The following is a 57,671-nucleotide window of genomic DNA, read 5'->3' on the forward strand; positions in this document are numbered from 1 at the left end:
GGTGGACGGCCAAGACAACTTCATCAAGCTGCCGGACGGCGTTGCGACACGTACGGATACGGGCTGGGCACCGGGCGTCGAGTGGATGTTCGGCAACCAGATGCTGACGTACTTGTGGGAAGGCGAAAGCGCGGACAAATGGGAGAAATTCAAGGCGTACAACGATCGGGCTCATAAGGTCAAGTCGTTCGGCTTCAGCTTCAACACCGACCCCGTCAAAACGGAAGTGTCGGTTGTCAACAATATCATCAAGGAATACCGTCCGATTCTGGAGACGGGCAGCTTGGACACCGACAAGGTGATTGCCGAGTACAACGCTAAGCTCAAAGCGAACGGCATCGAGAAAATTGTCGCGGAAGCGCAAAAGCAGTACGATGAGTGGAAAGCGAAACAGTCCTAAATAGGCAAGGGGGGAGACGAAACGGGTCTTCCCCCTTTCATGCCATTCGCGTGCATCTAGAACAGGCGGAGGAGAGAGATTGTGAGACTATCATTGCGATTCAAAGTAAGCGCTCTCGTTCTGCTTCTCGTTCTGCCTTTATTTTTGTTTTTGTACTATACCAATATTTATTCCGCGAACGTCATTCGCGAGAAAGTAGCAAACTCGGCATCGGACACGCTGTCCCTTCATTTGGGTTCTCTCGATGAGCTGTTGGAGCAAACCAGCACGTATTTGACGCGCACGGCCAATGAAAGCGTTTTGCTCGAGCTGTATTCGGAAAGCGATCCGGACAGCGTCAGCTATTACGTGTCCTTGAGAAAGTTAATGGATCAGTGGTACAGCGATGTCAGCTACTACTCGATTATCCGCACAGTGTTTGTTTATCATCAGGAGCGGGATGAGTTGTACTTAAGCAGCCAAAAGGAATATTACCACGAAAAGGACGTCATTCGATCAGGGCTTTCGTCTAGACTGGCGTCATCCCGGTATCCAACAACCCAGAACTGGGAGATCGTTAACGTTGGGGGCGAGCCTGTGCTCTATAAGGCGTTGCCGGATAAGAGCGGAAGGCTGCTCATCGGCGCGCTCATCAGCATCGATGCGTTGGCACAGCCTTTGACGCAGTTGGAGTCCGCGCGCAGCGACGAGAAGATCGGCATCATCTCAAAGGACAGCCATTTGCTGTGGGGGGAATTTACGGATCGGGATCTTACCGGAATCCGCGGCCTTCTGGACCACCCGTCGAATCGCGCCAGCGATTCGATACGACTGGCAGACGGCAACGACTATCTGTTCGTTGGCAAGCCGTCTCTCTTCTCGGATCTGAGCGTATTCATTCTGTTGGACGAGAAGTCGTTGCTGGACGAATTGCCGCTGTTCCAACGCGTTATTAAGGGGATCCCCATAGCCGTTATCGTCGTTCTTGCTATTCTGTTGATTCTCTTGAGCCGGCTCGTCTTCAAGCCGATTTATGCCTTGGCGAGCGGGATGCGTATTCTTGGCAAGGGGCAGCTGGAATACCGGCTGAAGGAAGGCAAGTCTAAGGAGTTTCAATTAATAACGGAACAGTTCAACCGGATGGCCGAACAAATCGGCGATCTCAAGATCGACATCTACGAAGAGCAAATGAAGGTGCAGCAAGCGGAGCTGAAACATCTTCAAGCGCAGATTAATCCGCATTTTTTCATGAACTCCTTGAACATCGTCTATCATTTGGTGGATCTGCAGAAGTACGCCATCATCAAGAAGATGATCGGCCATCTCGTTTCTTATTTCAGATTCATCATGAGCACTAACGATACATGGATCGAGTTATCGGGGGAAATGAATCATATTCGTAATTATATGGAGATTCAAATGGTCATGTACCCGGACAGGCTGAGCTTTCACGAGCAGTTCCCGAAGGAATTCGAGCAAATACTCGTTCCGCCGCTGCTGGTGCAGCCTTTCGTGGAGAATGCGATAAAGCATGGCTTCGTAAATAACGTCAAACCGTTTGCCGTGTCCATCGCGGTGAACGTGGAAACCGGGAAAGACGGTGTACCTTACGCATTCATTCGGATTAGCGATACCGGACCGGGTTTTAATAAACAGCAGCTCGAGCAGTTGAACGGCGGCTTGTACGAGAAAGAGCCGACGGACCGCCAGCTCGGAATATGGAACGTGCGTAGACGATTAACGATGTTTTATAGGGAACAAGCTGCTCTCACTTTCGTCAACGATCCCGAGGGCGGAGGAGTCGTGGAGCTGAAATTGCCGATAACAGGGAGGTCGGGAGCTTCGTATGTATCGGGTACTAATTGTCGATGACCAATACTTTGCTTTAATGGGGCTGAAGCAAGGCGTGAATTGGCAAGTGCTTGGCGTGGATGACGTTCGTCTTGCGGAGAACGTGGAGAATGCGGTCGAGGTGCTCGAGCAGCATGCTGTCGATCTATTGATTTGCGATATCGAAATGCCTGGAAAGAACGGACTGGATTTACTCGCTTGGGCAGAGAAGCACTCGCCCAATACAGTAACGATCATGCTCACATGCCATGCGGATTTCGAATACGCACAGCGGGCTCTTCACCTCGGCGCCTTCCATTACTTGTTGAAGCCTGTCGACTATGAGCAATTGAATAAAGCAGCTTCGGAAGCGCTAGCCGAAGTTCGCAGACAGCAAGAGCAACGGAAGTTCGAGCTGCTGATGCAGGGGTATCAGAGAAAATGGGATCACCAGCTGCCGCTTCTAGTCGAGCGCTTCTGGCAGGACATTCTTAGCCAGCGCTCTTCGCTGCATCCCACTTCGCTGCAAAGATCGGCGGAGATATACGGCTTGGAGCTTCGGCCCGGCGACCGTTATATTCTTATGCTCATGGGCTTGGAGCAATGGAAAGAGAACCTGAGCGCGCGGGATGAAGCCATTATGGAATACGCACTCCGCAATCTGGCCGGGGAGTTGGTGCTTCGCGGGTTGGAGGGCGTCGTCTTTCAGGACCATGCAAGCTTGAATCTAGCGATCGTCTATGAAAGGAATGACGGCGCTCCCGTGGGCGGTGCGCTTGAACATAATTGTCGGCAATTTCTTAGCGAGTGCGAACGGCTCCTTCATTGCTCCATGTCCATTTATATTAGCCCGCCGGTAATGCTGCCGGAAATTGTCGGGGCCTACGCTTACGTAACGGAGAGGGAGCAGCGGAACATCCGACGTTCCCGGCAAGTGTTTACGCCCGAGAAGGCGCTTATGCATGACACTAAGCAGCAGATGCCGGCCGCAGCGCCTTTATACGTATTCACGGAATGGGCAACCGTACTGGAACTCGGCGAATTAGAGGAGCTGGACCGGCGCGTCAGACAATGGTTCGGCGAGGGGAAAACGGACGGCTGGACGGAGGAGTCTCATCGCCAGCTTATTCATGGCGTTCTATTTGTTATCCATGCCGTGTTGGCCAAGAAGGGGCTATCTCTGCATGAGTCGGCGGAGTTAAAGCAACTGACGGACAAAGAAAATTACCCGAAACATTCGATTGCCTTGAAGGATTGGACAAGGGAGTGCTTCAGGTCGGCCGTTCGGCTTCTACAGACGAGCCAATGCGTGTCCTCCACCGTCGTGGCCAAGATCAGACAATACGTGCGTTCGCGCATCGGCGAGGAAATTACTCGGGAGGAGCTGGCAGCGCATGTCTACTTGAATCCCGCATACTTATCGCGGATGTTCAAGAAGGAGACGGGACTGTCTTTATCGGACGCCATCATTCAAGAACGGATCCAGGAAGCGCGGCGGATGCTGGAGGAGACGGAATACAAGATTAGCGATATTGCGGAGAAAGTGGGCTATGCAAGCCTCGGGAGTTTCTCCAACCTGTTCAAGAGAGTCGTCGGCGTCACGCCTCAACAATATCGGGCTAAGAAAAGATGAGCAAATCCACTGCCGCATGAGGTAGTGGATTTTTGCTGTTTCCACAGAATTGATCTGCACTTCAAGAGTAGCCGCATCGCATCGAAGGAATCCTAAGCATAGGATCTTTTCTGAACGAGTAACGCTGGGAGGCATTGGATGATGATGATCAACGTTCTAAATGTGGATGGCCAAGAACTTACCCCATGCGTGCTTGATCGAGCTTGGAGGGAAGTGAACCGGGCACGAGCCATATGGATAGACGAGCAGACCATCCAATTGCTGTACAACCCATTCTTATATCGTGATTATCGAAAAGCTGCGTTGAAACGGGATCATTACACATGCTTATGGTGTGGACTCCCCGGAACGACGGTCGATCATATTATTCCCTCAAGCAAAGGCGGCTCAGATAAGCCTCATAACTTACTCGCTGCTTGCATGGAGTGCAACACGAAGCGAGGAAGTCGTTCGGCATTCTCTTATTTCAGAGAAAAGAAACTTTCTGCGCCGAACAGAATGAAGTTATTTTATCGTATTCTGAAAGCCAATTACCACCATTTAGTGAACGGATACAAGTGATCGTTGGACATCAGTAAAAACCACGATCGCATGGGATCGTGGTTAATGTTTTTCATCGACGTTGTACGCTCGCTATTATTCGTAATCCACAACAGAATCAACCGGTCTGTCAGACGCGATGTCGATAACGGCTTGATATAAATTTGGCGGATACTCGGCGATCCTATGGCAAAGATACAAATACCACTCATGGCCATAGGTTAGATAAATGCGAACGGGGTAGCCTGCCTTCCTCAGCTTGCTGCTCAAATCCGGCCGAATCCCGTATAACATTTCGAATTCTACCCCCGGCTTCAGGGCCCATCCCCGATTGATCACCTCATCTACGATGCGCTCGTCATGGGTGGCGATTGATACGCGATGCCCTCTATCGATGGATTGCTCCAAGAGATGCAAATAGCGTTCATTGAGAGCGTCCGAACGTGAAATCGCCAGTTGTTCCGGCTCTTGATAGGCCCCTTTCACAAGGCGTAAACGTCTAGGTTCAGCCTGCAAGTCATTCATGTACTGCGTTGTGCGGTGCAGCTGCGCTTGCAATGTGATGCCAATGTTCGGATAGATGGCTGCCGCGCGTTCATAGATCGCAAGAATCGCTTCCGTTTTGGCGGATTCCTCCATGCTGATAAATAATTCGATATCAGTCTGCTGGGTCTGGTCACCCAAGGCCGCCAACTGCTTGAACGCTAAAGCGTCGTCTACCGATAAACCGATGTGGGAAAGGTCGAACGACACGCGAGCGGCTATTCCGCGTTCAGCCAGATTCTGAATGAGCTGCTTCATTTCCAGTAGCGCCGCTTCACAAGACTGGACATCGGTCGCGTTTTCACCAATGTATTCTAAGGAAACCGCATATCCCTTATTAATCAGCCTGCGTCCAGCTTCAAGACCGGCTGATCTATCTTCTCCCGTTACATACTTAGCCGCAGCACGTTGCAGCATATGGAATATGGATGGCGTCTGCTCGACGTAAGCCTTCAAATCCGCTCGCCTTGCAATGGATTTCATCGTTTCTGTGAACTGCTTTTCTAAATCAACTTTGGTCATCTCGTAGTCCTCCTCTTGTTCGCTTATCCCAGTGTACAATCGAGACGAAAGAAGAGGATTGTATAAAATTGCTCTTTTCTAAATCGATACCGCGTAAGTTTGAGGCGTCGCACCTACTATTCGGGCAAAAGCTTTCGTAAAATGACTTTGATCATAAAAGCCGGTATCAACGGCGATTTCGGCGATAGGCCGCTGTTTTCTCAGTTCGATCTTGGCACGATTGATGCGCAGCAGATTCTGATAAGCATGGGGAGGCAGGTGCGTGCTTTTCTTAAACAATCGAATGAGGTGATAACGGCTGGCGCCTGTCTCTTGCTCCAACTTCTCGAGCGTGATCCGGTCCTTGTAATGGGCATGAATGTATTCCTTCACTCGCTTGACGTACTTCTGCTCCAACGCCTCATAGGGTTCGTGAACAAGGTCGGATTCATGCTTAACGATGAGCATGTGCACGAGCTCGATTAACGAAGTTTCAATCTCGAGGGAAGATTCATTGCGGACAAGGGTTTCCATGGTTCGATTGATTAGTTTCCTGCAAGCTTTGTTCTTCCCGTCCTCTAGTAAAAACGGAAATTGAAGTCTACTGATAGGAGGCAGTTCGATTTGCTCGAACCATTCCGGTTTGATGAACAACATTTTGTATTTCCAGTCGGCATTCTCGGCAGGCTGGCAAGCATGGAGCATGTGCGGAGGAAAGTTGATCATTCTACCCGATTCTACACGCCATAACAAGCCCTCGCACCACGCCTGCGTTTCGCCTTCATCTATTAATCCGATGGAGTGTTCCTCATGAAAATGTTTCTGATACGCTAAGTCGCTCTTCCGACACCGCTTTGCTTCCAAGAAAGGCAATGCCTCGTCTCGATAAAATGTTACGTCGCTCATAGATGCGTCACCCTCCAATGTGAATGAACACATCTATTTTAACATAGGCGCTTTAGTCAGAGTCGGAACAAGTAATTACCAGCGTTGATGCAGTATGCCTGACGGCAACGCAATAGCACCTAAACGAAGGATGCCTTATACACTGAACTCGCCGTAATTTACAGACGCAGGAACGATTTTGGAACAAAATGACTTAAGTCTGAAAACTACTACTATCAGTTAGGACACACGTCGGGGCGGATAAGTGATATAATTTTATTACTGCTCACTAGTAAGATAACTGCAGGAGATGGCATTGAAAATCTGACAACAAGGAGCCAATGATAAATGAACGTTGTTTATCAATTTGAAGAAGTAGCCAGACTTCCCTTGCCCGGGGATAACTGCGCCGTCGCGATTCGCCAGTTGGACTCCGGTACCGTGATTCAGTTCGAGGGTCAATCCTTCGCCTTGGATTATACGGTTATGGAAGGTCATCGATTCGCGGTGAAAGCAATTGCTCCAGGGGAAGAGCTGCTGTCTTGGGAATTGCCTTTCGGCGCAGCGCTTAAGCAGATTCAGCCCGGTCACTATGTGATCAATGAAACCGTTCTGCAAGCGCTCAGCGTACGCAATTTGGCATTCGCATTGCCGCCCGTGCCTAACTTCGCGGACCAAGTTCATCCTTATGTGCTGGACGAGGAGAACTTCCAGCCGGCGTCAGCATCGCCAGCTTACGAGGATACGCGCACTTTCATGGGGTATCGTCGCCATGTCGATCGCGGGGTCGGCACCCGGAACTACATTGTACTGCTAGGCACCACTTCGCACACGGGCAGCTATGTGAAGACACTTGCCGCTCGTCTGCAAGACGAATGCAAGAACTATGCGAATGTCGACGGAATTGTTCCAGCAGCGCATACGGAAGGCGGCACAGAGAATCCCAATAACGCGGAATTGCTGCTTCGTACGCTAGCTGGGTTTATCGCTAACCCCAACGTTGGCGCCGTATTGGTTGTCGATTATGGCAATGAATCGATCACGAACAAGATGGTGGAGGCTTATGCGCGCGAGAACGGCTACCCGATCGATGATGTGCTCCATAAGTTCGTGTCGCTCACAGACAGCTTCGACGAGGAATTGGTTAAAGGTGAAGCGTTAGTACGGGAATGGCTGCCAACCGTTAATGCGATGCAGCGGACGCCTGAATCCATCAGTCACTTGCGAATCGGATTGCAGTGCGGCGGTTCTGACGCATTCTCCGGCGTATCCGCGAATCCGCTGCTCGGCTGGGTGTCGGAACAATTGGTGCGTTACGGCGGCGCGGCTAGCTTGGCTGAGACCGATGAATTGATCGGCGCAGAGCCATACATTCTCTCGAAAGTACGCAATGTGGAAACCGCCCGCAAGTTTCTTGAGCTTGTAGATCGGTTTAAGGAACGCACGTCGTGGCACGGAACCAGCGCGGAAGGTAACCCGTCCGGCGGTAACATGTATCGCGGTTTGTACAACATTTATCTCAAATCCATAGGCGCAGCCATGAAGAAAGACCCCGTAACGCGGATCGATTACGCTACCGAGTATGGGGAGCCTATGAAGGATGGCGGCTACTATTTCATGGACAGCCCTGGCAATGACCTGGAGAGCATCGCCGGTCAGGTAGCTGCAGGCTGCAACATGATCTTCTTTACGACGGGTAACGGTTCGATCACCAATTTCCCGTACGTGCCGACGGTCAAGGTGGTTACAACGACTCGCCGTTTCCAATTGCTGTCGAATGATATGGACGTGAATGCGGGACAATATCTGGAAGGCAAGTCGATGGATGAGCTGGGCCAAGAGGTATTCGAACTGGCGATCCAAATCGCTTCCGGCCAGCAAAGCGTCGGCGAGAAGGCGGGCCATGCTCAGGTGCAAATTTGGCGCAACTGGCAGCAGAACGACGCAGGCCAGCTGGATACCTTGCTGCACGCTCCAGTACCGACAGGGGCGCCGATTGAAATTCAAGATGATGCAGTGACGATGGCTGACCCGATTGCATTTACTTTTACTCGACAACGCGATCGCCAGTCCAGCGACAATATCGGATTGATTGTGCCGACGAGTCTATGTGCCGGACAGGTAGCCAACATGATCACGCAGCGTCTGAACAAACAAGGAGCAGGGCAGTCTGATCTCTCGCGTTTTGTTACATTGGCGCACACGGAGGGCTGCGGTACATCGGGAGGTCCGGCGGAATCGCTGTTTGCCCGTACGATGATCGGCTATATCACGCACCCGATGGTGGAGCATTGTTTGCTGCTGGAGCATGGCTGCGAGAAAACGCACAACGATTATATGCGACATCAGATGGAAGTGCATGGCGTCGATGCGAGCCGCCTCGGTTATGCCAGCATCCAGCTTGACGGTGGTATCGCCAAGGTGAGCGAGAAGGTCGAAGCATGGTTTGCCGATCGATTGGCCGCAGCAGAATCTGCAGAGAAGGTTACGGTTGGTCTGGAAGGTTTGCGTATCGGGATCGTAAGCGACGGCGCTATTACCGGAGAGGCTGGCGAGCAGTTGGCGCAGCTAACGAAGATGATTGTAGGCACTGGCGGCGTGGTCGTCGTACCTGAGAACAGTGGACTGCTTGCCGCGACTGCATTCGGTGAACATTTATTTACAGCGGCTCAAGTTCGTCCATCCATCTCCTATGGCGAACATGTCCGCAACAATGGCCTCCACATTATGGAGACGCCTACAACGCATTGGGTAGAAACGATTACGGGACTCGCCGCTACAGGAGTAGAATTAGTGATAGCGCTGGTCGGCAAACGTCCGATGCAGACGCATCCGTTCGTACCGATGCTGCAAATGACGACGGAGCAGGCGATGCTGCAGAACCATCAGGAAGATCTTGATCTGGTGCTCTCGGGCAGTCCAGATTTATGGGTGAGTCAAATTCTTGAGCGCAGCAAGCAGATATTGGAGCATACTTATGTGCCGCGTCTCTACCAGAAAGGCAATATCGATTTCCAAATGACGCGCGGTTTCTTGGGCGTATCGCTATAATTTAAACATTCATGAAAGCGAGGACCACACAATGACGAACACACTATTATCCAAACGGCCGCTTGGCAATACCGGTTTGCTCGTAACGCCGCTATGCATTGGAGCCGCACCGCTTGGCGATATGCCGGAGACCTTTCAATATGGTGTGCCGGAAGAACAGGCGCTGGACACGCTTCGTGCTGCCTTCGAGAGCTCGATCAACTTTCTAGATACGGCTGCAGCATACGGCAATGGCGAGAGCGAGCGGAGAATCGGCAAAGCGATTCAAGCAAACGGCGGACTTCCGGCAGGTTACGTATTGGCGACTAAAGCCGACCGCGACTTGACGACCGGCGACTTTAGCGGCGAACAGATCAAACGATCGATCGAAGGAAGTCTCGAGCGTTTAGGTCTTGATCGTCTGCAATACGTTTATATTCACGATCCCGAACATACCACCTTCGAAAATATTATGGGACCCGGTGGTGCTCTAGAGGTACTGCGAGATTATCGCGACAAAAGAGTTATCGATAACATTGGTATTTCCGGCGGTCCGATTGATATGCTGATTCGATATGTCGAAACTGGAGCGTTCAGCGCTGTAGAAACGCATAATCGATATACGCTGCTTAATCGATGTGCCGAACCCTTGCTTGATGTTGCAAGTCGTATGGGCGTCGCCGTCATTAACGGCGCGCCTTATGGCAGCGGCATATTGGCTAAGGGTCCGGATGCCTATGCGCGGTACGCCTATAGCGAGGCTCCGACAACCGTATTGGAACGGGCGCGTTCGTTCGCAAAGGTGTGCCAGGAGTATAACGTGCCGCTGGCCGCTGCGGCGCTTCAATTCTCCCTTCGCGATCCGCGGATTGCCAGCACCGTTATCGGCATGACCAAACCGGAACGGGTAGCCCAGACGATAGAACTCGCGAATTACCCGATTCCTGCTGAGCTATGGCCGGCGCTTGAGGTCTTCGGTTACGATGTAACCGATCCGGAAGCAAATCGTTTTGATCCTGCGGAGTAAGTTTTAAGCAGCAATATCGACAGAGAGCAAAGGCATCTCCAATAAGTGGAGGTGCCTTTCGCATGTTTTAACCTTGAGCAATGGGGGAACAGAGCTGGGATGCCAACACATCATAATTTAAGAGGATGTGATTTAAATCACATTCTTTTCCGCCGAAGCATGCTAAAGTAAAGGTGTAAGGAGAAGAGATACATAGCAGAGCAAAGAAAGGAAGGATATATCATGAAACATCCATTTGCGAAACGTTCTCGGTCGGAGCGATCCAGCCTCTCGGCAATCCCAGTTTATCGAGTAAGTCGAAGGTTATCTTTTTTATAGAAACTTACGTGAAAAAAATCACAATAATAATAATCGGAGATGATTGTCATGTTAGCATGGATTAGGGCGAATAAATACGTTGCGATTCTTATGATCTTCGTTCGTGTCTACCTCGGTTACCAATGGATCGAAGGGGGCTGGCACAAGTTGACGGGCGGATTCGATGCTGCTGGGTTCCTGAAAAATGCAATCGCGAACCCGATCGCCGACAAAACGACGCATGAACTGGTTTACCCGAACTTTGTATACTTCATCGAGCACTTCGCGTTGCCGAACGTAAAGCTCTTTAACATCATCATCCCGATCGGCGAATTCCTCGTCGGCGCAGGATTGATTCTCGGGGGATTAACCGCCGCGGCAGCCTTCTTCGGACTCCTAATGAACTTCATGTTCATGTTCGCCGGAACGTTGAATACGAACCCATGGTTAGTCCTTATCGGAGTGATCGTACTCTTCGCAGGCACTAACGCAGGCCGCTATGGATTGGACTACTACCTGCTCCCACTGCTGCGCAAAGCACTCAAACATAAGAAGCCAGGTGGTAGAGGCGGCGAAACAATGACTCCTGCCGGAACGGCAAATGCTCATTAACCTAACAGCTTCAAACACAAAGCGAAGAGAGCCTCCTCGTGGAATCCATACGAGGGGGTTCGCTTTTTTCATGAGACGGGGAATCTATAAGAGCAACAAAAGAGTGAAATGGAACAAAATGTATAAATTGGTTCTCTGGTTCGAATTACTATATTGAAGACATATAGTAGGATGATTATGCGCAAGCAAATTCAGATCCTCTTTCGCGATGCGAATTAGTTATGCAGTGAGTTCAAACAGGGAAAGGATGGTGTCTAGTTGAGAACAATGATGAAGATGTGGGTAATGATGTTAGGCCTATTGTTGTTCACCACGAGTTTCGCCGGTATTGCTTCCGCTGATAATGGACTAGAACTTCGCCTTATGATTAACGGCAAGTATATTACTGATGCACAGCCCGCAAATAAGGATGGCAGAGTTCTCGTTCCCATACGGATCATCAGCGAAAAGCTTCATGCAACTGTTCAATTCACAGCTAAGAGTCAGCCTATCATTATCAAAAGCGGTGACGATACCGTACAATTTACGATCGGAAATACGCAAGCCTATGTCAATGGCGAGTCTATCGAGCTTGATGTACCGGCTATGGTTATCGATGGACGCAGCTATGTTCCGATTCGCTTCGTTGCGCAAGTACTAGGCACGGACGTCAAATGGGAGAGCTTCGCTCAGGTAGTTGCTGTCGAGGAGAAACATGACGCAAGCGAGAAAGTGTTGGATGTTCAGTCTGCTCAGGCTATTGTACATAAACAAGTAGGCAGCGACGTGACCGTTGAAGCGGACGGTACGCAATTCATTCGTTTCTACAGATTCATTGTATCGGATGAGTATGTGGAGTATGAGGATCGATATTTGGTTGACATGTACACGGGCGAGTTATTCGCTTACTCCCCGGATGCAACGATGTATAGCTTAAATCCAATGAAGTAGTTCAAGATCACAACTTAGCATCAACTCTACGAGTCAGGTCACTTTCAATAGTGGCCTGACTCATTTTGTGTTCAACATAACATTTCGTTTCTGCACTGGGGGGTTATTCCGACGAGTAGTACTTATTTGGCATCGGATATTCGTTGGTGTACAAGATTGTGCAAGGTGACGATGCAAAGCCTGATACGCCTGTGTTTGTCACCTCGACTTTCCTTAAGCATCAAACAAATTTCCGATACAGTCGGCTAATGATACCTGTAAAGTTTCTATTCATTTATTAGCAAGCGCGAAGGAATACCCCAAGCATTTACAAGATGTTGCAGGCATCAAGGCGCTTCTAGTGAAAGCGATTTCACTTTTGCTTATAACTATCATTTTTGACACAAAATCAAAAGTGATAACGGCAATCAATAGCCATGATTTACCTCGAATTCGGCGAGAGACTATAATCCAGACATATCCTTGTCACGGTAAGAACATCTATATCTGGTTGCGTATACCCCTAAATTAAAGCGAGGTGAAGGAAATGCTGTAAGCGCTTTACTTCAATGTGAAAGCGCTTTATTCATGGGGTGATCGGAGAATGAGCTTTCTGCGGCGGGACTGGCAACTCTCAACTTTATGCTTTGCTACGAGGAGTGAAGTGAATGAAGAGAAGGCTTAAGAAGTACGTGTCTGTGCTTCTCACGGTATCGATGGGATTAACGCTTATGCCTACTTTGGCTTTGGGCGCAGAAGGAGACGGCGGTACTCCGCCTGTCGTTTTGACACAAGTAGGCGATGTATTGGATTTTGAAGACGGGCAGCTGCTAGGCACAGTAACCGGTGCCCCGGCATCGACAGGCACGGGGTCAATTTCGATAGCGGATTTTGACTCCAAAGTGCTTCGCGTTCAGCCTCCAGGAATAGATGCCGATTCGAGCACGGCCAAACAAGCAAGTTATTGGTGGACGCTTCCCCTTAATAGCGGCGAATATGATCTAACCGGCAAAGATAAGGTGGAGGTAACCTTTGACTGGTGGGTTGACATTACCCGGCCTAGCGCAAACTCGCTGGATGTCCGCCTTAACGACGGTACGGAGCAACTTGTAACCCTTCGAACTGCCGGAGGCGGCACGAATGCGAACTCACCGGCGACCGTATCCTTCTACACCGGCAACATGGCGGCTAGCAACGCTCCAGTAATTGGAACTGCTACTAACGCGCTAACTAATGTGCCGCGCCTGACCAAACTGAAAGCAACCATCAATGTCGATCTTCTGAGACAAGAGGCATCAATTGGCGTGACGGACGGCGGTACATTGGTATATACCTCGCCGCAGCCGCTAGCAATTGGCTCTGATGAGCTGACCAGCTTAAGCATCGGCGCAAGCCGGGCAAGCGGGCAGAACTGGGCAAGGTTTAACGCGGTTACCGGCGTGGATTGGGATGAAAGCACTTATGGTATGCGCGTTGATAATATCATTTTCAAGGCTGCAGCATCCGGTGGCGTCAAACCGATCATTAACCCAACCGAAATTAACGTATCTCCAACGTCCGCTAACTTGGAGTATGGAGAAGGTTCGCTTGCAGACAAGCGTTCCGCTACGTTCAGCGCGGTTGCAATGCCTATTAACGCAGCTGATCGGACGTTCACATGGTCGATCAGCGACAATACCATCGCTGCTATAGCCGTAAACCCAGATAACAGCGTGACGGTTACGGGTGTTGGAGCAGGCGATGCTATTCTTACGGCAACGTCTAATATGGATGGTTCCATTAAGGGCAGCGTGCCGATCAATGTCAAATATGTCCCGGCAATTACGGAGCCTACGCCGGACTTTTCCGCCCTCCTAGCGCAAGGATACACGCAGCGATTCGGAAGCAATTTCTCCGCTGACGATGCAACCCCGCTATGGATATTTGCTGGCGGCACATACCATAAGCTTGAAAGAGAAAGCACTCCTCAAATCAATAATTATTTCAGATTCGACGCGTCTGGCTCAGGCAACCGCGGCGGTAAGGGAGATCTGCCGTACGCGGTTTCCGGCAGTAAGGTATATGTGAATTTGGACTGGAAGGTTCCAGCGGTTACGACCGACCAGAATACGTTTAACTTAAGCTTCCAAGATGGATCCAATACGCTGCTGAGCTTAAGAACAGGCACCATTAGAAGCAACGGCACAAGAACGATCGGCATATTCACGGGGGCATTGCCAGGGCCAACCGGAGCTGGACCAACTTATTTCTGGGACAGTGGCCGTTACCATGCTTTCTCTTATAACACGGTTAATATCTGGTATAAGGTAGGCGTAGAGTTTGATTTTGCTACGATGCAGGCTACGGTTTCCCTTGTTCCGAGAGATAATGCGCAAGCGGTGCCGTCAGTACTGACGATTCCTTTCGAGGGAAGCCAGATCAGCTCCTTCGTTCTTACAGGCGAGCGTGCAGGCGGGAATAACGTCGGCGTTGTTGATAATGGCGTTGATAATCTGTACTTCTTTACTAAACCGCCTTTAGCGGACACGATCACAGAAGTGGTGCCGTATGACTTCTTGCCTGAGCGTCCGGCAACGGCAGACAACAACACATGGCAGAGCTGGTATAAGACGGTTTACATCGGAGATGTAGCTGATGAGGCTGGTCTTAATCTGCCGGCCAAAGTTGAGGTCAAGCTGGCGGACGGAAGTACCGCCGATGTAGACGTAACTTGGGCACTTACGGAAGCGCCATGGGCCGCACCAGCTGCGCCATTGGTTTACGATCCGAATAAACAAGGCGTATTCTCCTATGTAGGAACGCTTACGAATGTTCCGGGCGTAGCAGTCAACCGAATGGGAGTCAAAGCGAAGCTTTACATCGAGAATCGCCCTAAGAGCAAAGCGACTTCCGATCCGATCTCCATGGAGTGGCTGGATAGAGGGGTAGTAGCGGTTCCGAAGAATAGCGGAGGCGGCATCCTTGTAACATGGCGATTGCTCGCTTCAGAATATAACAAGGGCTTGACTTTTAACGTGTACAGAAACGGCGTTAAGGTCAATACCTCACCGATTGCTGCACTGGATTATGTAGACGCGAGCGGTAAAGCTGGAGACCAATACGAAGTAGAGACGATAAGCACCGGCGCAATTAGCCAATCCGCAACGGCTTGGGCTAACAATTATATTGATATTCCATTGCAGAGACCGGCGGATCGTACAAACCCTGCTGTTGCTTACGGAGCTACAACCAGTGCGGATCCAATTACCTATACCGCTAACGACACTTCCGTAGCGGATGTTAACGGCGATGGACAGTATGAAATTCTTGTGAAGTGGTATCCTTCACAGGCTCAGGACCCGGGTCTTACAAACAGACACACAGGCGAAACGATATTCGACGCCTATACGCTTGAGGGCAAGCTGCTGTGGAGAATCAATCTGGGCATCAATATCGTGTCCAGCGCGCATCACAGCCCGTTCAATTTCTATGATCTGGACCAGGATGGCAAAGCAGAATTTACGGTTAAAACAGCTGACGGAACGAGAGGATACCTTCCGAAAGCAGACGGTACGATCAATGATCTGACAGACACGCCGGCTTGGGTATTGGGAGACGCTAATGCAGTATGGGTAGGCGGTCTTCAAAACCCGGCAAAGGGTAACGCTGTCAACAATACGGCGCTTGGCCGAGTTGCATCCGGGCCGGAAACGATTACGGTATTCAACGGCGAAACCGGCGCACCGATCGATACTCATGATTATTTTGCACCGTATAGCATAAATCCCAACTGGGGCGACACCAACAACAACCGCAGCGACCGCTTCAATGGTGCGGTAGCCTATATGCCTAAAGGTGGCGTACAAGGCGCGGAGCCTTATCCTACGATTATCGAGGTACGCGGTCACTACGGTCCGCATTATGCAGCAGCTTATCAGTATATTGGCGGTAAAATCGAGGAAGTTTGGACGTTCAAGCTAGCAGATTGGAACGCCGGCAGTAATCAGGGCAACCATAACTTACAGATTGCTGACGTGGATCATGACGGTTATTCCGAGGTTGTGCTTGGCGGCGTCACTTTAGACCATGACGGAACGCTATTGTGGAGCACCGACGGCACAAGAGGAACCGCCGCTGCAGGGCACGGCGACGCACTGCATGTAGGGGCAATGGTTCCAGGCAGCGACGAGATCTATGTATTCCAGCCACATGAAATGGGACCTCCGAACAATGTAACCTTGGTGAAGGGCACCACAGGCGAGCCGGTATGGACGTATGCAGCAAACATGGGCGATGTTGGACGCGGCGTTGCGGCGAATGTAACCCCTTTGCCAGGTTTCGAGGTGTGGGGTATACAGACGCCTATGTACAATATGTTGAGCGGCGAGGTTATTACAACCGATGTCGGCGGCATTGGCGTAGCTAACAAGGCTCCTGTTAACTTTATTCTGTATTGGGACGGAGACCTGCTCAGCGAGTTCTTCGATGGACCGGATAACGCAACGACAACAGGCGCGCCATCCATCACGAAGTTTAATTATGATGTGGTAACCGGCAACAGCGAGCTTACAACGCTTCAGGCGTTGACAGGAACCTATTCCAACAACGGAACGAAGGCGAATCCAAGTCTGATCGCCGATATCTTCGGGGATTGGCGCGATGAGGTTCTTGTTCGCACCAGCGACAATAACTCTCTCCGAATCTACACGACGGATATTCCGACGGACAATGTCATTTACACGCTGATGCATGATCCGCAGTATCGTCTGGCGGCGAACTCGCAGAATGCAATGTACAACCAACCGGAGCATCTGAGCTTCTACCTGGGTGAAGACATCCGTGATGAGGTTCAGGCTATGGAGCTTCCGGTGCCAAATACGTTCTATACGGTAGAGAATTCTACGCTATCGGCAGCAACGGCAACGTACTATACGGATGCTAGAGCCGACATCACGGTGACGGCAACATTAAACGGCAACACGCTTACCGGAATCAAGAAGGGCAACACCGCACTTGCAAGCACAGATTACAGCCTCGCTGCGGCAACTTCGGATGGCAAGCAAGTGATTACGATTAAGAACAGCTATTTGGCAACACTGTCGAATGGTGATGTCCTGACCGTCTTATTCAGCGAAGGTGGATCTGCGACACTGAAGATTACGGTGACGACGCAATATACACCGATCCCAGTGACGCCGACGAATCCAGGCACCACACCTGTTGAAGGTTCTGAGACAGATCCAGGTGATGGAACAGAGACGCCAACGTCAGAGAAACCGGTACTGAACGGCGACATCGCCAACGCAGAGCGGATCAAGGCTAAACTGCTGGAAGCACTGCAGGCAAATTCGCCGATTAACTTCTCCGACGTGCCGAAGACGCATTGGGCTGCCAAAGCAATCGAATATGCTTCGCAGCTAGGTATTGTCGAAGGCAATCCTAACGGCAATTTCAAAGGTTCGAGCAATGTAACGCGGGCTCAATTCGCTGCGATGATCGTTCGTGCGTTAGGGATTGATACGACAGGTGAGGAAGGTTCCTTCTCCGATACCAATGGTCACTGGGCGGATGCCTATATCAGAGCATTGCATCGTGCAGGTGTCGTGAACGGCACAGGCAATGGAGCGTTTAATCCTAACCAAGAGATTACACGCGCTGAGATGTCTGCAATTCTGGCTCGTGTGCTAAACATGAGCGAGGCTAACGGAGCATCGCAATTCTCCGACATCAGCGGGCATTGGGCTGCTGCCGACATCGAGCAGCTTAGCCAAGCGGGCATCGTGAACGGTGTCGGCGCTGGTAAGTTCGCACCGAACGATACAGCAACTCGCGATCAGTCGGTAGCGATCATCATCCGCATGCTGAACATCGTGCTTGATCTCGGTCTAGATCTCGATCTGTAAGATAGCTATGTAGCTGTAACGAAAAGCCTCTCGGCGAATTGACCGAGAGGCTTCTCGCTTTATAGGTCACCTTAAACTTGGTATTAGCTATTTAAGGCGTGGCGTGATATGATGGGTATACAAATGTCGTGACTAAATTCACATCTCGTAGAGGGTTATTTCTTTGAGGCAATAACCTTGTACGATATGTGAATTTTTTATTTCTCCTCGAATAAGAAGGTCATGTAAATATAAATGAAGGTGGTCATTCAATTGGAAAAAGGTACAGTGAAATGGTTCAATGCAGAAAAAGGTTTCGGTTTTATTGAAGTAGAGGGCGGCGGCGATGTATTCGTACATTTCAGCGCAATCACTGGCGACGGCTATAAATCTTTGGATGAAGGCCAACGCGTTGAGTTCAACATCGTGCAAGGCAACCGCGGTCCACAAGCCGAGAACGTTGTAAAACTGTAGGTTAGGACTTCAAGCAGGCCCCGAACGAACATTTCGTTTGGGGCATTTTTTATCGCTTCATCTATTCCAAGGAGAGAAAGAGGGATGCACAATTGTATTATTCTCGAAAAAGACCGACTGAAGATATACCGCAAGTGTCAACGCCCATATGGTCTTGTACAGATGAAAACTGTCGTGGATGGATGAGAGATAATTTTGTTTTCTCCAGCGTTCCCGTATGCTCCATATGCCAATCCGAGATGGTCAGGGACGAGAAAATGCTGGCAGTGGTTGTCAATACGAGCCCTATCCAGAGTAAGCAGTGAATGTGAACTTCCCCACTAGAGATCAGTAAGCCTAAGCTCAAATAGAGATCCGCAGCTGAATGAGGTTGTGGATTTTTATTTGAGCTTTTTTATACGACGGTTGCAGGCGGATAAATTGCCCATCGATGATGAAAACTAATGCTGCTAGAGTAGGACGACGGTAGGCGCTCGCACGACTCGTTGTACATAAGTCAACTTGACAATACTTTATAAATCCGATAGGATTTAAAAAAACTAACTGACTGACGAGTCAGTCGGGTGGAGTGGAGAGACGAATGAGCGGAGAAAACGACTCATCAAACGCCAATGAGCGAAGAGAACTTGTGATGCAGATTGCGCTTAGGCGGTTCGCGAAGGATGGGTATCATGCTACGAAGATATCGGATATTGTCGCTGAAGCCGGCGTAGCGCAAGGGACCTTCTACTGGTACTTCAAGAGCAAGGAAGCGGTCGCGCTTGAGATTGTGAAGGAAGGACGGCAACAACTTCTGGACGTCATTGCTCAAGGCTATCGTCGAGATATAGGGACTGTGCAGGATATGGTTCAAGCGTCGGAAGCGCTGTTGACCAGGCTGTTTCAATTCGCAGAATCGAATGCTGCGTTAATGGAACTGCTGCTTGGAGGCGGAGGAGGCGTAGCCGAAGCCGTGCGGCAGGCAATTGCTGAGACTCGAGCAGCAATGGAGAATGCGTTCGTTCAGAACATTCGTCGTGCCATTGAGCTGGGCATGCTCCCTGAAGAGATCGACGCCGAGATAAGGGCAGCGCTCATCATGAGCTTGATCGAAGGCATCATCTCGCGGTGGTTGTTCCGAATCGTTCCATCGGAGAGTATCACGTCGAAGTCGGCCGGACAGCTAGCTTATGAGACGGCCCGATTTGAGTTCTTCGGATTGCTTGGCATCTAGTGCACCCGTACATGCAAGTTACGCTTGGATATAAAGAATCGATATATAGATAAAATGGGGAGAGGGAAATCTCAATGTTGAATAAATCGAAAAAATCGTTGTTTCTCACCGTATCTGTCGTCATGTTGTTCGCACTCGTGATCACCGCTTGCGGCTCTAAATCCGGTGGCTCGGATAAGCTGGACCAAGTGAAGAAAGCCGGCATCATTAAAGTAGGTTTAATGGGTACGTACGCCCCTTACAATTTCCTGAATGATAACAAAGAAATGGACGGCTTCGACGCTGATATCGCGAAAGAAATTGCGAAGCGCATCGGTGTCGAGGTTGAATTCGCTCCGCAAGATTTCTCCGGTCTGATTCCTAGCCTGAAGGCGGACAAGATCGATGCGATCATTAGCCAGGTGACGATCACTGACGAGCGTAAAGAGCAAGTTAATTTCTCGCAGCCTTATATCCGCAATGACGTGAAGATTATCGTTCAAGAGAACAATACTGCAATCACGAAACTTGAAGATTTCAAGGGTAAAAATATCGGAGTAGGCCTTGGCACGAACGACGAGTCCTACCTGCGCAATGAAGTGCTGCCTCAAGTTGGCGACTTTACGATCAAGACTTACGATGATGTCATTACTTCGCTTCAGGACCTGGATTCAGGCCGAATCGACGGCACGATCAACAACCTGTATGCATTGAAACCGATTGTCGATAAGAATGGCTTCAAGATTAAAGCAGTTGGAGAACCGATCAAATCCGACGAAGCGGGCGTTGCCGTCAACAAGGGCAACACAGAACTTCTCGAAGCCATCAATAAGGCGCTTACGGATATGAAGGCGGATGGCGCGTACAATACGATTTTCAAAAAGTGGTTCGGCGAAGAGCCAGCCTCGGAATAAGAAGCGGGAAGGTTTAGGGTCATGACGTTGCTAACGTCATGGCCCTGCGATTAGAAAAAGGGGATTTGAGTGTTCATGAGCCTTCTATGGGATAACATGCCCTTCTTGCTCAAGGGTGCCTACTATACGCTGCTGGTCACTGTTGTATCCATGTTCTTCGGGCTCATCCTCGGCATGATCATCGCCATTGCCCGGTTGAAGGGGAACCGTCCAATTCGCTGGCTGGCACGCTTTTATGTATCGATCATTCGCGGCACGCCGGCTTTCGTTCAGCTTCTTATCGTTTATTACGGGCTTGTGGATTACGGCATTACGCTCGGGCCGCTCACTGCGGCGTTCGTGGCATTAAGCATTAATGTGAGCGCCTATTTGTCCGAGACGTTCCGTGGCGCGATTCAATCGATTCCGAAGGGGCAGACCGAAGCAGCCTATGCGACGGGAATGACATCGTGGCAAGCGCTCAGAAGGATTGTCTTTCCACAAGCTGCACGAGTGGCGATCGCACCGATCGGCAACACGTTTATCGGGATGCTCAAGGAGACGACGCTTGTCTCCGTCATTACGGTAACGGAGCTGCTCAGATCCGCTCAGCTGCTGGTTGCCCAGTATTATGTGTACATGCCGTTCTATCTAGGGATTGCGGCGATGTATTGGGTGATGAGCACCGTATTCTCAGCCATTCTGGAATCCATCGAGAAACGGCTGTCCAAAGTTTATTAATATCGGGGCGTGTACCGAATGATGATACAAACGAACGGACTGTCGAAGTCCTTTGCTAGCGTCGAAGTGTTGAGAAGCATTGATCTGAAAGTCGCGGCGCAAGAAATCGTCGTCCTTCTTGGACCAAGCGGGTCTGGCAAGAGCACTTTGCTGCGCTGCCTGAACGGGTTGGAGCAGCTTACTGGCGGATCGGTGGAAGTCAATGGCATTCAAGTGGATTCCGCTATGCCGGCCAGCAAGAAGAAAGCGCGTTTCAATGAGATTCGTCGCAATACGGGAATGGTGTTTCAACAATTCAATCTGTATCCGCACAAAACGGTGCTTGGCAATGTGATCGAGTCGCTTCTGGTCGTTAAGAAGATGCAGCGGAAGGAAGCAGAGCTTATCGGCATGCAAATGCTGGAGCGGGTCGGTCTGGCGGGCAAACGGGACGAATATCCTTCCCGGTTATCCGGCGGACAGCAGCAGCGCGTTGCTATTGCGCGTGCGCTTGCGATGAAACCTTCCGTCATGCTATTCGATGAGCCGACCTCGGCGCTTGACCCTGAGCTCGTTGGCGAAGTGCTTGAGGTCATGAAGCAGCTGGCCAAGGAAGGCATGACGATGGTGGTCGTTACCCATGAGATGAAGTTTGCGCGGCAGGTGGCTAACCGGGTCGTATTCATGGACGGCGGGCTGATTGTGGAGGAACAGGAACCGGACATTTTCTTCAACAATCCACGATCGGACAGGGCAAGAAAGTTCTTAAATCAGCTCAATAAGCATTAATCATACGAATGAAAGCGGGTTACAACCTATGAAAGTGATGACGACTTGGAACGGCAAACGTTTGTTTACTTCGGTCGGAGATTCCGGCTACCCAGTCCAGATGGACGCTACTCCTGCGTACGGAGGCGACGGCAAGGGCGCTACGCCTATGGAGCTGGTGCTGGCAGGTCTGGCCGGCTGCATCGGCATTGACGTCACGATGATTCTGAATCAATTCCTTGATTCAATCAAACATATCGACATTGAGGCCGACGGCGCCCGCAAGGAAGAAACGCCGACGAGCTTTACGGCTATCGAACTAATCTTCCGGATCGACGGAGACATTCCAGACTATCGGGTGTGGAAAGCGATCGATATGGGCAGCAAGAAGTATTGCGCCGTGTCCGACTCGCTGAAAGCTGATATCAGCTATAGACTCGTCCTTAACGGCGTTGAAGTTCCGCATCCTTGATTGGCGCTTGAGTCCTATCAACGTAATATTTCGAAATCACTACCAACCCCGACCGCATTAGGTCGGGGTTTTTGCTATCTTGGAATATCTCGTTTATGTGACGGATAGTAGAAAAAAAGATAGGAAAATATTAACGGAATTAATAGTCAACGAGGTAAAAATACCCTATAATGGTACAAAAGAAATAGGAGTTTGGACGCTATGTACGAATCGTTTGCCGTTTGTGCGACCGAGATGTATCAACGGAAGTACATCGACTTTTTGTTGACTCATTATGAGGGTTTAAGACTGCCGTTTCCTTTTCCTGTCGCGTTCGGCTTTATTGCGAGTCCCATTCTTATGGAGAATGAAGGCTTCTTGTGCTTGGATGACGATGGGGAAGCTGTTGGTGCATTCAGCTATATCCACGGCACTGGCGAAGGTAACTATGAGGATCGACATATTGTACAGCTTCAGGTTGCTTACCTAGCAGAGACGCATAGATGCACGAAATTGTTCCTTCAAGGGCTGCATACACTTGCGGAGCATTTGAACGAGCTGGGCGAAGAGGTATCGGAGCTAGTATTTTGGACGGGGACGGATGACTATACGACAAGGCTCTTCGGGAAGTTTGCCGAGCGGACAAGCATAGGGGAGTCGGTCATCGAGTACCGGGTTGCGCTGGATAAGCTAAACGGCTACTTGGCAAAGTTCAAGCGCAAATTGCCATGACACTGCGTTAGAGCAAGGAGGAATGAGTAGTGGGACGTCTCTACGCGACACCATGCAAGCGGGATAAGGATTATGCGAGATTCGCCAGCTACTATATCGAGCACAGCCACGAGTTTGACGAACATTATCCTTTTCAAGAGGCGATTGTGCATCTGGTTGTCTCATTGCACGAGAGTCGGATTCATTTGTTTGATGACGAGAATGGTAAGCTGCAGGGCTTTATTCAATATCGTTACGAGGCAGATCAGGATACGGTATTTATAGAATCTAGCATTGTATCGCCCGCATATCGCAGCGGCTACGCTTTTTATAGAGGCTTCGGAGATTGGCTGCGTCAAGTTATAGAGGAGGTCAAGGATGTTCGCTCAGTCCGACTCCATGTGCGAGCAGACCATGGCTATCTCAACCGATTGTACGCCAAGTTTGCTAAGCGAATAGGCGAGAGGGAGAGCAATGGCCGATTAGTGGCTGTGTACGAGTCAGCATGCGATGATCTAAGGCGGTATTTAAGACTCGACACCTTATAACCGGATATTAAGTAAAGGAGGTGACAAACTATGTATCCAGCGAAACCCGATATTAAAGAAGTCGTGAAGGGCAGCGGCTTTGGCCGCATCATCCTTGACGCTCTGAAAGCAAACGAGCAAGTAAGAACTTCCGCAGCAGCAGCGAAATAATCGCTAGCCAGCGCAATGGGGGCTGTCCCAACTGTCATCTCGTATGACGTTTGGGACAGCCCCTTTCTATTTTCACAATGCGGTTCATATCGGCCTATTCTATCTGCTTAACAATTAACGAGATACGTTATTCAGGAATTGTATATTTGATGATATAAAATTGTAGTTGGACGGTGGCTTGTAAAAAATAAAACCCGATCATAAACGATCGGGTTTTATTATAATTATTCCCAAATAAAGTGTATAGCTAGTTTATTCACTAATTATAATGTTACATTATCTTAATATACCTTTGTTGACCTATATGAATTCGCCATGGATAATTGTGAAAGAATAATCTTATTTAGAATGAATAGAGGTGTGCATCTTTTGTTTGCAACTGTGAATGGAACCCGTTTGTACTTTGATGTTGAAGGATCCGGCTATGTACCAGTGGGAAGCTCTATGGTGAAGCGTCCGGTTTTATTCGCCGTTCATGGCGGTCCGGGAAGCGATCACTCCGACTTCAAGCCTTGGTTGACGCCGCTGATTGAACATATGCAAATCGTATACTTAGACCTGCGCAGCAATGGACAATCGGAGAGAGTTGATCCGGCCACTTGTACGTTAGAGCAATTAGCTGACGATATTGAAGCGCTGCGGATTTACTTGGGCTTCGATCGCATTCATTTGCTTGGTCATTCGTTCGGAGGAATGGTCGCGCAAGTGTACGCAAGCCGCTATCCGGCTTCCCTGGAGAAGCTTCTGCTTATCTGCACAGCACCGAGCAAGGAGTTCTATCCTGCAGCGCTTGAGTTCGCTAGTCGGGTCGCAACGCCGGAGCAGCTTCGCGTTATCCCTGAGTTGTTCGAGGGTCGAGTCGAGAATGAGGAGCAGCTCATCGCGTGGTGGGATATCAACTTCCCGCTGTACTTCCACGTGAAGGATGAGCAGTTGATGATGGAGACCGGCAATCGTCCGATTGGATCGCTTGAGGTTGCGAATTACACGTTCAAGCACTTCATACCCCAATATGATGTACGGCCGAAGCTTCCAGCCCTCTCAATGCCTGTGCTGATTGTAGCTGCCCGCTATGATTGGATTACGCCGGTGTCTCAATCCGAGGAAATGCACCAATTGATTCCGCAATCGGAGCTGATCGTGTTCGAGGAGAGCGGACATATGCCGTTCATTGAAGAGCATGATGCTTTCATTCGCAAGTTAGTCGACTTCGTTGTTAGAGAGGGTGCCTAACGATGATGCCGCTAGAGGAATGGAGAGCCTATCGCCATCAATCGGTCATTGGTCCCCAAGGTGATCTGGCATTGATTCTTCTTCAGAATATCCAGGGACCAGCACGTATCGATGGCATACCGGGCCTATGGGCTCCTCGTACATCGGCGAACTCCGGACTCCAGTTGACGGCGTCAATCTCGGATGGCATTGCCATAGATGGCCGTCCAGTCGAGGGCACCATCACGCTGGAGACGGATGTGACGGTCGTGCAATTCTCGGAAACGCGGAGTGCAATGGCGACAGAGCAGCCTGGATCCGAGCATCTGCTGGCGGTATGGGATACGCGGATTGATGCGGTGCAAAGCTTCGAATCGATCTCGGCCTACCCGTATGACCCGGCGTGGGTAATCGAAGGCACTTATGTTGCAGGCGAGCAGGGTCAGACGGCTTCCTTCGCTCATATTGCCGATCAAGAGGGCAGCTTGCGTCATCATCAGTCACCGGGCGATATCCAGTTTGAGGTTGCAGGCGTTTCCTACCGTATGACGCCTTTCGCATCGGGTGAATCGCTCATCATCATCTTCGGTGACCTGACGAATGGTCAAGAAACGTATGGACTGGGGCGTATGGTATTGGTTACGGTTAATAGCGACGGGTCCGTCGTTCTTGACTTCAATCGGGCATTCCTGCCGTCTTGTGCCTTCTCGCATCACTTTAACTGCCCGATTCCGCCACGGCATAACCGTCTGCCCTTCGAAGTGAAGGCAGGAGAAAAACAAGTCGTTCATCGTTAAGCTTGTCTCATTCATTCAATGATAGAGGTTATGACGGGGGAATGTCACCCGTCCTCTTTTTTTGACATATATTCGACAAACTTCGATGTATATTGACAAATCTTCAAAAACATTCGATACTCAGATAAAGCCAATAAGATTAATAGGATTAATATAAGGAGTTGTAACCATGTTTACTAGAAAAGGCATGAAGATGTCGTTAATGCTAGTGTTCGCTGCTCTCTTAGTGATGTTGACTGCTTGCGGCGGCAGCGATACGGACAGCAATAACGCAGAAACGGGCAGCACGTCTGCATCGGACGGCAAGAAGGTCGTCAATATTGGAGTAACTTATGCGCCAAGCGGCATCAACCCGCTCGCTCCAGTAGGTCTGGTATCCACTTATGTTGCAGGACTCATGTTCCCGCCGCTGGTGGAGCTTGATTCGGATCTGACGTACAAGCCGATGCTGGCGGACTCGATTGAGACGACAGACAACAAGACATTCACGGTTAAGTTGAACGAACAAGCCAAATGGACGGACGGAACGCCTGTAACGGCTGACGATGTTATTTTTACACTGAAGCTGATGACAAACACGGCTGTTGCTTCCAACTACGCGTATATGTTCGCCATTATTGAAGGTCTTGATGATTCCGGCTACCTGCCAGAAGGAACGGCCGACATCGCTGGCGTGAAGAAGGTTGATGAGCATACGCTCACGCTCACGACCAAAGCACCGACGACGCTTAACATCTTTAAAGATACGATCGGAAGAAACCTAATGACGCTGCCGCAATCCGCATTGAAGGATATTGCGCCTGCAGACATCAACAAGAGCGATTTCATGCAGAAACCAACGGTAACGAGCGGTCCGTTCAAGCTGACAAGCATCGATCGCGATCACTACGTTACGATGGAAGCGAACAAAGATTACTTCAAGGGCGCTCCGAAGCTGGAGCAATTGAACTTCAAAGTGCTGCAAGGCTCCGCGATCTCCACTCAACTTCAGAGCGGCGAGATTGATATGAACATTCCTTCTGCTGGCGTTATCCCGATCAACGACTATGAGAAGGTCAAAGGTCTGAACAGCGTAACGACGGTAGATGGACCGCCGATTGCAACGCAATTCATGTACATTAACGAGAAAGTTGTGCCGGACGCGAAGCAGAGACAAGCGATCTCCTATGCGATGAACCGCGGTCAGATCGTCGATAAGCTGCTGAAGGGTGCGGGCGAGGTTGTAGACGGTTACTTCACAAGCTACAGCCCATATCGTGACGAGACGGTACAGCCGGTTGCATACGATCCGGAGAAAGCGAAGAGCCTGCTGCAAGAATCGGGTTGGAAATCGGGCAAGACGTTGACGCTGTCGGTGCTTTCCGGCGATGCGACGCTCGAGCAGGCATCCAATATTATTGCTGAGAACCTGAACGCAGTAGGCATCCCTGTCAAAATTCAAATGCTGGACCTCGCAACGCTGATCGACAAGCTGGTGAAGATGGATTATGACCTGGGCATTCTGACGGTATCCTTGACGCCGATCAACCCGCTGCCGGACATTGCGTACTTCTTGAATGAAGGCAATCCGAGCGGTTACAAGAACGCTGAAGCGGAGCAAATTCTGGCTTCCTTGGGCGCAGAGACGGACGAAGCGAAGATCAAATCGGATTACGCGAAGCTGCAGCAAATCGTAGCGCAAGATGTGCCGATGCCATCGATTTATGCAACGAAAGCGCTGGGCGCTGTGAACAATCGAGTAACGGGCGCAACGCCGAAAGACTTCGGTATGTTCATTAACGTCAATGAGTGGGATGTTAAATAAACTTTCGTCAAGCCGGCGAATCCGTCAGTAAGGGGGTAGTCACAATAGAGAACGTTCTAGATGTCAGTCAATTACGGACGGTATTCGAGACGGACCGAGGGCAAGTCGTTAGCGTCGACGATGTGAGCTTCTCGCTGAAGGCTGGGGAAGTATTGGCTATCGTAGGCGAATCCGGCTGCGGCAAAAGCGTTACGGCACTATCCATCATGCGGCTGTTAGGCAAGAACAGCCGCATCGATCATGGAGACATCGTTCTGGACGGCGCGAGCCTGTTGGAACTGAATGAGAAGCAGATGCAGGGGATCCGAGGCAATCGGATCTCTATGATTTTTCAAGAGCCGATGACTTCGCTCAATCCGGTCTTTACGATTGGATACCAGATGATCGAAGCGATCCGGCTTCATACCGATCAAGATAAGAAGCAAGCTAGCGCAAGCGCGGTCGAGATGCTTAGGAAGGTTGGCCTGCCGCGTCCTGAGCGAATAATGAAGGACTATCCGTTCGCCTTGTCAGGCGGTATGAGACAACGTGTCATGATTGCAATGGCGCTCGCATGCAAGCCGAAGGTGCTTATCGCGGACGAACCGACGACGGCACTGGATGTTACGGTCCAGGCGCAGATCATCCGGCTGATGAAGGAGCTGTGCGCGGAAGCGGACACGTCGATTATCCTCATTACGCATGATCTAGGCGTCGTTGCCGAAATCGCCGATCGCGTACTCGTTATGTATGCGGGGCAAGTGGTCGAGGAGACGGACGTCTTTACGTTGTTCGATCGTCCCGGTCATCCCTACACACAAGGTTTGCTAAGGTCCGTTCTCCATCTGGATGCGGATAAAGATGCAAGGTTAGTATCCATTCCTGGGTCCGTTCCGACGATGTACCAGTCATTGGAGGGGTGTCGGTTCCATAATCGCTGCTCATATGCAACTGAACACTGTCTCAGCCATCCGCCGACGCTTGAAGCGACGCAGCAGGGACATTGGACTCGCTGCTGGGAAGCAGAAGCGGTAGCAAGCAGCGACAATCGGGAGGAAGCTCATGAATAATTACGAGGCTGCCAGCAACCCCTCAGTCCCACTGCTTGTTGTTGAAGGACTGAAGAAGCACTATCCGATCCGCAAGGGGTTGCTCAACCGCGCGGTTAGCAGCATTAAAGCGGTAGATGGCGTCGACCTAACGATTATGCCAGGCGAAACCCTCGGGTTGGTCGGAGAATCCGGCTGCGGCAAGTCGACGATCGGCCGCTCCATCGTTGGGCTTGAGAAGCCGACGGAGGGGCGGATTTTGTTCGAAGGAACGGAGATCTCCTCTTTGTCTAATCGGGAGATGACAAGTTTTCGATCGAAGCTGCAAATTGTGTTCCAAGATCCGTATTCATCATTGAACCCCCGCAAGTCGATCGAAGATCTTCTCGCTGAACCATTGCTCGTGCACCGTATTGTGCCGAAGAGCGAAGTGTCGTCGGAAGTCGACCGGCTGCTTGAGATCGTAGGGCTTCCACGGACGAGCAAACACCGGTATCCGCATGAATTCTCAGGCGGCCAGCGGCAGCGGGTCGGTATTGCCCGGGCTTTGTCGCTGCGGCCGAAGCTGATCGTGTGCGATGAGCCGGTGTCTGCGCTGGATGTATCCATTCAAGCGCAGGTCATGAATCTGCTGAAGGATCTGCAGCAAGAGTTGAACCTTACGTATTTGTTTATTGCCCACGGTCTGGGCGCAGTCAAATACATGAGCGATCGAATTGCGGTCATGTATATGGGGAAGATCGTGGAGATCGGGACGGCGGAAGAGCTGTTCCGTAACCCGCAACATCCCTATACGAAGAAGCTGCTGGGTGCCTTCCCGATCGCCAATCCGCGGCTTCGGCACAACGCGCGAGCTGTACTTCAGGACGATGCGAATAATTATTGATGAAGATCCGGGGTGTTTGTTTTGCTTAATTACGTAATACGACGGATCCTGATTGCCATTCCGGTTCTGTTCGGGGTAACGATCATCAACTTTATCATTATGAGAATGGCGCCGGGCAGTCCTATCGACATGCTCGTCAGTCCGAAGCTTCCTGCTGCGGCGATCGAAGCGAAGAAGGTTGAGCTGGGGCTCAACTCGCCCGTATACGTCCAATATTATCACTGGCTGAAGAACCTCGTACTTCACGGGGACCTAGGCTATTCCATGATTACGTATGAGTCCGTAACGAAGATGATATGGAGCCATATGGGGCCAACCGTACTGCTGATGGGAACGGCGCTTGTCCTTGGTGTAGCGATTGCGATTCCGCTTGGCGTTCTAAGCGCGACGAGACAATATTCCAAGCTCGACTATACGGCAATGACGGGATCGTTCTTGGGCATATCGGTTCCCAGCTTCTTCTTGGGTCTGGGTCTCATCTATGTATTCTCGCTTCAGCTGCATTGGCTTCCTTCCAGCGGCATGACCGAGTTGGGCGGCAGCGGAGGAGTGGCGGATGTATTGCGGCATATGATCCTGCCTGTTATCGTGCTGACAGCTAGCGTTGCGGGACGAAACGTTCGTTACGTACGATCGAGCATGCTGGAGATTATGGGGCAGGAGTATCTGCGAACCGCGCGTGCCAAGGGATTAAGAGAATTCCTTGTCGTTAACCGCCATGCAATGCGCAATGCATTGATTCCGATTGTAACGGTGCTGGGCATGGAGATTCCGATACTGTTCGGAGGCGCGGTCGTCATTGAACAGATTTTCTCCTGGCCGGGCATCGGGCAGTTGACGCTGTCTTCGATTATGAGCCGTGATTACTCCACGATTATGGGACTTAATCTTGTAGCGGCTTTCGTCGTCATTCTCGCCAATTTGTTGACGGACGTTCTATATGCCTTGGTCGATCCTAGAATCAAATACAGCTATCAAGGAGCGGCCAAATCATGAATCTATTCAAGCGGTATTTCATTCGGCGATCGGAGCCCGCAGTTGGCAGCGATCTAGTATGGACTGAACGTGACGGCAGCTCCAAGGGCATGTTCCTGATTCGCTTCAAGCGCCATAAGCTGGCGGTAGCGGGGTTCTTCGCGTTATGCATCATTGCATTGTGCGCAGTGCTTGCCCCATTCATAACGGCCTATGCGCCAACGACCGTAACCGATTCCTTCGGGGAAGGGCCTTCCTGGAAGCATCCGCTCGGGACAGATTTGGTCGGACGGGATATGCTCAGCCGTCTCATTTATGCGGCAAGAGTTTCGTTAGCCGTCGGCATCGGTGCAGTGGCGATCTCCGCTGCCATCGGGACGGTTCTCGGACTGATTTCCGGATATATTGGCGGCTGGATTGACGGCATTATTATGCGGATTACGGACATCTTCATGTCGTTCCCTTATATCATGCTTATTCTGGTCGTATCCAGCATTGTGGGGCCGGGTCTGCTGAATATTATTCTGATCTTAGGTGTGCTCGGCTGGCCGGGCGTCGCTCGTCTCGTTAGAGGCAACGTGTTATCGATTAAGCAGATGGACTATGTAAAGGCAAGCGTCGTGCTTGGCTTCCGTATGCCGCGTATTCTGTTCCAGCATATTCTTCCGAATACGGTAGCGCCGATTCTGATCTACGCGACTTCCGGCGTAGCGTTAGCCATTCTCGACGAAGCGGCACTGAGCTTCCTCGGACTTGGCGTTCAGCCGCCTACGCCAAGCTGGGGCAATATGCTGGCAAGCGCTCAATCGCTTACCGTATTGCTCAGCCAATCCTGGTTATGGATTCCGCCGGGCGTGCTCATCATTATTACGGTATTGTCCATCAACTTCATTGGAGACGCGCTTCGGGATACGCTTGACCCTAAGAATAATAAATAGCGCCACGTCGAGTAACAGCCAACTATAGAAGCCCTGTCCAATGGACAGGGCTTTTAGCTTGCACCTAAGTTTACTTGTAGTAAGAAGTCGTCAGCGGAACGAACATGCTGCCGCCGTCTTTTACATCCGCGTAAATATACAATTCCTCTACGCCGCTAATGTTAATCTCGAACGTTTTCAACCCTTCGCTGACGGCAACCGTATCGATCTCGAGGTCGATGGAAGTGTCTGAGTCCTGTACGAAGAATCGCTCGATGTCTTTGCCGATCGCCGCTACTTGCAGGTACAGCTTCTGGTATTTGCCCTTCGGATAGAGCATGAAGCTGCTGGATCGATTGCCGCTTAGATTGTTGAAGAAAACATCCTTGTAATCTTTGCCGTTGTAACTCGTCAGCTCAGGATCCTTCGTGCGATGATCGCTGCCGAAGCTGTCGGCGATCGGAATGCCATCGACCTTCTCGCCGAGCAGAATCGTATTGGTCTTGCCGTCATATTCAATGGCAACGCCTAATGCCTTGGAAATGGCCCGTACAGGAAGATAGGTGCTGTTGTTGTAGGAAATTGGGGCTAGAGCGGCGCCTTTGTCGTTCTGAGGTTGAAACGGCTTCCCATCCACCTTGAATTTCATCGAAGGGTCCAAATACGCTTTGATCTGTTGAAGCTTCGTACCTGCATATACGCCAGCGCTGGTGCTCGCTAGCAGAATAGCCGCGGCTCCGGCTGCAATCCATTGTTTCTTCATACCGTCACTTCCTCCCGACTAATGCATGGTTTCAAATTGGAAAATTCCAGTTAATATTGTACATAGAATATTGCAATTGTAAAATGATTCCAAGGACTTATTCGCTTATAGAGGAGAATAGAGCATGAAGGAGAATAGAGAACGGCTCTCGTTGTTCGTGGAGAACGCTGGCGCGATGAAGAAGGGATTCGCCTGGCATCATGGCATGGTGAACCGGTTGGCCGCACTGTTGTATGCCGTCGAGGATAAACAAGTCGATATAGCCGCCATTAAGGACAATATGGATCGAATCAAGAAGAACACAGGCATGTTTTCTTCGTTCAGAGGCAACGTTAGTTTTGCTGCTCAGCTAGCGCTCTCCGATGAGCCCGATACGCGTCTGCTTCATGCACTGGATGTCTTTGATCTGTTGAAAAATGTGAAGTTCCGGTCATCGCCTTACCTCCCGGTCGCTGCGTACCAGATTGCTGCCCATTCCACGAAGGATCAATTCGCGGATGTGGTCGCAAGAGCCAAGGCTTTCTACACCGCGATGAAATCGAATCATCCTTACCTGACGGGGCAGGATGACTATATCTATGCCGCCATGCTGGCGCTGTCGGATATTGAGGTCGAAGCGGGAACCGCTCGAATGGAGCAGTTCTACACCGAATTGAAATCTGAGCTGCGCCGAGGCAATGCCTTGCAAGCCTTAACCCAGGTGCTGGTGCTAGGAGCGGGAGATGAGGAGCCGGCAGCGCGGGTGCTGAGGCTGAAAGATGCTTTTCGTTCCAGGGGAATCAAGATGGATCGATCAGATACGTTGTCGTCCATAGGTGTACTGGCGCTGCTTCCTAGTGAGGATGGCGAGCTTGTCGAGAATCTGGTGCAAACGTTCGAATGGCTGCGGACGCAGAAGGGGTTCGGCAGATGGTCCGTCACAGAACCCGAGCTTCTGCTCTACTGCACTGCTTTGGTCGCGTATCAGCATGTGCAAGAGCTGTCCAGCCGTGTCTCGTTTACGACGCTCAGCACGAGCTTGACGAACATTCTGATCGCTCAGGAGGCGGCAATGACGGCGGCGGCAACGGCATCTGTAGTAGCTGCATCGTCTTCGTCCTCGTCAGATTGATTGGCACGGAGGCTGCATCGGTAGACGGATTTCTACTGCACGCACAGCCGCTACCCGTCGTCGCAGCTTTTGCGCTATAATAGGGCCTATGCATATTCAACAAGATGAACGAATCATACAATTCCACGTGTCCTATGGACAGCGGAACAAGTTATCCATCCATGTCGACCCGACGGGATTGGTTACCGTGAAGGCGCCGAACGGCACCAGCGAAGAGCTGATCGTGCGCGCCGTGCAGCAATATGGGAAGCAGATCGCGGCGCAGCTTGATGCAATCGAGCGGGCGCGCGATGTGTCGCATATCCGAGAGTATGAGGATCATGGCAAATTCCTTCACCTCGGCCGCTATTACACGCTCGATGAACTGATTGATACAGCGGCAGCAAGCGAGGAGGAGCTTCGACTGCGGCTAAGGAAGTTTTATTTTGCCAGCTGCAAGAAGGTTGTTCTGGAACGAATTACGGGATACCAGCGACAGTTGAAGCTGATGCCCAAATCGATCGAAATCGTCGAGTCGGCGACCAAATGGGGCAGCTGCAGCTCGAGTAAACAGCTAACGTTCAACTATCGTCTAGCCATGGCTCCGGTCGATGTGATCGACTATGTCATCGTGCATGAGCTATGCCATCTCAAGCATATGAATCACGACCGCTCCTTCTGGCGGCTCATTGGGAGCATTATGCCCGATTATAAGGAGAAGGAAGCTTTCCTAGCTCGATATGGGCAGGCGATGACGCTCTAGCTGTATGGTATTTAATAGAAGATGATGTCGTCGCTTTAGTTCGATAGGAGAAGAGAATATGAATTTGGACCGGCATGTTACAATTGCTTGTCAATCGGCCGAACCGCCTTCCCAGTTGCGCAAGTCTCGGTTATAATGAGTGGGAGATTTTGCGTAAAACCATCATATTTTTATGCCATTAGGTGCCTTGTCGGTCTTCAAGAGCTGTTAGCGCTCAAGGGGACTGCGCAGGGTTAAAAGGGAAACCGGTGCAAATCCGGTGCGGTCCCGCCACTGTAATACGGGGACGACCTCGAAGTGCCACTGTTCGTTATCGAATGGGAAGGCGAGGAAGTCATGAACCCGTAAGCCAGGAGACCTGCCTAATCGGTACGCCAATGAAGCTCCTTCGCGGAAAGGATCGGTCGATCAGGGCAGACGCTTTTGTCTGTTTGCTTGTTTATTTTCCTGATTTGTATCGCCTTGTTTCCTTATGGAGACAAGGTTTTTTTCGTTGTATGGCCTTTCATGAAAATGGATCGGACTGTGCGCATTCTCGCCATTACAATCGGTAAGGGGAAGAGAAGAATGCAACGTATTTTACTAGTTTTGATGTCAGCTATGCTAGCTGTGATGTTGGCGGCATGCGGAGCGGACAAGAGCACGGAAACCAAAGGGAACGCGGATGCGGTTTCGAACGCGACGTCAGAAACTTCACAAGAACAGACAGAGCAAGCCAAGAGCACGGTCTATCCGCTTACGGTGAAGGACGCATCGGGCAAAGAAATCACGTTCGAGAAAGCGCCTGAGAAAATTGTATCGACTTCGCCGGCAGAGACGGAAATGTTGTTCGCGCTCGGCTTGAACGACCGGATCGTAGGCGTATCGGACTACGATGACTATCCGGAGGAGGCGAAGAGCAAAACAAAAGTCGGCGGCGTAGTCGAGCCTAATGCAGAAGCGATCGTCGCTGCGGGATCTGACCTTGTCGTGTCCGGCATCTCGATCAGCGAAGAGGCGCTCGAGCATCTGAACTCGCTTGGTCTGAAGGTGTTCGCGTCGAATCCGAAATCGGTGGACGATGTGCTGAGCGAGATTCTGTTATTGGGTCAAATCACGGATAAACAGCCGGAAGCGGAAGCGCTGGTCGGACAGATGAATGCGGACATCCAGAAGGTGAAGGATGCGGCGGCGACCGTTAAGGATAAGAAGAAAATGTACATCGAGTTCTCGCCGGGCTGGACGGTCGGCAGCGGCGAGTTCATGGATGAACTCATCACGCTGGCAGGCGGCATCAATATCGCGTCGGATGTGGCAGGCTGGTATCAGATCAATGAGGAGCGAATCGTCGCCGACAACCCGGACGTTATTATGTATACGCTGGACGGAATGGACAACGACAGCGGCAAAACGATCGATCAGTTGATCTACAGCCGCACGGGTTGGGACCAGATTAAAGCGGTGAAAGACAAGCAGGTAATCGGCGTTGACGGCAATTTGCTGTCCCGTCCAGGCCCGCGGATTACGCAAGGTCTGCTTGCAATCTCGAACGCGCTTTATCCTGGAGCGGTCAAATAACAAGCGATCAATGGTAGATGCAGAGGAGGAGCCGAGATTGTGCTCCTCTTTCTTTCACTTTAGGAGGGAATTCATGATGTCGGACTGCTTCAATACTAAAGTGTCGTACGAGACCGAAGGGACAGACTCGCGGCATCCCGCCGCAACGATCATGCTGCAGGGTACGGCGTCCGATGTCGGCAAGAGTCTGCTTGCGACAGCGCTGTGTCGTATCTTCAAGCAAGACGGCAGGAAGGTGGCCCCTTTCAAGTCGCAGAACATGTCGCTCAACTCTTATGTGACGCCTGATGGCCGAGAGATCGGCAGAGCGCAGGGAATGCAGGCGGATGCTTGCGGCATTGCGGCGACGACCGATATGAACCCGATCCTGCTGAAGCCAACGAAGGACATGGTATCGCAGGTTGTCGTGCATGGCAAACCGCTGATGGATATGGCCGCACGGGATTATCGGGAGCACTACCTTCCCAAGGCAGGGGCCATCGTGAGGGAGGCGCTTGCCCGTCTCCGTGATGATCATGACATTGTCGTGATCGAAGGAGCCGGCAGTCCGGCGGAAGTGAACCTGAAGGATCGAGACATTGTCAATATGCGGCTGGCAAGTTGGGCAGACGCTCCGGTGCTGCTGGTTGCCGACATTGATCGTGGGGGCGTATTCGCAGCGATCGTCGGCACGATGGAAATATTGGAGCCGGAAGAACGGGACCGCGTGAAAGGCATTATTATTAACAAATTCCGCGGGGATGTCTCGCTGTTGACGCCCGGCGTAGATTGGCTGGAGCAGCGAATCGGCAAGCCGGTGCTTGGCGTCGTACCCTATCTCGGCGGGCTGCAGCTGGAAGACGAGGATGGGGCATCGCTGGACGCCCGAGGCTACCGTGCGCGTGCGACCTCGAGCGATGAGCTGGATATTGTCGTGATACGGCTGCCTCGCATCTCGAATTTCACCGATTTTGACCCGCTGCAGCATGAGCCCGGCGTCGTCCTTCGTTATGTGCGTCATGCACGCGAGTGGGGAGAGCCGGACATCGTCATTATACCCGGAAGCAAAAACACAGTGGAGGATTTACTGTTCCTAAGAGAATCAGGCCTTGAAGCACTGCTGCTTAAACACATCCGAGAGGGCGGCAGAGCGGTAGGCATCTGCGGGGGCTACCAGATGATGGGCCAACGGCTGCTCGACCCCGACGGCGTTGAATCGAACGTTCCGGAGCTGGCGGGACTGGCCATCTTCCCAATGGAGACGGTATTCGCGAAGGAGAAGACGACGGAGCGGGTGACAGGAACGTTCGGGGCAGGTCTGAACGAAGCGATAACGGTGGAAGGGTATGAAATTCATATGGGTCGGACGACCTTCACGGATCCAGTCATGCAGCCTTTCCGCATCCGGTCAAGCCGCTTGAATGAAGAGTCAACTTCGTATCATCTGGATGGAGCCATATCATATGACTGCCTCCTATGGGGTACGTATATCCATCATATTTTTCACAATGATCAGTTTCGCCATAATTGGCTGAACGAAGCGCGTCATAGCAAGGGACTGCCGTTGTCCGAAGAAGAAACCCCGTTCGGCCGTCTGCGGGAGATGAGCTTCGATCGACTGGCCGACCATGTTCGCAAGCATGTCGATATGGCGGCGATTTACAAGATCATGAACGGAGGGAAATAGCAATGAACGAGATGACGGAAGCAAGCAAGCCTAGCAAGGAACGAGGGTTGGTGCTTGTCTATACTGGCGATGGCAAAGGAAAAACGACGGCAGCGATCGGCGTGGCAATTCGTGCCGCAGGACGAGGATTAAAGCCATTGATCATTCAGTTCATTAAATCGCCGGAACGTTCGTATGGCGAGGCGATCATGCTCGACAAGCTGGATATTCCGATTCATCAGATGGGCGTCGGCTTTACCTGGCTAAAGACGCCGGAGGAGCATCGCGAGGCGCTGGCGAAGGCGTGGGCTTATGCGAAGGAACGGATTCTTTCTGGAGAGCATGGGCTTGTCGTACTGGATGAGATCAACAATGCGCTCGCGATCGACCGTTTCCCGATTGACGATGTACTGCCGCTTGGAGACGTGTTGGAGACGATTCAGCGCCGTCCGCAAGGGCTGCATCTCGTGCTGACCGGGCGCGATGCGCAGCCGGAGGTATTGGCGGCTGCCGATCTCGTAACGGAGATGAAGCCGCATAAGCATTATTATGATGAAGGCGTGCCGGCTGTTCGCGGCATCGAATTTTAAAGAAAAATGAGGTCTGGAGCCATGAGAATCGCATCGCTGTGTCCAAGCAATACAGAACTGCTCGCATTCGTCGGCTTAGCTGATCGGATTGTTGGCGTCGATAAATATTCGGATTGGCCGCAGACGCTGAACAACGTTCCTCGGCTGGGCTCGGATATGGATATCGATATGGACGCGCTGGAGGCGCTTCGGCCGGATCTGGTCGTCGCGTCGCTGAGCGTTCCAGGCATGGAACGAAATATCGAACGCCTGGAGGAGCGGAAGCTTCCGTATATTGTCCTTGATCCAAACAGCTTGGCCGATATCGGCAGCAATATGCTGACTGTAGGCGCTGCAACGGATACGCTGGCGCATGCTACTGCGGCACGAGAACGGTATGAGCATATGCTGGATCAATATCGCGAAATAAGCCGGGCGGTGACAGAGAGGCCGAGGTTATATTGGGAATGGTGGCCGAAGCCGGTCTTTACGCCAGGCGGCGCCAATTGGTTGACTGAAATTAGCGAGCTGGCGGGCGCGGTCAATGTATTTGCCGATGATGAGAGGGCGAGCGTGCAGACCGATTGGGAGGATGTTGTCGGTCGTGATCCCGATTATATCCTGCTTGCTTGGGTCGGCATACAGCAGCATCTCGTTAAGCCGAATACCGTTAGCAGCCGTTTGGGAGGGTCGGAGCTTCGTGCTGTTCGAGACAGCAACGTGCTGGTCATGGAGGAGCCGCTGTATTGCCGACCATCGCCGCGATTAGTCGCCGGGCTTAGCAAACTGGCTGCTGCGCTGCACCCCGATCACTATCCCGCATATGACGAAGCGAAGCTGGAGGAGTGGCTGGCATGACACGGTCGATTGTTATAGCGGGACCCGGAAGCGGAGAGGGCAAGACGACGGTCGCCATCGGATTGATGGCAGCGTACCAGAGCTTAGGTTATGCCGTGCAGGGCTTCAAATGCGGTCCGGATTACATCGATCCGACTTATCATACGGCTGCAACAGGCAGGCCTTCTCGCAACTTGGACAGCTGGATGTGCGCGTCGGCCGCTGCTCGCGAGCTGTTCGAGAGAGGCGCTCGCGGGGCGGATATCGCCATCGTTGAAGGCGTAATGGGAATGTTCGATGGGAAGGACCCGCTCAGCAATGAGGGGAGCACGGCGGACATTGCCAAGCTGATCGACAGTCCGGTGCTGCTGGTCGTCGACTGCAGCGGCATGGCAAGGAGTGCGGCAGCCATTGTGAAAGGTTTTCAGAGCTTCGATCCCGATGTTCGAATTGCTGGCGTTGTAGCGAACAAGGTCGGCAGCCGCGGGCATTTTGAAATGATTCAGAAGGCAGTCGAGCAGGCGTGCGGCATTCCGGTTGTCGGATACCTTGAGCATGGCGACCAGCTTGTTCTGCCGGAGCGACATTTGGGCTTGGTGCCGTCCATCGAGAGAGGGGAGTTGTCTCCATTCTTCGAGCTGCTGGCGGAGCGGGTTAAAAGCGGATTCGAGCTGGACCGGCTGCTGAAGGCGATGGGGACCGTTAAGGAGAGTGCGAGCGCGGCAATACATATACATGGTAGCTCCCTGTTTGCAGGGGATCCCATCTCGCCCAAGGTGAAGATTGCAGTAGCGAGAGACGAAGCGTTCAGCTTCTATTATCCGGAGAACTTCGAGCTGCTGTCGCACTACGGCGCGGATATCGTTCCTTTCTCGCCGCTGCGAGGCGAATTGGTGCCGCCGGATGCAGACGGGCTGTATCTCGGAGGAGGCTTTCCGGAGGAATTCGCGGAGGCGCTGTCCCGGCAGGTTGAGACGCTGGAATCGATTCGTTCAGCCATTCGCCGAGGGCTGCCGACGATTGCAGAGTGCGGCGGGTTCATGGTGCTGACGGAGGAGATGATCGCGCGCGATGGAGTCGGTTATCCAATGATCGGCATCATTCCGGGGCGCGTACGAATGCAGAGCAAGCTCGCCGCAATGGGCTACCGCGAAATTACGGGCGCGCCGGGCAATTTTCTTATTGGCCCAGGAGAGCAGGCCAGAGGACACGAATTCCACTATTCGGTCTATGAGCCGAATGATTGTGTCGAGGAGCCGCTTCCTTACGCTTATGTGACGAAGGGGATGTTCGGCCAATCGCCGGAAGGTTTTATTGTCGGAAGCCTCGCCGCCGGTTATACCCACATCCATTTCGGATCGGCGCCTTGGCTTGCGAAGCGCTGGGTCGAGGCGTGCGCGAAGGCGCGGGGACGTCACCTATAAGTTTGCCAAGCGCTTGCCAAGTGCTTCCTCGATATGGAAATTCCGGCTGAGTTGCGTGCAGCTTTGGAGGCATATCGAGCATAACTTGGCATAGCGAATGTATCTCAATAAAGGAACACCTTAATCGGTGTCCCTTTATTGAGATACTGTCGGTTTATCTGGAAGCTTCGCTGCTTATTGCTTATCGTGCAAACTGTAGTAGAATGATGTCTATGCAGGACTATGGGATAAAGAGGTGCACGAATGGCAATTAGCTTCACCCGTTCTATCATCACTCGACTAGAGAAAGAGATTGCTGACCTTCAGAAGCTCGTTCGTGAACATAAGAAGAAGCGTGATCATATGTTGGCCCAAATCAAACAGCTTCAGCGCGACCAGAAATTGAGTCAATCGATGAACGATTTGAGCAGCAAAATTTCACGGGAAGTTAAGCTTAAGAAAGCCATTGATGAGATAGATGGCATACTCGCTCAGTCGACTAAGCAGTTGGCGGAGAAGCAGGCACGTTTGGCCGAGCAGCAGCAGAAGCAGGAGCAATCTGCGGAATAAGGTTTAGCAAGTGAAAATGGTTGGGCAGAGGGATATCTGCTCAGCCATTTTTGTTGTTTCTAACGGAGCTCGCTTGGTTCAGGTCCAAGGAAACCGTACAGCCTGCCGCGAATACATCGAATAATAGGAGCGTGATCGGAGAGATGAAGGCGCAGCAGGAAGAGATCGAACTTTTATTATCCGCATTCGATAGGCTAGTCGAGATTCCAGACGAGGAGCGGGTGGTCTTCCGAACACTGATCGAGCGTAAGACAATACCTGCACAGAGCCATTTCGTGTTGATCGGAGAACCGACGGCAGACATCGGCTTCTGCTTGAGCGGCTTGTTCCGCCTTTACTACACGACTCCAGATGGCATCGAGTACAACAAAAACTTTTGCGGGAAGAACGAGTTTATTGCAGCATACAGCTCCTTGCTGATGAAGGAGCCAGCTTACTTCTCCATCCAAGCACTGATGGACAGCGAGCTGCTCGTCGTACCGTTCCGGAATTTCGAGACGTTGTTCGATCGGCATGCTTGCTGGGAGAAGCTGGGACGTAAGATTGCCGAGGGCATGTTCATAAGCAAGGAGAGGCGTGAACGGGAGCTGCTCATGTTGTCTGCGGAAGAGCGATACCGTCTATTCCTCGGTCGCTATCAACATTTGGAGAACCGGATTCCGCAGTATCAGATCGCTGCTTACTTGGGCATCACGCCTGTCGCGCTCAGCCGAATTCGCCGCAGATTAACTTAGGTTAATGAGAATCCTCGCTCTCCCTTCTAGAATTAGAGGTCGAAGGGGGAATGGGTAGATGAAATCGGCTGGACATAAGGTGCTCATTACAGGAGGGGCGTCGGGGATCGGATTGGCGCTGACGGAACAATTCGTTCGCGAGGGCAATAAAGTAATCGTCGTAGGGCGAGATCGGAACAAGCTGGACGCGGTGCGGGCACAATTTCCTGGCATCGTCGTATATGTCTGTGACTTGCGTTCGACGGAGGAGACCGAAGCTTTAGCGGCGAGGTTAACCGCGGAGCATCCCGATTTAAGCGTGCTCGTGAACAATGCGGGCATGCAATACGAGGAGTCGTTTCTTGACCCGCGAGACGACAGAATCGGTGAGCGGATCTCCGAGGAGATTGGTTTGAATCTCGTTTCTCCAATCCGATTGACGGCTAAGCTGCTGCCCATACTCGCGCTTCGGGCGGAAGCTGCTATCGTGAATGTATCGTCTGGACTGGCTATTTCGCCGAAAAAGAGTGCTCCCGTCTATTGCGCGACGAAGGCCGGAATCCATCTTTTCACACAGTCAATAAGATACCAGCTCGAATCGACGAACATTCGGGTGTTCGAGATCATTCCGCCGCTCGTGGACACGGAGATGACGCGGGGAAGAGGCGGGAGAAGGAAGCTTCCCCCAGGTGAGCTAGCCCGTCAGTTCTGGCGTGCATACAGGCGCGATCGGCTCGAGGTGCCAATCGGCAAGGTCAAGCTGCTGAAGCTCATGAAGCGTCTCGTCCCTTCGGCGGCCGATGCGCTGCTCAAGAACGGATAGGGGCATACGAAGCATAGGAAGCATAAAGCAGAAACACCCGCATCCAGACTTGGATGCGGGTGTTTCTTTATGAAGTCTACTTCGCATTCGAATCCGGCTGATGAATACCGAAGAGGTTGCCTTCCGTGTCGATGTAATACCCCTGCCACGCCATGCCAGGCAGCGCGTATTTCGGTAAAGCCAGCGTACCGCCAAGCGCTAATATCTTCGACTCGGTGGAATCGTAGTCGGCTACCCCTAACGTACATGCGAAGCCATTCATCGGCTGCCCAGGCTGTGGAGCGGGACCTTGACGCTTCACCAGCGCGCCGTTAATCCCCATCTCCTCGGCGTCCCCTGTCGTGGCCCCGAAGTACGGCATACCCGCATACTCGCTCCAATCCTCGAACGTCCACCCGAATATCTCCCCATAAAACTTCTTCGCGCGCTCCATGTCATCCACATGAATCTCGAAATGCACAACTCTACCCATAAGTCCCTCCTTGGTTCCGGCTTTGTAATATAGTTCTTTTCTAGGATTGCCAATCCTGTTAGGGGCAAGTCTCCTGAAAGAATAAAATTATAGTGAATAGACTAACATTCTATCGTTTACAGGAGGGAAGCTTCCCTTTGAATCCATTTTACAATTCCTACCTTCCCTCCTAATATGTAACTAGACTGCTCGCTGGTGTTCTGATTGGCGGTATGCTTGGTGCGTTATTCACGAATAGCATTCTGACTGTGCTGCTCTCCGGCGCGGGCATTCACAATGTTCAGTTCATCATCAAGGCACCCGTAATTATTGGCTTGTGTGTGGGACTAGTGCTGCTGGCATATGCCGTTTCAATGACCGCAGCTTACGGATGAAGCATATTACTCCGCATGGATTAATAACGAAATAGTGTTCCATCCAACGAGCTCAGCCATCGCTGAGCTTTTTTATTTTCCCTATACGAATTGCAGCATGTCCTATATCTCGTACAAGCGCATAGGATGATAACGGACTGATGCTTGAATGTAGTGGGGAGGCAGGGAAGAATGAATTTTGCAATGCTGGCCAGCTTGTTGACCGCTCTATGCACCGTGCTTGGAGCCCTTCCGATTCTATTGTTCACCCAAGTGACGCACCGGGGAAGAGATATTCTGCTGGCGTTCACTGCCGGCATCATGGTGTCTGCTTCCACATACGGACTTATTCCGTCCGCCTTACGCTTGTCTAATCTATTCGTGTTGTCCGCAGGTGTATTGCTGGGTACAGCCGTTCTGCTGCTGATGGAGCGATATGTACCGCATGAAGATCCCCATCATGCAGCCGAAGGATCAGCATTGAGAACCGGCGCATTCTTCTTTCTGGCTGCGATGGCCCTTCATAATTTGCCCGAGGGTCTCTCGGTCGGGGTCAGTTACGGGAGCAGCAGTCATAGCCTGGGCGCCGTTGTTGCATTAAGCATAGGGCTGCAAAATGTTCCGGAAGGGTTCCTGACGGCCTTGTTTCTTATTACGCGGGGCATGAGGAAGCACCAAGCGATAGGCTGGACCGCGATGACTGGATTAGTGGAATGGTTGTTCTGTTGGGTCGGCTATACGTTTAGTGACGGCTTTCAGGCTATCGTCCCCTATGGACTTGCGTTCGCAGCGGGAGCGATGCTGTTCGTGGTGTACAAAGAGCTGATTCCGGAGAGCCACGGCGACGGGAATGAACGCTCTTCGACCTTTGCTTTTATCGTAGGACTGCTGTTCATGATTGGCATGACGCACATGCTTACGTAAGGGTTTGCTTAAGGACAAGAAAGTTTCCTTAGGTAAAATTTTTGTTGCGAGGGAAAGACTCGTGGTATAAACTAGAAGTCGAAGGGTGGAGAGGGCGCTTTTTTTTGCTCGAAAAGTTTCCTTGACGCAACTTATTTAACCTGGGGAAAGAACTTGTCCGTCGTCCAGATGCAAGTCATCCAATCTGCTTGAAGAGAGAAGGGAAGAGAACAGATGTATAAGTCAACAGTTCATTGGAACGGAGCGATTCATCGATTGTTTCTTGTCGTACTGATCATTAGCTGCTTCACGATCTTGTCCGCATGCGGCAGCAAGAATAGCGATGGCGAAGCGGGGGAAGGCAAGATTAAAGTGACCGCAACGATCGGCATGATCACAGATGTCGTCAAGCAAGTCGGCGGCGAGCATGTCGTGGTGACCGGGCTGATGAAGGCAGGCGTCGACCCGCATCTGTTCAAAGCGTCGGAAGGGGACATTAATAAACTGGATCAAGCCGATATCATCTTCTATAACGGGTTACATCTAGAGGGCAAAATGATTGAAATTCTGGAGAAGATGGCGCACAAGAAAACGACGGTGGCCGTTTCGGATAACATCGATCATGCCACGCTGCGTACGGGAGCGGAGAATGGCATGGATACGGAATTCGATCCGCACATCTGGTTTAACGTCAAGCACTGGATGAAAGCGACGGAGTCGATCAGGGATACATTGGTCAAGGAAGATCCGACGCATGCGGATGATTATAAGCGCAATGCGGACAGCTATTTGAAGCAGCTGCAAGAGCTTGATGCTGAAGTCGCTGACAAGATCAACACGATTCCAGAACAAAGCCGCGTCCTTGTTACAGCTCATGATGCATTCGGTTATTTCGGCGATGCTTACGGCATGAAGGTGATGGGATTGCAGGGGATCAGCACCGCATCCGAAGCGGGTACCCGAGACGTTACGGACCTGCGTGATTACTTGATCGAGAACAAGATCAAAGCGGTATTCGTTGAATCCAGCGTGCCACGCAAGGCGATTGATGCGGTTATTCAGGGGGCTGCCGAGAAAGGTCATGAGCTGATTATCGGAGGCGAATTGTTCTCGGATGCGATGGGAGCGGAAGGAACGACAGAGGGCACGTATATAGGCATGGTTCGTCATAACGTCGATACGATCGTAAACGCGTTGAAATAATAGAAGAGGAGAGGTTGTTATGAGAACGGATCCGCTCACGATTGAGAATCTGTCAGTGGCCTATCAGAAGAAGCCTGTGCTCCGAGGCGTTTCATTCACGGTGCCGGAAGGTAAATTGATTGGCATCGTCGGCCCGAACGGAGCAGGCAAATCAACCTTGATTAAAGCGGCGTTGGGACTGCTTCCTCGATTGTCCGGGGATGTCGCCATCTATGGCAAAGCCTATAAAGAGCAGCGTAAGCTGGTCGGTTATGTTCCTCAGCGAGAATCCGTCGATTGGGATTTTCCGACGAATGCGCTCGACGTTGTTATGATGGGACGCTACGGTCATTTGGGCTGGTTCAGACGCCCCGGCAGCGCGGAGAGAGCAATCGCTATGGAGTGCCTGGCGAAGGTCGGAATGGCGGACTTTGCTGACCGACAGATCAGCCAGCTTTCGGGCGGACAGCAGCAGCGAATCTTTCTGGCTAGAGCGCTTGCTCAGGACGCCAAGCTGTATTTTATGGATGAGCCGTTCGTCGGGGTTGATGCAGCGACGGAGAAAGCGATCATTACGCTGTTGAACGAACTGAAGATGCAAGGGAAGACCGTATTGGTCGTCCATCATGATCTGGCTACTGTAGAGGAATATTTCGACTGGGTCATGCTGCTCAATGTAGAGCTTATTGCTTTCGGTCCGACGGAGCAGACATTCACCGCCGATAACTTGCAGCAAACGTACGGCGGGAGGCTGGCCCTGTTGAATCGAGATACCACGACCTCCGTCATTACAAGCGGGAGGTGATCGGGATGCTTGAATGGTTGAGTTTGATCAAGGATCCGAACGTGCAATGGATTGTGCTTGGCTCCATGCTGCTCGGGTTAAGCAGCGGCGTTATCGGCAGCTTCGCTTATTTGCGCAAGCAGTCGCTGATGGGCGATGCTTTATCGCACGCGGCACTGCCCGGCGTTTGCATCGCCTTCATGCTGAGCGGCTCGAAGTCGATCCTTCTATTCCTGATTGGCGCTGCAGCGGCTGGAATAGTGGCGACCTTCGGCATCGGCTTTATAACCCGCAACACCCGAATCAAGCAGGACTCGGCGTTGGCGATTGTGTTGACGGTTTTCTTCGGACTTGGCATCGTACTGCTTACCAAAATCCAGCACAGCGGCAACGGGAATCAGAGCGGACTCGATAAGTTTCTGTTCGGCCAGGCCGCTTCAATGATTCATTCGGATGTCATCATCATGGCTATTATTTCAATTGTGCTTGTTGGAATATGCACCTTGTTGTTCAAAGAATTCAAGCTGCTCAGCTTCGATGCAGGCTTCGCACGCGGAATCGGATATCCCGTGGCCTTCATGGATCAGTTGATTATGTTCTTGATGGTCGTAGCCGTTGTCGTTGGCATCCAGGCCGTGGGAGTCGTCTTGATGGCCGCTCTCTTGATTACGCCCGCGGTGTCGGCCCGATATTGGACGGAGAGGCTTGGGCTGATGGTTATACTCGCTGGATTATTCGGTGCATTCAGCGGTTTAGCCGGCACCTTCATCAGCGCAAGCGGCAATAATCTGCCGACAGGTCCATTAACGGTACTCGTTGCGACAGCGCTGTTCGTCATCTCCGTAATAGCGGCACCTCGCCGCGGATTGTTATCCAAATGGCTGCTTCGCGTTTCTGTCCGCAGTCGAGTTAGAAGAGAGCAAGCGATACTTCAGATCAGCGGGGAGGAGCGTTCGCAATGAGCACATTCTGGATCATCCTGACAGGCTGCCTTGTGGCAAGTGCCTGCGGCATTGTCGGCTGCTTCCTTGTTCTGCGGAAGATGGCGATGGTCGGAGATGCGATCAGCCACTCCGTCCTGCCAGGGATCGTGATTGCCTTTCTGATTAGCGGTTCAAGGGATTCCTTCTTTATGCTTCTCGGTGCGGCGGTCATTGGGCTGATCACGGTCTTCTTGATACAGCTGTTTCATCAGAGCGGCGTCCAATCGGATGCGTCAATCGGCGTTGTCTTTACTGCGCTCTTCGCGGTCGGCGTCGTTCTGATCAGCATGTATACGAGAGATATCGATCTGGATCTGGATTGCGTACTGTATGGCGAGATTGCCTATGTACCGTGGAACACCCTCCAGATCGCAGGCGTCGATATCGGTCCGAAGGCGGTCTGGGGCGTCGGGCTTGCATTGCTGCTCTGCGTAGGCGTAATCGCCGTGTTCTATAAGCAGTTCAAAATATGCTCGTTCGATCCCGTAATGGCTGCGGCAGTCGGCATTCCGGTCGCATTGTTCCATTACTTGCTGATGGGGCTCGTTTCCGTAAGCACGGTGGCTTCCTTCGAAAGCGTAGGCGCTATACTGGTTGTCGGCATGCTTGTCGTACCGCCGGCTACGGCTTATCTGCTCACGGAGAAGCTTAGCCGAATGATGATCTACAGCGTTATTATCGGCTGCGGCAGCTCGGTATTCGGCTATTATGTCGCAAGGCTGCTGGACGCTTCGATCGCAGGCAGCATGATCAGTGTTGCAGGCGGAATCTTCCTCGTTGCTCTGCTCTTCTCGCCATCGCATGGCGTGCTTCTCCGTAAGTGGAAGCAGAAGCAGCTGCTGCAAGAACAAGCTTCCGACGCAACGATCGCTTAATCAGACGCTGCAAGAAGAGATGGCGGAGGGAAGGCTCAGCCAATCAGGCTGAGCCTTCCTGAATTGCGCATAAGAGTAAATTTGGGCGGACTTGCTGAAACGTATTGCAAAATCGGGAAGATCGCGTTATAATGGATTGATTGGAATACTGACCTTTAATTCACATGTTGTAGAAGGTTATTGTTTTAATGCAATAATTTTGTACAATATGTGAATTTTTATTTTTAACAGAAAATAAAAGCACATATAACTTGAAGGAGGTGCACACACATGCAAACAGGTACAGTGAAATGGTTCAACGCAGAGAAAGGCTTCGGCTTTATCGAGGTTGAAGGTGGTAACGATGTATTCGTACATTTCAGCGCAATCGTAGGCGACGGCTACAAATCGCTCGACGAAGGTCAACGCGTAGAGTTCAACGTTGTTCAAGGCAACCGCGGACCGCAAGCTGAAAACGTAGTAAAACTGTAGTATTTGTAAGTACAATGCCTCGAACACCATGTTTGGGGCATTGTTCTTTTCTGGAACGCTTTGAGTGAATGGGAGGAGGACAAGCTTTGTACTATTCAAAGAAGAAAGAAGCGGAAGTCCCTGTTGAGATGACGGCGGTATGGCACTGTACACAGGATGGCTGTAACGGATGGATGAGGGATAATTTTGCATTTGAAGAGGTGCCGACTTGTCATTTCTGTCACACGCCGATGGTCAGCGGGATGAGAGAACTACCTGTACTGGTCAACACGAGGGAGATTCAGAAGTCTGTTTCGAAAGGCAAGTAAATCGGTAATAGAAGCTAGATTGTCAGACAATGATCGTTTCTTAAGTCTGTCTGCATCATCATGAAAAACCACATCCGCATGAGGATGTGGCTTTTTCGATTTCATAACGTTCAATCGTTAAAGCCGTGTCCGGATGAGGATATGGCTTTTTTGTCTTGTTCTTGCACCGATGATCCTCATGCCGGTTAACTGAAGCCGGATTTGTGAATAGGCAAGTTAGCTGTTGTATTGTATCAAATAACGAGCGACTAACCTTTTTTTATACAGATCATAATCTGCTGCGCTCAATTGACAAGGAGGGAATCAGGATTTATTATAATACCCATGGGGGTATATGTATCATACATCATGCTCAAATGACAACAAGAATGGGGAGTGTTATAAGATGGATTTAGATTTTGGTTGGCTGCTCACATTGTTCGCAATCGGGTTTATCGGTTCATTCATTTCCGGCATGGTAGGCATCGGCGGTTCGATCATCAAATATCCGATGCTGCTCTATATTCCGCCAGCGTTGGGGTTTGTTGCATTCACCGCACAAGAGGTATCGGCGGTTAGTGCTGTACAAGTATTCTTCGCGACCATTGCAGGCGTATTCGCTTATCGCAAGAGCGGGTTGATTAACAAACACTTGGTGCTCTACATGGGTATACCGATCGTAATCGGCAGCTTTGTTGGCGGGTATGGCTCCAAGTTTCTGCCCGACTCGGCTATCAACCTGACCTATGCGGTGTTGGCGCTTGTTGCGGCTATTATGATGTTCCTTCCGAAGAAAGGGCAAGAAGGCGATTATGCCAAGCTTCAATTCAACAAACTGATTGCCGGTCTATCGGCTGCGGTCGTCGGCATTCTGTCGGGCGTCGTTGGCGCAGCCGGCGCATTCATTACCGTACCCATTATGCTCGTCGTTCTCAAAATACCGACGCGCGTCGCGATCGCTTCTTCGCTCGCTATTACATTCATCTCATCGATCGGATCGACCGCCGGTAAAGTGATGGGCGGACACATGCTGCTCGTTCCGTCGATCATTATGGTGGTTGCGAGCATCATCGGCTCGCCGATTGGCGCGAAGATCGGTCAGAAGCTTAACGTGAAGGTGCTTCAAATGGTGCTCGCTTTATTGATTACAGCAACGGTTGTGAAAATTTGGTTGGATATTTTGTCGTAAAATACGATGGTCTTTTTTTGACTATTAGAATACCCTAAGGTGTATATGTATACTGAACAAAGAGCGAACGCATGATCAGGAGGCGCTCGCTCTTTGTTCTATCTGCACATGTTCGATGGACGCAGGTTGTCAGCAAAGGAGTAGGTTCATGTATACCGTACAAGCAGGTACATTCGTGCTGAATTTGGAAATCGTCATCTATCTGTTCGCGGGCAACGACGACCGAGGCGAAACCGTCGGATGTCGATGGCTTCGCGAATATGGACTGACTTTCCCTGTCGTTCGAGACGAAGCGGGGTTGTCAAACGGCAATACAAAGTTACCGCCTATCCGACCACATACGTGATCGATAAGAACGGTATTATAAGAAACAAGTATGCCGGTGCGATCAATGATGAGATTATGATAAAGGCGATTCGGCAGCTGGAATAGTATTCGATCATTCGTCCTGATTTATCAAAAAATTAACTTTGAATTAGCTCTTGCAAACATACCCCATGGGGTATATAATGAAAACAAGTTAAGCGACACACTAAATTTTTTTAAGATCATTTATACCCCGACGGGTATCAATACAAGGAGGTGAGTTCATGGACACGAATCTTATTATCAACATCGCGATTGGCGCTGGCATCGTATGGTTCCTTGCTTCCCGTTTCAAAGGTGTGAAGGGACTTCGCAACGTAAATGCCGACCAGATGCAGAATGAGCTCAAATCGAACCGAAACCATATGCTGATCGACGTGCGCGAGCCAGGCGAAGTGAAGCAAGGTTATATTCCGGGCGCCATCAATATTCCATTGTCCCGATTGCAGCAACGCGTAAGTGAAATTCCTTCCGACCGGAGCGTCTACCTGTATTGCCGAAGCGGAATGAGAAGCAAGCAAGCAGCAAAAATTCTCTCCAAGAGAGGTTATCAGAATCTGGCGCATTTGCAAGGCGGCATCATGGCCTGGAGAGGTCAGTTGAAGAAATAAGAGGAAGTTGACAAGTACGAATCGAAGACCTATTATAATACCCATACGGGTATATGTTGACTGGTCATTATCAAACATATATACAAACAATAAAAGCAAGGAGAGATTGAAATGGCTGGTAAGTTTTCTAAAGAGATCACGACCGACGAAGTGGCAGCTTTAATCAAACAAGGAAACAAGCTTCATATTGTGGATGTGCGCGAGTTGGACGAATGGCAATCCGGCCATATCCCAGGTGCGAAACATATTCCGCTGGGCACGCTTGGGCAAAGACGTTCAGAGATCGATTCGAAGCAAGAAACCATCGTCGTCTGCCGCAGCGGCAATCGCAGCGGTCTGGCATGCGAGATGCTGGAATCGCTCGGTTACGATGTCGTCAATATGACCGGCGGCATGATGAACTGGAACGGAAATCTCGAATTTTAAAGCTTGTGACGGAACGAAATAAACGACAATCAGAGTAAGCCATTGCCGAAACAGGCAAAAAATTTTAACCAATTATATACCCATAGGGGTATACCCATAAAGGAGCGAATACAAATGACTACAACTGCAACGTACCAACCGATGACGGCTAAAGAAGTTACTCGATATGTTCTGGACAAACAACCGTTGTTTATCCTCGACGTTCGCAATGAAGGCGACTATAACGACTGGCGAATCGAAGGCGATTCGATTGAATCGATCAACGTACCTTATTTCGAATTGCTCGAAGGCGTAGACGGCATTATGGACCGCATTCCTGCCGAAGGCAAAGTGCTCGTTGTATGCGCGAAGGAAGGCTCGTCCATATTCGTAGCCGAGCAGCTGGCTGAGACTGGCCGTGCAGAAGTGTTCTACCTCCAGGGCGGCATGAAGGCATGGAGCGAATATTTGGAGCCTGTGAAGGTAGCTGACCTGAAGGATGGCGGCGAACTGTACCAATTCGTACGCATCGGCAAAGGCTGCCTGTCGTATATGGTTCTTTCCAACGGCGAAGCGGCTACGATTGATACCCTGCGCATGACGGACGTATTCGAGCAATTCGCTGCAGAGAAAGGCGCGACGATCAAGCATACCATCGATACGCACCTTCATGCGGACCACATTTCCGGCGGACGCCAGCTGGCTGAGAAGCTTGGCGCTACGTACTGGCTGCCTCCGAAGGATGCAGGTGAAGTGACGTTTGAATATGCAGCACTTAATGACGCCGAAGAAATTACGGTTGGCGACACGCAAATCAAAATCCAGGCGATCTACTCGCCAGGCCACACGATCGGCAGTACGTCCTTTGTTGTAGACGACCGTTACCTGCTGTCGGGCGACATCCTGTTCGTAGAATCGATCGGACGCCCTGACCTTGCAGGCCTTGCAGAAGACTGGGTTGGCGATCTGCGCAACACGCTGTACAACCGTTACAAAGAGCTGTCTGAAGAACTGGTCGTGCTTCCTGCACACTTCGGCAAAATTACAGAGCTTGGAGAAGGCGGCAAAGTATCCGCTCGTCTGGGCGATCTGTACCAGAACAATCCAGGACTCAATATCCATGACGAGGCGGAATTCCGCCGTGCAGTAACGGAAAATCTGCCGCAGCATCCGAACGCTTACCAACAGATCCGTCAGACGAACATGGGTAAAATCGCACCTACGTCCGATGAGCAGCGCGAAATGGAAATCGGACCGAACCGCTGCGCTATTCACGACAAGTAAGCTGTAGATCGTAAAGAATCGAAAGGGGATCATACAATTGACTAACCAAGCACAAATTCAAGTAGACCTTACGCTTGATTGCAAAGGGCTTGCCTGCCCGATGCCGATCGTGAAGACGAAGAAAGCCATCGAGACGGTTCAAGCGGGACAAGTCGTCGAACTTCAGGCAACAGATAGAGGCTCGCTCGCCGATATCCAAGGCTGGTGCAAAAATACAGGTCATCAATACTTGGGAACGATTGAAGAAGACGGCGTTCTGAAGCATTACATCCGCAAGTCGAATGCGGATGAAGTAAAGCCGGAAACGAAGTTTGCGGTAACGATGACGACGGAGGAGCTTCAAGCGAAGCTCTCCGGCGGCAACGCAATTACAGTGCTGGACGTTCGCGAGCCTGCGGAATATGCATTCCAACATGTAGCATCCGCAATTAACATCCCAATGGGTGAACTGGAAGGCCGCATCGGAGAATTGAAGAGCGATGCCGCTATCGCAGTTATTTGCCGCACCGGCACTCGCAGCGACCTGGCTTGCCAGCTGCTGCAGGACAAAGGCTTCACGAATATCTCGAACGTATTGCCGGGAATGACCGGCTGGAACGGCCCAACGTCTAAATTAAACTAATAACTATCGGATTAACAAACTAAGGATACGGTCACGGACCGATACATTTTGAGGAGGACAACACAAATGAATAAAGATCTGGTTGTAGATACGAAAGGCCTGGCATGCCCAATGCCGATCGTAAAGGCGAAGAAAGCGCTGGACGGCTTGCAGTCCGGTCAAGTCATGGAAGTGCTCTCGACGGATAAAGGCTCGGTCAATGACTTCCAAGCATGGGTGAAACAGACGAACCACGAGCTCGTGAAGCACGAAGAAGAGCAAGGCGTCTACAAGTTCTACGTCCGCAAGGCATAAATCTTAATCATCGAGAGGAGAATGGATAATCGTTATGGAGCAAAAGAAGAAAACGACAATCGTATTGTTCAGCGGCGACTATGACAAAGCGATGGCGGCCTTTATCATTGCCAATGGCGCAGCGGCTTACGATCATGACGTTACGATCTTTGCAACCTTCTGGGGATTGAATACGCTTCGCAAGGATGAAGCGGTTCAAACGAATAAAGGTATGCTGGAGAAAATGTTCGGCTGGATGATGCCGCGGGGCGCGAACAAGCTGGGCTTGTCCAGAATGCAAATGCTCGGCATGGGACCGAAAATGATCAAGCATGTTATCAAGAAGCACAATGCAATGACGCTGCCGCAGTTGATCGAGCTGTCGCAGGAGATGGGCGTCAAGATCGTGGGCTGCACGATGACAATGGATTTGCTCGGCATCCAGAAGGAAGAGATGATCGACGGCATTGAGCTCGGCGGCGTAGCTGCTTATCTCGGGGACGCTTCCGAAGGCAACGTAAACTTGTTTATCTAGAAATTCGGATAAAGAGTATGAGCGCGTACCTTTATGCTTTATAATATACCCATACTTGTAAGTGTGCGTTCAGAAAGGATGAAGAAGATATGGATTATAACTACTCGGATGAGATCAAAGCGCGCCTCAAACGAATCGAAGGACAAGTTCGCGGCGTATTGCGCCTCATGGACGAAGGAAAACCGTGCAAGGATGTCGTAAGCCAGCTGTCGGCTGTTCGCAATGCTTCCGACCGGGCGATCGCGCAGATCGTTGCCGAGAATCTTCAGCAATGCATCCTGGAAGAGCAGACGACAGGCGGGGACACAAGCAAGCTCGTTAAGCAAGCGGTGGAGCTGCTGGTGAAGAGCAGATAAGGTATTCGTTAGGATAAACGAATGAAAGCCTATGCGGCTATAATTGCTGCGTAGGCTTCTCTTCGGCAAGCAGCAGTCGGCATTGCGCCAGGAGATTTACGTCGATTATGGACTCAGCGATCCGCTGAGTTTTTTTGCTTCTTCTTAACCCAGAACATCCCGCAGCCGATATCAATGGTTAGGAACATTTAGAGAGCCGTAATTGTACATACTTAAGGGGAGAGAAGGGTTAGCATGTCTGCGAGCTTGCTAGAACTGCACAAGAAGAACAAATTGATGGTGTGGCTGCTGATCGGAACGCTGATATTGGGAATCGCGATATCGGACGCAGGGATTCAGAAGACGCTGGCGATAGTCGGCATTCCGTTCTGTCTATTGTGCATCGGATTGACGTGGAGACGGGTCGGCGTTCCTCATATTCGGTATTTGGTATCCATAGGGCTGGGCGTGATCAGCTTCTTCTTCATACGAGCGGGAACCACGTTCGACAGCTTGTATCTCCTCTATTTCACACTGGCGATTATTTCGATTTATCATGATTATCGTCCGATTGTGCTGAGCGGAGTGTTGTCGATCGGGATGACGATCTATTTTGGACAGACGAAGGAGATCTTCGCATCGGTTCCGACGGTTGACCTGGTCGCGTATCAGGTGGTGACGTTGGCGGCGTTAATCGCGCAGAGCATTCTGGGAGCGAAGACGACCAAGAAAGCAGAAGTGAGCGCTGCGGAGTCGGCGGAGGCGAGAACGCGTACGGAGGATGTGCTGGGCGAAGTGAAGCATTCGGTCCACGTATTGGGCGATTCCATTCACAGCTTGCAGCGCAATGCCGGCCACACAGGCGAAATCTCTTCACAGGTAGTCGTCGCTTTCCAAGAAATCGCAAGCGGCATCGAGACGCAGGCATCCAGCGTGACGGATATCTCGAACGCTATTCTTCAAGTAAGCGAGAGCATTGGAACGACGATGGAGGCTTCCGTCTCTATGAGCGAGAAGTCCAAGGAAACGGCGGAGCTCACGATGCTCGGCCATTCGAAGATGGAAGAGCTGTCGCGCAATATGAATGAGATCGATCAATTGGTTGGCACCACATCGGTCGTCATGAATGAGGTTAACGAAGAGAACGCGAGGATTGGCAATATCGTCACGACGATCCAAGAGATTGCGAACCAGACGAATCTGCTGTCGCTGAATGCTTCGATTGAGGCTGCTAGAGCCGGCGATCATGGCAAAGGTTTCTCCGTCGTCGCATCCGAGATCCGCAAGCTGGCGCAGCATGCGCAAGACGCATCCACCGATATTGCGAGCATTCTTGCATCGATCCAATCCAAGATCGGACAAGCGACGGGGCTGGTGCAGCAGGGACAGACGATTGTGGGAGCGGGCAAAGATTCGGCCGCAAGCGTAGCGGAGCTGTTCAGCGGCATTCAGACGAATACCGTGGACGTGCAAGACCAAGCGGGTCATATTCGTGAACTTAATGAGGGCCTGAATGCGGCATCCCATACCGTCGTGCAGGAGATTGCAACGGTAGCATCCTTCACCGAGCAGTCGGCGGCATCTGTTGAAGAGGTGCTGGCAAGCTCGATCGAGCAGCAGCGTTATGTCGAAGATATCGTATCGGCAATATCGCAGCTGCAGGAGCTCATGACGAAGCTGGATCAGACGGTAAAACGCTAACAGGGTTAAAGGTACAGCAGGTTAAGAAACCACATCGGCGGATGTGGTTTTTATTTTGCCACGACAAGTAAAAGGTTATGGTGTGATTCATATAATTGTTAATTCAATATAGGGAATTCGATCATATGAACCACTTCTTAAAGCAGGGGAGAACAGCCTCGAAGGCATATACGGTGGAACATTGGGAGCATTCTGAATGATCTGAAATTTTTAGAATAGAAAATTGGATTTGGTTTGGTTATAATGGTTTCGTTAACCAGTTAACAAAAATCGTAATAACTCGCTCACAGCATCGTCTAAGCCTTGCAGCCGGCCAAACAGCCTGCCGAGAAACAGCCGCGAGAGTGTTGCTAGTGCCTAGGAAGAGAAGGGAGGGGAGCAGTCACTCAATCGTTATGTTTATTGTAAGCGCTTAACTCTAGTGGAAGACGTTTAATCATCCGGCGATGACAGGTGAGGCTCTCCAATCAATAAGCGTTTTACTAAACTTTGAAAAGCGAGAGGGGATTGTTTAACGAAATGCAGCGTACACAGCGAATTTGGACCAATAAGCTCCTGATTATGACCGTCATTTGCGTGTTGTTCATTGTTAGTGTGAGCAGCAGTGCATTCGGTACGGCTATTTCGAATACCACGTCGACGACGACGAGAGTATCGGTGCATGATCCGAACGTTTATTATGATTCAACGACAGGTAAGTACTATATTTATGGCTCGCATGTCGCGCAAGCGTCCAGTACCGATCTAAGAAACTGGTCGTATATCGGGACGCAAGGGTACACGAATACAAGCTTGTATGGCGCACAGACTTACGAAGGCTACTACTATATCAAGAACAAGAACAGCGGTCTCTATCTGGACGTCGAGAACGGCTCGGCGGCGGATGGCGCGAACATTCGCCAGTGGACTTATAACGGGGCGGAAGCTCAGAAGTTCCGCATCGTCTACTACGGCAACGGCGACTACTATTTGCTCACGGGAGCTTCGGCTTATAAGAGCAGCGTTGACGTGTATAACGGCTCGTCCGCCAACGGCACGAACATTGACCAATGGACGTATTGGGGCGGCACCATGCAGCTGTTCAAGATTCAGCAGAACGAAGACGGCACCGTTGCCTTCCTTACGAAGTCGTCTGGTTACGCTTCGGCGCTTGATGTATTGAACGGCAGTACAACAGCCGGCGGCAACGTGGAGCAGTGGCCATATTGGGGCGGCGACATGCAGAAGTGGAAGCTGATCAAGGCCGGCGGCACAGGCAATGCGTCGCGGGCTGCAAACGCAGCGCTCACTTCTTCGCTGGCGCGTTCATTCGCCTATGCGGGCTATAACGACCAAGACAGCTCGGGCGGCACATCGGTCTGGGCACCGGCAATCATCTATAACTCCTCTTATGTATGGGCGGACGGTTCCACGGGCGCTTACATGATGTACTACTGTACCTCCTCGACATACATGCGCTCCGCGATTGGATTTGGTGTATCCAAATCGGTAACGGGTCCATTCGAATATGTCGATACGATCGTCTATTCCGGATTCACGAGCGCAAGCAGTCCGATTACGACGACTTCCTCGCTCGGTACGAAGACCGTTGATATTTGGTACAAAAATACGAACATCCAAGATCTCATCGATAAAGGTACGCTGGCGGGTACGCGAAGCGGCTGGTTCAACAGCAGCGGCGGCTTCAACAATACGTCGTTCCCGAACGCGATCGACCCTGCGCTCACCTATGAC

Annotated in this window: 57 protein-coding genes and 1 riboswitch (2 of these 58 cut by a window edge); of the genes, 53 read left to right on the top strand and 4 right to left on the bottom strand. The window is 51.1% G+C overall.

Annotated elements, in window-relative coordinates:
• From SBI19_RS11480 to SBI19_RS11495, 4 genes are all read left to right on the top strand, one after another.
• Window positions 1-400, top strand: the final stretch of a protein-coding gene (locus SBI19_RS11480; protein ID WP_317968139.1) for an ABC transporter substrate-binding protein. It extends 1,211 nt beyond the left edge of the window; 400 of the gene's 1,611 nt are visible here — the last part of the coding sequence; the start codon falls outside the window, past its left edge; the stop codon is at window positions 398-400.
• A gap of 81 nt (window positions 401-481) precedes the next feature.
• Entirely contained in the window at window positions 482-2,251 is a 1,770-nt protein-coding gene (locus SBI19_RS11485) for a sensor histidine kinase (protein ID WP_317968141.1), read from the top strand.
• The gene (locus SBI19_RS11490) at window positions 2,226-3,842 is read left to right on the top strand and encodes a response regulator (protein ID WP_317968143.1); all 1,617 of its coding nucleotides are present in this window, start codon (window positions 2,226-2,228) and stop codon (window positions 3,840-3,842) included. The genes SBI19_RS11485 and SBI19_RS11490 overlap by 26 nt, the downstream gene beginning before the upstream one ends.
• 138 nt (window positions 3,843-3,980) lie before the next feature.
• Window positions 3,981-4,403 carry an HNH endonuclease gene (locus tag SBI19_RS11495; RefSeq protein WP_317968145.1) on the top strand — a complete coding sequence of 141 codons (423 nt, stop codon included), beginning with the start codon at window positions 3,981-3,983 and terminating at the stop codon, window positions 4,401-4,403.
• 75 nt (window positions 4,404-4,478) lie between these two features.
• Here SBI19_RS11495 and SBI19_RS11500 read toward each other — a convergent pair whose 3' ends face one another.
• Window positions 4,479-5,447: a proline dehydrogenase family protein gene (locus tag SBI19_RS11500; protein WP_317968147.1), complete on the bottom strand. Its 969-nt coding sequence runs from the start codon at window positions 5,445-5,447 to the stop codon at window positions 4,479-4,481.
• 78 nt (window positions 5,448-5,525) lie between these two features.
• Window positions 5,526-6,332 (bottom strand): AraC family transcriptional regulator, encoded by an 807-nt coding sequence (locus tag SBI19_RS11505; RefSeq protein WP_317968149.1) that lies wholly within the window; start codon window positions 6,330-6,332, stop codon window positions 5,526-5,528.
• Between the two features lie 327 nt (window positions 6,333-6,659).
• On the opposite strand from SBI19_RS11505, the gene SBI19_RS11510 reads away from it, so the two are divergent.
• The 21 genes from SBI19_RS11510 (at window position 6,660) to opp4C (ending at window position 31,594) form a co-directional block, all read left to right on the top strand.
• The gene (locus tag SBI19_RS11510) at window positions 6,660-9,362 is read left to right on the top strand and encodes a UxaA family hydrolase (protein WP_317968151.1); all 2,703 of its coding nucleotides are present in this window, start codon (window positions 6,660-6,662) and stop codon (window positions 9,360-9,362) included.
• A 31-nt stretch (window positions 9,363-9,393) separates the two neighbouring features.
• The gene (locus SBI19_RS11515; protein WP_317968153.1) at window positions 9,394-10,368 is read left to right on the top strand and encodes an aldo/keto reductase; all 975 of its coding nucleotides are present in this window, start codon (window positions 9,394-9,396) and stop codon (window positions 10,366-10,368) included.
• A gap of 366 nt (window positions 10,369-10,734) precedes the next feature.
• On the top strand, window positions 10,735-11,277 hold the full coding sequence (locus tag SBI19_RS11520) for a DoxX family protein (RefSeq protein ID WP_317968155.1): 543 nt from the start codon (window positions 10,735-10,737) through the stop codon (window positions 11,275-11,277).
• 267 nt (window positions 11,278-11,544) lie between these two features.
• A complete protein-coding gene (locus SBI19_RS11525) occupies window positions 11,545-12,207 on the top strand; it encodes a copper amine oxidase N-terminal domain-containing protein (RefSeq protein WP_317968271.1) in 663 nt (220 codons plus the stop codon).
• A gap of 647 nt (window positions 12,208-12,854) precedes the next feature.
• Entirely contained in the window at window positions 12,855-18,068 is a 5,214-nt protein-coding gene (locus tag SBI19_RS11530; protein WP_317968157.1) for a rhamnogalacturonan lyase family protein, read from the top strand.
• 252 nt (window positions 18,069-18,320) lie between these two features.
• A complete protein-coding gene (cspD, locus tag SBI19_RS11535; RefSeq protein WP_317968159.1) occupies window positions 18,321-18,521 on the top strand; it encodes a cold-shock protein CspD in 201 nt (66 codons plus the stop codon).
• Between the two features lie 92 nt (window positions 18,522-18,613).
• Window positions 18,614-18,826 carry a cold-shock protein gene (locus SBI19_RS11540; RefSeq protein WP_317968161.1) on the top strand — a complete coding sequence of 71 codons (213 nt, stop codon included), beginning with the start codon at window positions 18,614-18,616 and terminating at the stop codon, window positions 18,824-18,826.
• A gap of 275 nt (window positions 18,827-19,101) precedes the next feature.
• Window positions 19,102-19,734 (top strand): TetR/AcrR family transcriptional regulator, encoded by a 633-nt coding sequence (locus tag SBI19_RS11545; RefSeq protein ID WP_317968163.1) that lies wholly within the window; start codon window positions 19,102-19,104, stop codon window positions 19,732-19,734.
• A 74-nt stretch (window positions 19,735-19,808) separates the two neighbouring features.
• Window positions 19,809-20,627 (top strand): substrate-binding periplasmic protein, encoded by an 819-nt coding sequence (locus SBI19_RS11550; protein ID WP_317968165.1) that lies wholly within the window; start codon window positions 19,809-19,811, stop codon window positions 20,625-20,627.
• 75 nt (window positions 20,628-20,702) lie between these two features.
• A complete protein-coding gene (locus SBI19_RS11555; protein ID WP_317968167.1) occupies window positions 20,703-21,347 on the top strand; it encodes an amino acid ABC transporter permease in 645 nt (214 codons plus the stop codon).
• Window positions 21,348-21,368: 21 nt separating this feature from the next.
• On the top strand, window positions 21,369-22,115 hold the full coding sequence (locus SBI19_RS11560; RefSeq protein WP_317968273.1) for an amino acid ABC transporter ATP-binding protein: 747 nt from the start codon (window positions 21,369-21,371) through the stop codon (window positions 22,113-22,115).
• A 28-nt stretch (window positions 22,116-22,143) separates the two neighbouring features.
• The gene (locus SBI19_RS11565) at window positions 22,144-22,566 is read left to right on the top strand and encodes an OsmC family protein (protein WP_317968169.1); all 423 of its coding nucleotides are present in this window, start codon (window positions 22,144-22,146) and stop codon (window positions 22,564-22,566) included.
• Between the two features lie 201 nt (window positions 22,567-22,767).
• Window positions 22,768-23,277, top strand: a complete 510-nt coding sequence (locus SBI19_RS11570; protein WP_317968171.1) for a hypothetical protein — start codon at window positions 22,768-22,770, stop codon at window positions 23,275-23,277.
• 29 nt (window positions 23,278-23,306) lie between these two features.
• Window positions 23,307-23,804 carry a GNAT family N-acetyltransferase gene (locus SBI19_RS11575; RefSeq protein WP_317968173.1) on the top strand — a complete coding sequence of 166 codons (498 nt, stop codon included), beginning with the start codon at window positions 23,307-23,309 and terminating at the stop codon, window positions 23,802-23,804.
• Window positions 23,805-24,323: 519 nt separating this feature from the next.
• The gene (locus SBI19_RS11580; RefSeq protein WP_317968175.1) at window positions 24,324-25,187 is read left to right on the top strand and encodes an alpha/beta fold hydrolase; all 864 of its coding nucleotides are present in this window, start codon (window positions 24,324-24,326) and stop codon (window positions 25,185-25,187) included.
• Between the two features lie 2 nt (window positions 25,188-25,189).
• Entirely contained in the window at window positions 25,190-25,963 is a 774-nt protein-coding gene (locus SBI19_RS11585; protein ID WP_317968177.1) for a DUF1684 domain-containing protein, read from the top strand.
• A 169-nt stretch (window positions 25,964-26,132) separates the two neighbouring features.
• Window positions 26,133-27,767: an ABC transporter substrate-binding protein gene (locus SBI19_RS11590; RefSeq protein ID WP_317968179.1), complete on the top strand. Its 1,635-nt coding sequence runs from the start codon at window positions 26,133-26,135 to the stop codon at window positions 27,765-27,767.
• A gap of 44 nt (window positions 27,768-27,811) precedes the next feature.
• Window positions 27,812-28,816, top strand: a complete 1,005-nt coding sequence (locus SBI19_RS11595) for an ABC transporter ATP-binding protein (protein WP_317968275.1) — start codon at window positions 27,812-27,814, stop codon at window positions 28,814-28,816.
• Window positions 28,809-29,681, top strand: coding sequence for an ABC transporter ATP-binding protein (locus SBI19_RS11600; RefSeq protein ID WP_317968181.1), 873 nt, complete (start codon window positions 28,809-28,811; stop codon window positions 29,679-29,681). The genes SBI19_RS11595 and SBI19_RS11600 overlap by 8 nt, the downstream gene beginning before the upstream one ends.
• Window positions 29,682-29,702: 21 nt before the next feature.
• Window positions 29,703-30,677, top strand: a complete 975-nt coding sequence (locus SBI19_RS11605; protein WP_317968183.1) for an ABC transporter permease — start codon at window positions 29,703-29,705, stop codon at window positions 30,675-30,677.
• Window positions 30,674-31,594: an oligopeptide ABC transporter permease gene (gene opp4C, locus SBI19_RS11610; RefSeq protein ID WP_317968185.1), complete on the top strand. Its 921-nt coding sequence runs from the start codon at window positions 30,674-30,676 to the stop codon at window positions 31,592-31,594. The genes SBI19_RS11605 and opp4C overlap by 4 nt, the downstream gene beginning before the upstream one ends.
• A gap of 70 nt (window positions 31,595-31,664) precedes the next feature.
• Here the strand turns inward: opp4C and SBI19_RS11615 are convergent, their stop codons facing one another.
• Window positions 31,665-32,336, bottom strand: a complete 672-nt coding sequence (locus SBI19_RS11615; protein WP_317968187.1) for a stalk domain-containing protein — start codon at window positions 32,334-32,336, stop codon at window positions 31,665-31,667.
• 124 nt (window positions 32,337-32,460) lie between these two features.
• Here SBI19_RS11615 and SBI19_RS11620 point away from each other — a divergent pair, with 124 nt between their 5' ends.
• The 10 genes from SBI19_RS11620 (at window position 32,461) to SBI19_RS11665 (ending at window position 42,306) form a co-directional block, all read left to right on the top strand.
• Window positions 32,461-33,447 carry a DUF4003 family protein gene (locus SBI19_RS11620; protein ID WP_317968189.1) on the top strand — a complete coding sequence of 329 codons (987 nt, stop codon included), beginning with the start codon at window positions 32,461-32,463 and terminating at the stop codon, window positions 33,445-33,447.
• An 88-nt stretch (window positions 33,448-33,535) separates the two neighbouring features.
• Entirely contained in the window at window positions 33,536-34,189 is a 654-nt protein-coding gene (locus tag SBI19_RS11625) for a M48 family metallopeptidase (protein WP_317968191.1), read from the top strand.
• A gap of 163 nt (window positions 34,190-34,352) precedes the next feature.
• A riboswitch (cobalamin riboswitch) is annotated at window positions 34,353-34,569 on the top strand.
• 187 nt (window positions 34,570-34,756) lie between these two features.
• On the top strand, window positions 34,757-35,746 hold the full coding sequence (locus SBI19_RS11630) for an ABC transporter substrate-binding protein (protein WP_317968193.1): 990 nt from the start codon (window positions 34,757-34,759) through the stop codon (window positions 35,744-35,746).
• A 73-nt stretch (window positions 35,747-35,819) separates the two neighbouring features.
• Window positions 35,820-37,412: a cobyric acid synthase gene (locus SBI19_RS11635; protein WP_317968195.1), complete on the top strand. Its 1,593-nt coding sequence runs from the start codon at window positions 35,820-35,822 to the stop codon at window positions 37,410-37,412.
• Window positions 37,413-37,423: 11 nt separating this feature from the next.
• Complete coding sequence (locus SBI19_RS11640; RefSeq protein WP_483312276.1) at window positions 37,424-37,981, top strand: cob(I)yrinic acid a,c-diamide adenosyltransferase; 558 nt, start codon at window positions 37,424-37,426, stop codon at window positions 37,979-37,981.
• A 21-nt stretch (window positions 37,982-38,002) separates the two neighbouring features.
• Window positions 38,003-38,818 carry a cobalamin-binding protein gene (locus SBI19_RS11645; RefSeq protein WP_317968199.1) on the top strand — a complete coding sequence of 272 codons (816 nt, stop codon included), beginning with the start codon at window positions 38,003-38,005 and terminating at the stop codon, window positions 38,816-38,818.
• Window positions 38,815-40,221: a cobyrinic acid a,c-diamide synthase CobB gene (locus tag SBI19_RS11650; protein ID WP_317968201.1), complete on the top strand. Its 1,407-nt coding sequence runs from the start codon at window positions 38,815-38,817 to the stop codon at window positions 40,219-40,221. The genes SBI19_RS11645 and SBI19_RS11650 overlap by 4 nt, the downstream gene beginning before the upstream one ends.
• Before the next feature lie 243 nt (window positions 40,222-40,464).
• Window positions 40,465-40,770 carry a hypothetical protein gene (locus SBI19_RS11655; protein ID WP_317968203.1) on the top strand — a complete coding sequence of 102 codons (306 nt, stop codon included), beginning with the start codon at window positions 40,465-40,467 and terminating at the stop codon, window positions 40,768-40,770.
• Window positions 40,771-40,901: 131 nt separating this feature from the next.
• Window positions 40,902-41,504: a Crp/Fnr family transcriptional regulator gene (locus SBI19_RS11660; protein ID WP_317968205.1), complete on the top strand. Its 603-nt coding sequence runs from the start codon at window positions 40,902-40,904 to the stop codon at window positions 41,502-41,504.
• A 58-nt stretch (window positions 41,505-41,562) separates the two neighbouring features.
• The gene (locus tag SBI19_RS11665) at window positions 41,563-42,306 is read left to right on the top strand and encodes an SDR family oxidoreductase (protein WP_317968207.1); all 744 of its coding nucleotides are present in this window, start codon (window positions 41,563-41,565) and stop codon (window positions 42,304-42,306) included.
• A 76-nt stretch (window positions 42,307-42,382) separates the two neighbouring features.
• On the opposite strand, the gene SBI19_RS11670 is transcribed toward SBI19_RS11665, so the two are convergent.
• Window positions 42,383-42,778 carry a VOC family protein gene (locus SBI19_RS11670; protein ID WP_317968209.1) on the bottom strand — a complete coding sequence of 132 codons (396 nt, stop codon included), beginning with the start codon at window positions 42,776-42,778 and terminating at the stop codon, window positions 42,383-42,385.
• Window positions 42,779-43,323: 545 nt separating this feature from the next.
• Here SBI19_RS11670 and SBI19_RS11675 point away from each other — a divergent pair.
• The 18 genes from SBI19_RS11675 to SBI19_RS11760 form a co-directional block, all read left to right on the top strand.
• On the top strand, window positions 43,324-44,055 hold the full coding sequence (locus SBI19_RS11675) for a ZIP family metal transporter (protein ID WP_317968211.1): 732 nt from the start codon (window positions 43,324-43,326) through the stop codon (window positions 44,053-44,055).
• 213 nt (window positions 44,056-44,268) lie between these two features.
• The gene (locus tag SBI19_RS11680) at window positions 44,269-45,237 is read left to right on the top strand and encodes a metal ABC transporter solute-binding protein, Zn/Mn family (protein WP_317968213.1); all 969 of its coding nucleotides are present in this window, start codon (window positions 44,269-44,271) and stop codon (window positions 45,235-45,237) included.
• Window positions 45,238-45,256: 19 nt separating this feature from the next.
• Window positions 45,257-46,021 (top strand): metal ABC transporter ATP-binding protein, encoded by a 765-nt coding sequence (locus SBI19_RS11685; RefSeq protein WP_317968215.1) that lies wholly within the window; start codon window positions 45,257-45,259, stop codon window positions 46,019-46,021.
• Between the two features lie 5 nt (window positions 46,022-46,026).
• Window positions 46,027-46,962, top strand: a complete 936-nt coding sequence (locus tag SBI19_RS11690; RefSeq protein WP_317968218.1) for a metal ABC transporter permease — start codon at window positions 46,027-46,029, stop codon at window positions 46,960-46,962.
• Window positions 46,959-47,858, top strand: coding sequence for a metal ABC transporter permease (locus tag SBI19_RS11695; protein WP_317968220.1), 900 nt, complete (start codon window positions 46,959-46,961; stop codon window positions 47,856-47,858). Before SBI19_RS11690 ends, SBI19_RS11695 begins: the two co-directional genes overlap by 4 nt.
• A 270-nt stretch (window positions 47,859-48,128) precedes the next feature.
• Window positions 48,129-48,329 (top strand): cold-shock protein CspD, encoded by a 201-nt coding sequence (gene cspD, locus SBI19_RS11700; protein WP_110044167.1) that lies wholly within the window; start codon window positions 48,129-48,131, stop codon window positions 48,327-48,329.
• An 86-nt stretch (window positions 48,330-48,415) separates the two neighbouring features.
• Window positions 48,416-48,637, top strand: coding sequence for a cold-shock protein (locus tag SBI19_RS11705; RefSeq protein WP_317968224.1), 222 nt, complete (start codon window positions 48,416-48,418; stop codon window positions 48,635-48,637).
• A 385-nt stretch (window positions 48,638-49,022) separates the two neighbouring features.
• The gene (locus SBI19_RS11710; RefSeq protein WP_317968226.1) at window positions 49,023-49,805 is read left to right on the top strand and encodes a sulfite exporter TauE/SafE family protein; all 783 of its coding nucleotides are present in this window, start codon (window positions 49,023-49,025) and stop codon (window positions 49,803-49,805) included.
• A gap of 148 nt (window positions 49,806-49,953) precedes the next feature.
• Entirely contained in the window at window positions 49,954-50,151 is a 198-nt protein-coding gene (locus SBI19_RS11715) for a hypothetical protein (protein WP_317968228.1), read from the top strand.
• 244 nt (window positions 50,152-50,395) lie between these two features.
• Window positions 50,396-50,782: a rhodanese-like domain-containing protein gene (locus SBI19_RS11720; protein WP_317968230.1), complete on the top strand. Its 387-nt coding sequence runs from the start codon at window positions 50,396-50,398 to the stop codon at window positions 50,780-50,782.
• A gap of 111 nt (window positions 50,783-50,893) precedes the next feature.
• On the top strand, window positions 50,894-51,208 hold the full coding sequence (locus tag SBI19_RS11725; RefSeq protein WP_317968232.1) for a rhodanese-like domain-containing protein: 315 nt from the start codon (window positions 50,894-50,896) through the stop codon (window positions 51,206-51,208).
• 114 nt (window positions 51,209-51,322) lie between these two features.
• Window positions 51,323-52,471, top strand: a complete 1,149-nt coding sequence (locus SBI19_RS11730; RefSeq protein WP_317968234.1) for an MBL fold metallo-hydrolase — start codon at window positions 51,323-51,325, stop codon at window positions 52,469-52,471.
• 37 nt (window positions 52,472-52,508) lie between these two features.
• Window positions 52,509-53,093, top strand: a complete 585-nt coding sequence (locus tag SBI19_RS11735; protein ID WP_317968236.1) for a sulfurtransferase TusA family protein — start codon at window positions 52,509-52,511, stop codon at window positions 53,091-53,093.
• Window positions 53,094-53,159: 66 nt separating this feature from the next.
• On the top strand, window positions 53,160-53,387 hold the full coding sequence (locus SBI19_RS11740; RefSeq protein WP_191205629.1) for a sulfurtransferase TusA family protein: 228 nt from the start codon (window positions 53,160-53,162) through the stop codon (window positions 53,385-53,387).
• Between the two features lie 34 nt (window positions 53,388-53,421).
• Window positions 53,422-53,901 carry a DsrE/DsrF/DrsH-like family protein gene (locus SBI19_RS11745; protein ID WP_317968240.1) on the top strand — a complete coding sequence of 160 codons (480 nt, stop codon included), beginning with the start codon at window positions 53,422-53,424 and terminating at the stop codon, window positions 53,899-53,901.
• An 89-nt stretch (window positions 53,902-53,990) separates the two neighbouring features.
• Window positions 53,991-54,257 carry a metal-sensitive transcriptional regulator gene (locus SBI19_RS11750; RefSeq protein WP_191205627.1) on the top strand — a complete coding sequence of 89 codons (267 nt, stop codon included), beginning with the start codon at window positions 53,991-53,993 and terminating at the stop codon, window positions 54,255-54,257.
• Window positions 54,258-54,491: 234 nt separating this feature from the next.
• Window positions 54,492-55,937 carry a methyl-accepting chemotaxis protein gene (locus SBI19_RS11755; RefSeq protein ID WP_317968243.1) on the top strand — a complete coding sequence of 482 codons (1,446 nt, stop codon included), beginning with the start codon at window positions 54,492-54,494 and terminating at the stop codon, window positions 55,935-55,937.
• A gap of 519 nt (window positions 55,938-56,456) precedes the next feature.
• A protein-coding gene (locus SBI19_RS11760; RefSeq protein ID WP_317968245.1) for an RICIN domain-containing protein crosses the window boundary here: on the top strand, window positions 56,457-57,671 show its 5' portion. It continues 891 nt past the right edge of the window; 1,215 of the gene's 2,106 nt are visible here — the first part of the coding sequence; the start codon lies at window positions 56,457-56,459; its stop codon lies off the right edge, out of view.

It is taken from the genome of Paenibacillus sp. CCS19, from assembly GCF_033239625.1.
In the GTDB taxonomy this organism is placed as follows: domain Bacteria; phylum Bacillota; class Bacilli; order Paenibacillales; family Paenibacillaceae; genus Paenibacillus_T.

Excerpts from the sequence above, each read along its gene's own strand:
- cspD (WP_110044167.1), top strand. The coding sequence starts at position 48,129 with ATGCAAACAGGTACAGTGAAATGGTTCAACGCAGAGAAAGGCTTCGGC.
- SBI19_RS11625 (WP_317968191.1), top strand. The coding sequence starts at position 33,536 with ATGCATATTCAACAAGATGAACGAATCATACAATTCCACGTGTCCTAT.
- SBI19_RS11720 (WP_317968230.1), top strand. The coding sequence starts at position 50,396 with ATGGACACGAATCTTATTATCAACATCGCGATTGGCGCTGGCATCGTA.
- SBI19_RS11670 (WP_317968209.1), bottom strand. The coding sequence starts at position 42,778 with ATGGGTAGAGTTGTGCATTTCGAGATTCATGTGGATGACATGGAGCGC.
- SBI19_RS11650 (WP_317968201.1), top strand. The coding sequence starts at position 38,815 with ATGACACGGTCGATTGTTATAGCGGGACCCGGAAGCGGAGAGGGCAAG.
- SBI19_RS11565 (WP_317968169.1), top strand. The coding sequence starts at position 22,144 with ATGAAAGTGATGACGACTTGGAACGGCAAACGTTTGTTTACTTCGGTC.
- SBI19_RS11585 (WP_317968177.1), top strand. The coding sequence starts at position 25,190 with ATGATGCCGCTAGAGGAATGGAGAGCCTATCGCCATCAATCGGTCATT.
- opp4C (WP_317968185.1), top strand. The coding sequence starts at position 30,674 with ATGAATCTATTCAAGCGGTATTTCATTCGGCGATCGGAGCCCGCAGTT.
- SBI19_RS11665 (WP_317968207.1), top strand. The coding sequence starts at position 41,563 with ATGAAATCGGCTGGACATAAGGTGCTCATTACAGGAGGGGCGTCGGGG.
- SBI19_RS11510 (WP_317968151.1), top strand. The coding sequence starts at position 6,660 with ATGAACGTTGTTTATCAATTTGAAGAAGTAGCCAGACTTCCCTTGCCC.
- SBI19_RS11655 (WP_317968203.1), top strand. The coding sequence starts at position 40,465 with ATGGCAATTAGCTTCACCCGTTCTATCATCACTCGACTAGAGAAAGAG.
- SBI19_RS11730 (WP_317968234.1), top strand. The coding sequence starts at position 51,323 with ATGACTACAACTGCAACGTACCAACCGATGACGGCTAAAGAAGTTACT.
- SBI19_RS11560 (WP_317968273.1), top strand. The coding sequence starts at position 21,369 with ATGATACAAACGAACGGACTGTCGAAGTCCTTTGCTAGCGTCGAAGTG.
- SBI19_RS11680 (WP_317968213.1), top strand. The coding sequence starts at position 44,269 with ATGTATAAGTCAACAGTTCATTGGAACGGAGCGATTCATCGATTGTTT.
- SBI19_RS11695 (WP_317968220.1), top strand. The coding sequence starts at position 46,959 with ATGAGCACATTCTGGATCATCCTGACAGGCTGCCTTGTGGCAAGTGCC.
- SBI19_RS11745 (WP_317968240.1), top strand. The coding sequence starts at position 53,422 with ATGGAGCAAAAGAAGAAAACGACAATCGTATTGTTCAGCGGCGACTAT.
- SBI19_RS11615 (WP_317968187.1), bottom strand. The coding sequence starts at position 32,336 with ATGAAGAAACAATGGATTGCAGCCGGAGCCGCGGCTATTCTGCTAGCG.
- SBI19_RS11645 (WP_317968199.1), top strand. The coding sequence starts at position 38,003 with ATGAGAATCGCATCGCTGTGTCCAAGCAATACAGAACTGCTCGCATTC.
- SBI19_RS11635 (WP_317968195.1), top strand. The coding sequence starts at position 35,820 with ATGATGTCGGACTGCTTCAATACTAAAGTGTCGTACGAGACCGAAGGG.
- SBI19_RS11500 (WP_317968147.1), bottom strand. The coding sequence starts at position 5,447 with ATGACCAAAGTTGATTTAGAAAAGCAGTTCACAGAAACGATGAAATCC.
- SBI19_RS11690 (WP_317968218.1), top strand. The coding sequence starts at position 46,027 with ATGCTTGAATGGTTGAGTTTGATCAAGGATCCGAACGTGCAATGGATT.
- SBI19_RS11725 (WP_317968232.1), top strand. The coding sequence starts at position 50,894 with ATGGCTGGTAAGTTTTCTAAAGAGATCACGACCGACGAAGTGGCAGCT.
- SBI19_RS11600 (WP_317968181.1), top strand. The coding sequence starts at position 28,809 with ATGAATAATTACGAGGCTGCCAGCAACCCCTCAGTCCCACTGCTTGTT.
- SBI19_RS11550 (WP_317968165.1), top strand. The coding sequence starts at position 19,809 with ATGTTGAATAAATCGAAAAAATCGTTGTTTCTCACCGTATCTGTCGTC.
- SBI19_RS11750 (WP_191205627.1), top strand. The coding sequence starts at position 53,991 with ATGGATTATAACTACTCGGATGAGATCAAAGCGCGCCTCAAACGAATC.
- SBI19_RS11495 (WP_317968145.1), top strand. The coding sequence starts at position 3,981 with ATGATGATGATCAACGTTCTAAATGTGGATGGCCAAGAACTTACCCCA.
- SBI19_RS11520 (WP_317968155.1), top strand. The coding sequence starts at position 10,735 with ATGTTAGCATGGATTAGGGCGAATAAATACGTTGCGATTCTTATGATC.
- SBI19_RS11755 (WP_317968243.1), top strand. The coding sequence starts at position 54,492 with ATGTCTGCGAGCTTGCTAGAACTGCACAAGAAGAACAAATTGATGGTG.
- SBI19_RS11545 (WP_317968163.1), top strand. The coding sequence starts at position 19,102 with ATGAGCGGAGAAAACGACTCATCAAACGCCAATGAGCGAAGAGAACTT.
- SBI19_RS11675 (WP_317968211.1), top strand. The coding sequence starts at position 43,324 with ATGAATTTTGCAATGCTGGCCAGCTTGTTGACCGCTCTATGCACCGTG.
- SBI19_RS11715 (WP_317968228.1), top strand. The coding sequence starts at position 49,954 with ATGTATACCGTACAAGCAGGTACATTCGTGCTGAATTTGGAAATCGTC.
- SBI19_RS11515 (WP_317968153.1), top strand. The coding sequence starts at position 9,394 with ATGACGAACACACTATTATCCAAACGGCCGCTTGGCAATACCGGTTTG.
- SBI19_RS11525 (WP_317968271.1), top strand. The coding sequence starts at position 11,545 with ATGATGAAGATGTGGGTAATGATGTTAGGCCTATTGTTGTTCACCACG.
- SBI19_RS11555 (WP_317968167.1), top strand. The coding sequence starts at position 20,703 with ATGAGCCTTCTATGGGATAACATGCCCTTCTTGCTCAAGGGTGCCTAC.
- SBI19_RS11590 (WP_317968179.1), top strand. The coding sequence starts at position 26,133 with ATGTTTACTAGAAAAGGCATGAAGATGTCGTTAATGCTAGTGTTCGCT.
- SBI19_RS11490 (WP_317968143.1), top strand. The coding sequence starts at position 2,226 with ATGTATCGGGTACTAATTGTCGATGACCAATACTTTGCTTTAATGGGG.
- SBI19_RS11640 (WP_483312276.1), top strand. The coding sequence starts at position 37,424 with ATGACGGAAGCAAGCAAGCCTAGCAAGGAACGAGGGTTGGTGCTTGTC.
- SBI19_RS11710 (WP_317968226.1), top strand. The coding sequence starts at position 49,023 with ATGGATTTAGATTTTGGTTGGCTGCTCACATTGTTCGCAATCGGGTTT.
- SBI19_RS11505 (WP_317968149.1), bottom strand. The coding sequence starts at position 6,332 with ATGAGCGACGTAACATTTTATCGAGACGAGGCATTGCCTTTCTTGGAA.
- SBI19_RS11630 (WP_317968193.1), top strand. The coding sequence starts at position 34,757 with ATGCAACGTATTTTACTAGTTTTGATGTCAGCTATGCTAGCTGTGATG.
- SBI19_RS11570 (WP_317968171.1), top strand. The coding sequence starts at position 22,768 with ATGTACGAATCGTTTGCCGTTTGTGCGACCGAGATGTATCAACGGAAG.
- SBI19_RS11740 (WP_191205629.1), top strand. The coding sequence starts at position 53,160 with ATGAATAAAGATCTGGTTGTAGATACGAAAGGCCTGGCATGCCCAATG.
- SBI19_RS11685 (WP_317968215.1), top strand. The coding sequence starts at position 45,257 with ATGAGAACGGATCCGCTCACGATTGAGAATCTGTCAGTGGCCTATCAG.
- SBI19_RS11620 (WP_317968189.1), top strand. The coding sequence starts at position 32,461 with ATGAAGGAGAATAGAGAACGGCTCTCGTTGTTCGTGGAGAACGCTGGC.
- SBI19_RS11530 (WP_317968157.1), top strand. The coding sequence starts at position 12,855 with ATGAAGAGAAGGCTTAAGAAGTACGTGTCTGTGCTTCTCACGGTATCG.